Below are 57671 nucleotides of genomic sequence, written 5' to 3' on the forward strand. Positions count from 1 at the left end.
GTAATTTCATTAATCATATAATCCTCCTTAAATCTTAAAAAACTTAACATATACCACATTTTACCACAGAACATTATGTAAAAAAGATTGAATATCTCGAAACTGAGTCTTCCACTATCCTGCCCTTATCTATAAGACTCAGTTTCGAGATAAATTACTCATTGGGAACAAGATTCAACAGTTATATAGTAAAAGTAGAACATCGCAGACAGTATTATTGATTTTAACTAAGGCTTTTCTTATTGAGCTAGAAGAAGAATTTGACAGACCCAAAAATACAAGTAGTGTGATTCTAATTTAATAAAAGGGGCAATGACGGAACGAAGTAGTATAAATATCAATGTTTCAGAAAGTCGATGGTGCTGTGAATATGTTAAGTTGAAATTAAATGACAAATAACTTACAAACAGAGTGTTTTTGCAAATGATCCTGGTATTTAGATTTCAAGTGATAAGGTCGATTTGCCAGCGTATTCGTGGTTCCAGTATAAGTGCGATAGGGTTTACGGACAAAGAAACTAACGCATGGGGGAGGGAATCCATGCAGGATTATTGCTCGTATAGGAGCCAAAAATAAACGAAGCATCGTGCGCCAAATGGCGCATCAATGCTTCGTTGTTTATTCTGTCTCCATGCGGATTTGCTTTGTTTATCTTACAGGCTCCATCAAATTAAGGGTGCGTGAGGTGGAATCATGAACCCGGTCCAGCAGTTCAGGATGATCCTCCAGGGGCTCGCCGTAGGAAGGAATGATTTCTTTAAGCTTCGGTTCCCACGAATCATGATACTCTGGGAAGCACTTGTGTAAGACCTCGAGCATAATCGAAACGGAAACCGACGCTCCTGGTGATTCGCCGAGTAGGGCAGCCATCGTACGGTCTTCTGCGTGAATCAGTTTGGTACCGAACTGGAGAGCGCCCCGGCCGCCTTCATCTGTATCCTCAATCAATTGTACCCGCTGTCCGGCTACGAGAAGGTCCCAGTCTTCATTGGATGCATTCGGAACAAAATTCCGTAACTCTTCCATCCGGTCGTTTTTGGACATCCTCAGCTGCAGAGCCAAATATTTAATCAGTGAGGTATTTTTTGCGCCGGCTGCAAGCATCGTCAGGATATTCGTCGGCTTGACCGAACCGAACAGGTCCATCATCGAGCCGGTTTTCAAAAATTTGGGTGTGAATCCGGCGAACGGGCCGTATAACAACGTGTCCTTTCCTTCAATATGGCGACGGTCCAAATGGGGAACAGTCATCGGCGGGGTGCCTGCCGGTTCTTTTCCATATACTTTGGAATGGTGCTGCTTCACGACATCCGGGTTGTGACAGACGAGAAATTCACCGCTGATCGGAAACCCTCCGATGTGCTTGCTTTCAGGAATTCCTGTTTTTTGCAACAATGGCAGGGCGCCGCCCCCGGCACCGATAAAGGCGAAAGACGAGGTATGCTCTTCAATGGTTCCTTTTTTAAGGTTTCGTACCTTGACTTCCCATGCGCCGTCTTCCCTTTGTTTCATATCATCAACCGAATGATTATAATGGATCTCAACATTGTTTTGCTTTTCTAAGTGCTTCAGCATTTGACGGGTTAATTCTCCAAAATTAACATCTGTGCCATGGTCGACTTTTGTTGCCGCTATTGGCTCTTCAGAGGAACGGCCCTCCATCATTAAAGGAATCCATTCCTTGATGCGTTCGGGGTCTTTGGAGAACTCCATCCCTTGAAACTGAGGGTGATCGGCCAGGGCTTTCACCCGCTTTGTCAAAAATTCCACATGATCTTCTCCGTAGACAAAGCTTATATGCGGCAAGGGGCGGATAAACTCTTCAGGACGCTGAAGATCGCCTTGCTCGACCAGGTGGGCCCAGAACTGTCTGGAAACATGGAATTGTTCATTTATTTTCACCGCCTTGCTGATGTCCAATGAACCGTCCGGCTGTTCAGGGGTATAGTTCAACTCGCAGAGAGCCGCGTGTCCGGTTCCGGCATTATTCCATTCATTGGAACTTTCTTGTCCGGCGGTATCGAGCCTCTCAAACAAAGTGATACGCCATTCCGGCTGTAATTTGTGCAGAAGCGTTGCCAGCGTCGCGCTCACGACACCGCCTCCTATAAGAATCACGTCAGTCGTTGTGTGGTTATCATTCATATTATTCCTCCTTTTATAGTTGCACAGGCACTAGGTGTTTCGGGAGTTAACTTCCTCCATTTTGCTAGTCCCGATGGTCATACGCTTTCATCTTCCCGTTGCTGTTCGTCACGCGAGGGTGAGGCCTTTTTAGCTTTTATACACATCCGGCAGAGGATCAGTTTATCTCTATGTATAGTGCTGTCAGCAGCGTATTTCTTGAGGCATTTGATCGTGCAGGAAGACAGCATGGCTTCCTGCGTCACCAACATAGATAAGGTCATCAGATGACTTTGTTTCTATCATTCTAGCACGAGCAGAAATCGCTTTCAATAAAATTTCCCACATTTTTACTTGTATGGGTCAGAGAGTGGGTAATGTCTAAATTTTGTAAAAATTGTGTGATCAAGGGTAAAACCTGTTGAAAATATTTATGTAAGCGGTTACTATGATAAATATGGTCATCTGATGACCGTATTTCCTACTGATAAACAAAAGTTTTCTAGGGATAAGAAAAACGATGAAATCAAAGAGGAGGAGATCAAATGTTGATGGTGGTGGCATTAAGTGCAGTGATTGTACCATTTCTTTTGCTGGTCTTATTACGAATGCCAGCGATAAAAGGGATGTCCATCAGTGCTGTAATTGTGATCGTTTTAGCGATGACCGTTTGGGGGATGGAGAGCCTGGAAGTTGCTTCTTCAATTCTGCAGGGGGTACATAAAACACTGACGATTTTATTGATTTTATTTGGAGCGCTCGTGTTATTGAATACCCTTCGTAACACCGGAGCAGTAACCCGTATCAATCAGGGATTTCAGAGTATTTCACAGGACATGAGGGTTCAGCTTATTTTTGTCGCGTTTTTATTTGGGTCTTTAATTGAAGGAGCGGCAGGGTTTGGAACTCCGGCGATGGTGACGGCTCCATTAATGCTTGCCCTGGGGTTTCAGCCGCTGGCAGCGGTGGCGACAGCCCTTATTGCTGATAGCACGGCGGTCGCATTCGGGGCCGTGGGCACACCGGTACTGGTAGGGTTAAGCGTCTTGCCGGAAGCGGGTGAAGCTTTTTATCAGGATGTCGGCGTTATGGTAACTTTCATTGATTTATTCAGTGGCACATTTATCCCATTTATCCTGATGCTTGTGCTGACTTTATTTTTCGGGAAAGGGAAAGGAATAAAAGATGCCATGGTGATGCTGCCCTGGACGCTGCTTATCGGGCTCACGTATAACGGTTCCGCTTTGGTGTATGCTTATCTGTTCGGACCGGAATTTGTAGCGATTTTAGGATCCTTGACCGGTCTGGTGGTCGCAGCCATAACGGCCAAAAAGGGGTGGCTTCTGCCAAAATCTGTATGGAAAGATGCTATGCAGGAAAGTTTCGAGGTGAACGAAGAAAAATCTGAGATGGGATTGATCAGGGCGTGGTTTCCTTACATCATTGTCGTTATCTTATTGCTGCTCACACGCATCGTTCCCTCGTTTCAGGAATTTACGCAGACGGCTATTGATTTAACGTGGTCGAACATCTTAGGCGTGGAAGGGGTTACGTCGGAATGGCAATTGTTATACTCTCCCGGTACTGTGCTCACCGTCGCCGCAATTTTTGCCGTGCTCGTCCAGCGAAAATCGTTTGGTCACTTTGGGCGGGCGTCCAAGCAATCGTTATCCACGATCAAAACAACGGCTATTACATTGGGGGCTACGCTTGCCATGGTGCATGTATTCAGTAATTCCGGGATGAATATAAAGGATATGATGAGCATGCCGGAATACATTGCCCAGGGAATGGCAGCAGCGTTTGGACCGATGTGGATTTTCGCCGCGCCGTTTCTCGGAGAGCTGGGGTCCTTTATCACTGGAAGTGCCACGGTCTCCACACTTACCTTCTCACCCATCCAGTACAATATAGCGGAGGCTACAGATGCAAACATCAAGGTAGTGCTCGCAGCACAGCTCGTAGGTGCTGGAGCGGGGAACATGATCTGTGTGCATAATGTGGTCGCTGCAAGCGCTGTCGTAGGAATGGAAGGGGAAGAAGGTAACGTGATCCGAAAAGCCCTGGGACCGGCTTTAGTTTACGGGGTACTTGTCGGCATTGGCGGATTTATTTTGATGGGGATCTTGTAAGAAGAAGTCTCATTACAAATTTAATTAGCTGGTAGTTTTTCAAGAAACTGGTCCAGGTGAGTTCATAAAAGAAAGCTTCCTTTTCAGGCTGTCGAGAAAGTCTCGACAGTCTTTATGTGTGCCCGGCATGGGTAAGCTTTCCACCATTAATTATGAAAGAATTTAATTCTAGTTGAAACTATGCTGGATTTTAACCGTAATTATAGATAAGGGGGAGGGAAGTTATGAAGAAATATTTAATTTTTATAGTGAGTTTTATTTTACTTTACTTAGTTTATCAAATGGCATCAGGTATACTTTTAACTATGAATTATACTCCGGATTTTTCTTCTGTAGGAGGTTTTGCACCTCAAGAAGTTAGTTTTGGAAATAGAAGCTTTCATTTGTTGGTCATATTATTAATCGCTAGCATCGCCTATGTCATTTCACAATTATTAAAAACAAAAAAGAGTTAAATTGAAATAAATGAGCCTTTCCATAAAGGCTGTATGTTCTGCTGTTTTATAGAATGGTGATTTCATCCAGGGAGGTGTGCCTATGCAAAAGGCAGCAAAATACATTAGTAATAGTTTGTTAGTAATCGCAGCTCTATTGTTTTTAGGGGGCTTATTAACTGATATTACCTATTGGTGGTTGTATCCATGGTTGTTTTTAGCTCCATCTATCGTAATCCAAGAGGTCTTACAGGTGCCTGCAAAGGGAAAAAGAAGGATATACTCATTTGTTTACATCAGTGTTGTTTCTACCATGTTTGGAATCGCAGTGTTGGAATTAATCACCGGCTGAGGGGGATTCAGGATGGAAGAAGAATAAAGATAAGACGGTAGAGATATCTGGAATTCGATTTTTACGTAAACGTTTATTTACTATTGATACGGTTATTCTGCTTATTAAATTGGGTGAGCGCCTTTATTACATAAAATAATGACTACTTGTAATTTTGTTTTTTAATTGGCAATAAAGTTAATTTGCCTAAGGCATTAGACCTTCATCGTGACATCAATATGCAAAGGAGGAGTTTGATGAGTAGGAAAAATACATTTGCAAGATGGCGGAAAATAAGAGAAAAAGGAAAGAAACACTATATTATTTCCTACGGCGTTTTAGGGTGGGGGATACCAGCAGGATTTATATTTTTTATTTTTGAAGGGATTATTGCCCACGGATTTGATATTTCAAAATATTTTACTGGGGATTGGATGTCCTCATTTTTAGTAGGATTGATTTCCTGTTTGCTTGGGGGGATTCTCTATGGTTATTTAATGTGGGGAGCGAATGAAAAAAAGTATCATAAAGAATATTTGAATAGATAAAATGGATGCGTGGAGATATCCTTGATTTCAAATCTTTTACAATCGGGTGCGTTCGTATACGATTTACTTAAGGTATCTTGAAAATTATTCTAATCCGTCAGCATAAGCGATAGCAAATATGCAGCTAAGAGATATTGTCTTAAAGTTTAAAATAGGGGGGATTATGTGGAGGTTTTTGAAATGATGGGGTTCATTTTTGGAATAACGGGATTCACTTTCAGTATTATTGCTTTTACGACAGTGTTGACTAGCAGCAATAGTATAAAAGAACTTGAAAAAAGAATTAATGATTTAGAAAAAAATGGTGAACATCGTCACGAGTAAACGGGTATACGTGTATTAAAAAAATGGGGCTTGAAGTCGTCCTTGGACGTCATGTGTTTGAAAATCATACGGCAGTCGATCAAAAGCGAGTGACTGACTTACATGATCCAGCTTAAAACTGTGTAAAAATAAGAGGTTTTTTAACTCTCAAAATCAAAGATTTATAATAAAGAGGCTTATCTGCAGCAAAGATAAGCTTTTTTATTATAGATTTAGCTTGAAATAATTGACGGTAATGTTGGGGTGGTGGTGCCTGGAACGTTCTAAAGCGTTAGTGTGGCCAGGCATCGGTATTAAATGGATGGATATCTCGAAACTAAGTCTTAAATAAATGGGTGGGATAGTTGAAGACTTGAATTCAATATAATAGGCATTTTGAAACTAAATTGGATTGATATCGTATGTGTAATATGAAGTTTTCTATAAGAACGAAGAAAAATTTTAATTTTTATAATGTAGGTGTTAACACAAGCAGTTTATGGAACATACAGAACTAAATCAGAATTGGAGGGTCTAAAATGGAAAAAGAAACAGAAGATCAAATTTTAAATGAACTGAAAAATATAAATAAATCGTTAGAGGATATGAATGAAAAAATTGATAGTGACGGTAAACCACCATTTATTATAGGGGACATAATAAAGTCTTTGTTAATAGGAATTCTCATTCTAGGTCCTGCTATAGCTGTTGCCATAGGAATATTTCAAATTCTGGGCAGTTGGATATAAAACTACTATTTAATAATTTCATTTTAACTAAAAATCAATAATATATTTAGCAGATCTTTAAAGTTATTCATGAAAGGGGATATTTATGGGGTTTTGGGTATCTATATTAGTTGGTGTGGTTTCAATGATTGGCTGGTTAAGTATCTCATATTATCAATCAAAAACTGAAGAATATGATGAAATATACACTAAAAACAAACAGTGAGGAATCTTAAAGTTAAATTTGTCTCTTGGTACGTTAGATTACTAAAGAATGGCGTAGTACCAAGGAGGATCGATTGGTAGTGAGCTTCTTTTCGTACCATCATATAGTGGAACTTGATTTTTTTGTTTTCCGTCTTATCAACCAAATGAATTTTCAGTAAAATCAAATTGTATATTCGAAATCGTTACTGATTTAAAAAAGTGTTTAGAAGAAGGGGTCAAGAATGAGTTATAAGTGGCTAGAGTGGGCAAAAAAAATACAAGCACTATCACAATCAGGGCTATCATTTTCGAAAGATGTATATGATATTGAAAGATATGAAGAACTGAGAAAAATTAGTGCTGAAATAATGGAGCAATATACAGATTTAGAAATGGAAAAAATAACAGAGTTGTTTACAAATGAAACAGGATATCAAACTCCTAAAGTAGATATTCGTGGAGCTGTTTTTAAAGACGATAAAATCTTGATGGTACGAGAAAAAATTGATGATAAGTGGTCATTACCGGGTGGCTTTTGTGACATTGGATTATCGCCTTCTGAAAATATAAAGAAAGAGGTAAAAGAGGAATCAGGCTATGATGTAACCGCACAAAAATTAGTTGCGTTGTTAGATATTAATAAGCACCCTCATCCACCACAACCATATCATTATTACAAAATATTTATTCAATGCGAATTAACAGGAGGAGAGGCGGAGAGTGGTGTGGAAACAAAAGATGTAAGGTTTTTTTCAGAAAATCATCTTCCTAAACTATCTACTGGTAGAAATACAGAAGAACAGATAACTATGCTTTTTGATTATTTAAGGAATCCAAATAAAGCATCAATATTCGATTAGTTTTATCTGTTATTACTTAAACTTACCTCGTGATTCTGGAAGTATGACTGTGGAAGATTTAGTTATGAAACACTTGGTGAAGATATTACTTCAGAGGATTTCTGGGAAAAAGGAATGGGATTATGAGTGCAAGTTGTAGAAGAGTTTATTAAGTTGACTGAATTTAAATTAAGTTGATTACTATTCTATTACCTCGAAATCATCAAGGGCGATTGTTCAATATGAGCAATCGCTTTTTTGCAATTAGCAGGATAGTTGAATCCCGCATCTATGCTTACCATGATTGATGATTAGGTCAGGGCATTTATATGATGAAGAAAGTCTGAGAAGAACGCTCTGAAAAAAGGGTACTAATGATTATTTTGTATAGCTTAATAAAATTGCCTTTCCAAGAGACTTGATCCGGAAAGCGAAATCCTACATGGGAATTTCCAAGCAGAGGAAAAGGTTAAGGGAAAAATTACACTTTGGTCTTGATATTTCCTTATTACTCATAGACACTTAATATGACTGTTGAAAGCGATTACATTATTAGGAGGTTGTTTAGGATGCTTCGTGGAATCACACTTTTTTTCGACCGGATGGTACAGCGCTTCTTACCGGATGCGTTTTTGTTCGCCATCATTCTCACACTCGTCGTTTTTGGATTAGGGATTTTCTTCACAGGCAGCTCACCAGGGCAGATGGTGCAATTTTGGGGTGATGGCTTTTGGGACCTCCTTGAATTTGCCATGCAGATGTCATTGATCGTTGTCACGGGATACATACTTGCCAATACTCCTTTAGTAAAAAACGCATTATCTAAAATAAGTACGCTGGCGAAAACGCCTGGCCAGGCTATTTTATTAGTTACTTTCGTAGCGGGGATCGCATGTTTAATCAACTATGGCTTCGGACTTGTAGCCGGGGCACTTCTGGCTGTCCATGTAGCGAGACGAGTGCCGAATGTGGATTATCGTTTATTGATGGCCAGTGCTTATAGTGGATTCATTCTTTGGCACGGAGGGTTTTCAGGGTCTATACCTTTGACTATTGCGACAGAAGACCATTTTCTAGCCGACACGATCGGTACCATCCCTATTACGGAAACATTGTTCAGTGGTATGAATATTTTTATCATCGTGACTCTACTTCTATCTCTTCCTCTGCTTAACTTGTGGTTGCTGAAATCCAGCGGTGACTTGAGTAAAAATAATCTCGATTTATTAAAAGAAGATAAGGCCGAGCAGCAAAAAACGCCAGCAACGGCTTATTTAACACCAGCAGAACGTTTGGAAAACAGTAAAATCATTTCCATGTTAATCGGTGTACTTGGTTTAGTCTTCATCGTCTATCACTTTGCGAGAAACGGATTTGACCTCAACATTAATATTGTGAACTTTATATTCTTATTCCTCGGAATCCTTTTCCACCAGACACCTAGGAGATTTTTGAACAGTGTAAACGATGGAGTGAAAAATGCCGGCGGAATCATCATCCAGTTCCCTTTCTATGCTGGAATTATGGGGATGATGGTCGCTTCGGGTTTATCAGAACAAATGTCGAACTGGTTTATCAGCATTTCCACAGAATTCACGTTCCCAGTGCTCGCCTTTATTAGCGCCGGCATCGTCAACTTTTTCGTCCCGTCCGGAGGCGGACAGTGGGCGGTACAGGCTCCGATTATGATCCCTGCCGCAATGGATCTTGGAGTAAGCACAGCCAAGACCTCGATGGCTGTAGCCTGGGGCGATGCGTGGACGAACATGATCCAACCATTCTGGGCCTTGCCGCTTCTGGCGATTGCGGGTTTGAAGGTCAGAGACATCATGGGCTTCTGTGTCATCATCCTGTTCTGGAGTTTCATTCCGATATCGATCGCTCTTCTATTTTTTAACTAAATTCGAGAACTCTCTCTTTTCGACTTTTTTGTTTTCCATCTATCGCGCAATGGTGCCTGACCCACACCTTGGAATGTTTTTTATCTCTTTACCCTTATAAATACTCATTTTTACATCAAGGAACCCACTCCTTCATGATAGTAACATTCTACTAGAAAATTTCTTTATTTCGACAGCCGCTTTCGACAATTTAACCCCCATTACCCGAAGTATAATGTTGGCAAGTGAACTAAGGGATTAATGGAGGGGTAGGACATGCAGATAAGAAAAATTTTAGTGGCCATGGGGATTTTGTTATTGGGTTTTTGTTTCATGGTAAAACCGGCAGAAGCAGCAGACAAAGAAGCAATTATTATTAATAAAAGTAATAATCAATTGGCGTTTTATGAAAATGGTAAACTTCAGAAGGTGTTTCCTGTAGCCACGGGGAGAAAGAGCAATTTGACGCCGGAAGGGAAATTTACTCTTGTTAATAAGGTTAAAAACAGGCCATGGTATAAAGAAAATATCCCAGGCGGTGACCCACGGAATCCTTTAGGCGCAAGATGGCTCGGGATAAAAGTACCGGGTGACTGGGGACATACCTCAGGGAATGTTTACGGAGTACACGGCACAAATAATCCGTCTTCCATTGGGACTTACGCATCAAGCGGCTGTATTCGTATGAATAATAAAGATGTCATCTGGCTGTATGAACGAGCTAATAAAAATATTCCAGTCTATATAACAAGTTCTTCATCATCTTTTACAGCGTTAGCACAAAAATATGAAGTTGGATCCAAAAATGTAGTGGCAGGATATGAAACCTTTAACGAAACGTTAAGGTACGGCAGTAAAGGAGATTCAGTCAAAGTACTACAGAAAAAACTCAGCATAACTGCTGATGGATCTTTTGGTCCGAAAACTTTAAAAGCTGTAAAGAAGTTTCAAACATCGAAAGGGTTAGTGGCTGACGGTATTGTCGGTCCTAAAACAAGAAACGCTTTATTTAGTAATTAGCAGGGTTCGGGGTCAGTCCCCCGGGTGCGCTGTATTGGGCGATTATTCTATAAGAATAGTCGTCTTTTTCATTTAGCAACCGGCCAGGATAGTTGAAGATTTGAATTCTATTTATTAGAAATGGTTGAAACTATATTAAATTAACATCGTATTTATACTAAGAGATATTAAGCTCTTTAAATTAATGGAGTGAGAGAGTTAAAATGAATTTTCCAATTTAAAAAGAAATAGGTTTATGTATTCTTGAAAGCGAGTCTTCCGGGCAATCGTGCTATAGAGGTAAGGAGAGTTCACAGTGATTTTAGTAAGGAAAGAAAGCTTTAAGGAATTTGTCTTACAATATCCAATGACAACTATTATAGTGCTGTTAAATACAACGATTTTTATTTTTACATCATTCATTGGAGGATTAACTAACCCTAATATATTATATGAATTAGGTGGAATTTCCTTAGATTATATAGTGGAAAAGGAGTACTACCGTTTAATCAGTTCTGCTTTTATACATAACGGTTTTATGCATTTCCTATTAAATATTGGATACATAATCATAACAGCCCCGCCTATCGAGAAAGTGCTGAGAAAACAATGGTTTTTGTTATTATTTTTATTTACGGTCTTAGGAAGTTCTCTTTTTACCGTTATGTTTAATGGTGATGTGACTGTTGGCTCCTCTGGGTTTGGTTATGGCATTTTAGGTTTTTATTTTTCGATTTTAATCTGGAGGCAAGGTCTCATAGATAAAGAATCAAGACTCGCAATCATTGTGCTTATCAGCATAGTTTGGATTTTAACTTTTTTTATTGAACATATTAGTGTTTTAGGACATTTAGGTGGCTTTGTTGTTGGAGTTATTTTTGGCTGGATATTTACATTAAACTTGGAAAACACCAAAATATTTTAGTCTATCTACATTGATCTAACAGAGCATTATTGAATAAGTAGACGCCATATCAGGAGGTACATCTATGGATTATGTTAGGGATTTAAGAGAATTGGTTGGTCATAGACCTCTAATATTAACTGGTTCCGTTGTTTTAATATTAAATGAAAATGAGGAATTGTTATTACAACATAGAACGGACGGCGGCTGGGGGTTGCCTGGAGGTCTTATGGAACTTGGGGAAAGTATGGAAGATACTGCACGAAGAGAAGTGAAAGAAGAAACCGGACTAGTTATAGGAGGGTTGAAGTTAATAGATGTATTTTCAGGTCCGGAATTTTATTTTAAAGTATCGAATGGTGATGAACTTTATTCAGTAACTGCTGTTTATGTAACAAACGAGGTAAAAGGAAATTTAGAGGTTGATGAAAATGAATCTTTAGATATACAGTACTTTAATCTTAATGATTTGCCTGAGGGTTTAACAGATGAATACTATGTCTATATCAATTCGTACATAAAACACTTGATCTAATAGTTCTTATTCACCAAGAGGGTAGCAAAGTTTTTAAATAGTGTATTATCTTGATCAATTCTTCCTTTATTTGATAGGGTCTGACCCCAACTGTACTAAAGCATTAGCATAGCGGGGTTAAGACACCGTCATCTTTTAGCTTCATATTACTGACCTATCAACGGATACGTACTGCTTTCCATCAAAGTATCATTCATTATTACAACTTCCCACGCGTGAAAGTCAAGCGCCGCCAATTGAATCGCATTTTCAAGTACAACCTGATCTGCTTCCGTTACGATATCTTCATCCATTGTGTATTGTACCGTAGCTACACCGTTTGTAATGGATGAGTCAACAATTTGTATCCCTTCCACAATGGCTGAGGAGTAAAACGCATCCCTATTCTCTATTGATCCCATCGCTTCAATCGTCTCCGGGAAAGAGAGCGGCTCATCGTTTTCATTTACCACGGGCTCCTCCAGCTCGCCACCAGGCAGAAACAACGTTTCCTCTAATTCTTCGTCATACATCGTATAGTAGCCGCGTGTAAAATCTCTTTCATCTTTAACGGAAGTAGTTTCATCGACTGCTCTCTCAGCTACTGTCATCCCCTTTTCACCGTCGGGATTTAAGAATGTGATTTCTTCTACTCCATAAAGATCACTGATCCCTTATAACACGTCAAAGAATAAATTGCTTTGAGCTGAGGTTGCGGATAATTCATTCCCATCTTCATTGAAGCGGATGATTAGATCAGGCCGCTCAAATGATAGATCAGCATACGAACTCAGTATTTCCTGCTCAGACGGATCATTATTTAAAAGTGACGTTTCTAAGCGTTCTTCAGGTGAAAGTGCTTGTTCTTCTTCTTCTTCCTCATCACGGTGTATAGCGTAGGCTGTATAAAACGCACTCACTTGATCGACTATTTGAGTATCAATAAAATAATTAGGATTCTTTTGAGCCCCGGCATATACGTCTGTGTCGCTCTCCTCGTCATTAGAATTTTCAGCTTCATCTGAAGCATCCATGTTTTCATCGTCCCCATTTTCAGCGTCTAAGCTGTCATCGTTTTCACCGTTGTCTTCAGTGCTGCCATCATTTTCAGGCGATTCTGCACTTTCATTTTCAGCAGACTCAGAGGTCTGCTTATTTGCGTCGTCCCCTGAGCTTTGACATCCAGCAATCAAAAAAGCAACAGTAAGCAACCCGGCTATTTGAGTTATTTTTCCCATTTTTAACGACCCCCTAATTCAGATATACTCTCTGAGTAATTTCTTGAAATTTTTTAAAAAATTATAATTGTTTTCCAAATATCTTAATAAAACCAGCAATTATCGATAATATATTAAGAGATTGGTTGTTCGATTGGTAGGGTAGCAAAACTGTCCCAGGGGAAACCTGATAGGAAACCATTGCTTGGTCTATGAATTATTTACTCTCTAAGCTGATTTTTGAAGAATAATACCGTTTCTAACTCGTCTTCTCGATCTTTAAAGAGATTTAAATGCTTACCTACCGCCACAGCAAATTCAACATAGGCATTTCCCTCAGCAGTAATGAGATTTTCACATATTGTTGTATCTGCTTCGCTTTTATATTGTGGATTGAAACAGGTGGGAAATTCAGAAATATCAATAGAAGTTGAATAGATTCTATTTCGCAAGACTGAACTCCTGCCTAGAAGCGTAGGTGCCCAACATATAGCGGCAATCCACTTATTCTTATCATCAAATTCCTGGACAAGTCTTATTAATCCATTTTCCTCAAGTAACGGTTCAGGGTCTCCCCCGGGTATAACCAGAATATCGTAATCATGAACGAGGCATTGGTCCAAAGTTTTGTCCACTTTAACTTTGAACTTTCCGCTGTGAATTATTTCTTCATTAAGGGCTGTGGTCTCAATTTCCACACTCGTTTCACTAAAAATGTAAGCTAATGGGCTGATCTCCCAATCCATGTAGCCATCATATAAAAAGAATAGAGCTTTCATTAACCCAATCCCTTCATCAACTGTTTGTAATTGTTTTGTATGTTTATACTTTTATTCTTAAAAGAAAGTTTATGTAACATAAGGCATCGCCTCCGATTATCAGTTATATTCTGAATTTTAACACACTTTTTTTGTTCAATTGATTTAGCACCGAGTAACAAGCAGGAAGCGAAATTAAAAAATTAAATTGAGATTATTTAGACAGCAGTAATGAGTATGTTCGCATCTATCCTATTAGAGATTCAAAGTGGAGGAGAAAAGGTGGAATGATAAGTGAGTGGCTATATTGTATTAATACCACTATTTCTTGTTTTAATTGCAATGCTGAATCGTATAGAGGTGTTTTCTAGAAAGGTAAAATACATTGGTTATGGATACTTTCTGATAGTTTCGTTGATTTTTATCGTACGAAGAGAGAGAATTCACGCCCTATATCATAAGGGTTCCCCTATCCCGGATATTTATTGGGAGAAGAATTCGAACTTGGCTGATATAGGGTTACTTTTATATTTGGCTCTGTTAAAGTTAAGTGTTGATATTACCTAAAAAAGAGGACTTCCAATTTTATGGAAGTCCTCATTATATATATTTCCTTATTAAGCTAAAGCCCCAGTTAGTGTATTAAGATATTCGAATAAATTTTGAAGGAAAAGTTTCCAGTGAGTAAACCTTTGGTGAACGACTTTACTCTTTTTGAATTGCTAATAATTTAATTTAAAGAGCATTACCTATAAAAACAATGAACCCTACCACTAATAAGCCTATACCATTTAAAGTCACACAGAGATATTTGAAATTTAGTTGAGCATTCTGTGAAAAGCTGAATATGCTTAATACAAAGAATAGAATATATGCAACTAATAAGTATGTGAATGGGTTTGGATAAAGTTGTTATTCTCCTTTTTTTGGTTTACAAGTAATTTTTCAGCGGTTTCTCGATAAAACAGGGTGTTTATTTAAAGAATTATGTATATTGCTAGAAGCAAACCTAGACCAATTAATATTCCTCCAAAGACTTTTTCTTCCCTCAATAAAGATGCGCCACCTAGAGATAACAATATTATTGTTATTAATACACTTATCAAATCTTGTGACGTAAAACCCATAAAATAACCTGCGATAATTACAATTATGCTGATTAATGCAATTCCTTTTAAAATATTGATTTTCATAAAAAACCTCCATACTTTTATAATTAACAGTTAATTCTAAAGGAATTTATATTTAAAACCACTGACCATAAAATTGTTTCGTAGTAATTTTACATTTGCTCTTGAAAGAAAATTAAACATCCGGCCTCTAAAAGGATCCAGCATTAAAGCTATAAAAACAAAAATGATAAAAAGGTTCCTAAGTAAGTTGATTTAGTTATATAATCATTCATTTTATTCCTCCTATAAAAAGGGGTATTAAACACCTTCCCATTCTTTTGTTTCGGAATTGCCCCAGATACACTAAGAATTGAATTCAAGATAATTAGTTTTTTTCAAAATTATATTAAACCCAAAATTTCAGTCTTTAATAATGTGAAGTACATTATAAGAGTAAACACTATATCACAAATTGTTACTTTATAAGCGTTAGGGTTGTGTGCATAACTTACATTCCATAAACCGCTCTCCCCATTTAAGAAACAGCAACAAAGAAAATAAGTATATACTACGGACTTTACTAGATAAGCCTAATTCCTTATTGTATTTAGTTTTACTTTTACCCCCATTGCAAATGACGCAAGAGCAAAAATGATTAAAAAGAAACAAAGAATGCCATAAGCTGCACCTTCAAAACCCCTAATGTTCACAAAGCCGTGATAAAAGAGAATGGCAGCAATTATTGTTAAAAAGCATCCAGGTAACATCCTGACAAATAAGGAAAAACCCTTTTTACTGAACCACCAAGTAAGCGTCAATACAATTATCCCTGGTATTAAAGACACTAATAAAGGTCCATAAAGCATCATAAGAACACCCCCTTTTAATTAGATTTTGCCAGATAATATTGGTTTTCCTAAAGAAAATTAAGTACCCCTACATTACAAAAGTTCAATAATCTTTCTCATTCTCCACCGAAAGAATCCTCTCATATTACAAATACGATACCAATCCAATTTAGTTTCAAAACGCCTAATATCTCGATACTGAGTCTTCCACTATCCTGCCCTATACTGGAAGACTCAGTTTCGAGATAAATCCCCCTTAGGGAACAAGATTCAGCAGTTATATCGTGAAAGTAGATAATCTAAGGGTATCATAAGTTTCGACACTTGGAAATAAATTCCCTTTTACCATCATATCCTTCATCGTCACTTCATTTCGCTGATGATGAATGCTTTCTAATACTTGAAACCAGGTTAAATAATTGTTGAGATACTTCGTTGCCACACCATTAAAGCGCTGTATCCACCCTTTCAGCCTTCGGTGGTAGTTGTTGACGTTCTGGATGTGATAAAGCCCTTTGGTACGAATTTTTCCGTCTGATTTGAATTGATAGATAGCCATTCCATTATCAAACGCATACGTTTTAAAGGCACGCCAAGCATCGGTGCATAACACATTCTCGTTGGAAAGTTTATGTCCGATGGCTTTGTCCAATTGCTCTTTTGTGAGTCGTCCCACACCCAAAGTCTGCGAAAAGGTCACCTTGTCACGGTCTCTTGCGACCAGTACGCATACCTGTTCATTGCTAATGCCGCGTTTCTTTGCGGAACCACCCCGTTTGCGAGGCTTTCTATCGTCAATCTTCCTTTTCCCTTTTTCTGAGTACAGGAAATAGGTCTCATCCATTTCGACGATACCTTGAAAATGTGAACTATCCATTTGTTTTAATGCCGATAGGAGCTTATGCCTCCAATAGAACAAAGTGACGTGAGTGACGCCCCCAATCAACTGTGCTGATTTACGAAGGGAATACCCCTCTATCATACATTCGATAAATTTCATCCAGCGATGGAGATGGCGCGTGCGGTATAAGGCGGTATTGGTGAGGTCCGTGAACGTCATACGGCAAGCCTTGCAGCGATAACGCTGTTTCTTCACTTCCTCACCGTCCACGATAGTCGAGTATTTTCCGAATCGAACAATATGTTCTGACTCGCAATCAGGACAACGATAACCTTCCTTATGCTTTCGTTCTGAAATCTCTTGTAGTGCGGTTCCCGTAGAGGATGATGCAGTAAGAGCATCGATTAAATATTCCCGTAACCGATGCTTTTCCGCTGGATTCAGTTTTTGAATGGCTTTAAGGATATCGGTTGCTCTCACAGTCATCACCTGCTCCTATTTGATGACTCTATTATAGAACATTTGTTCGATTTGAGCAAATATCAACATTAAACTTTAACAGAGCCTTATATTTAGTACCGACTGCCATTATATTTCTAATCCTAAGTTTATCTTGGTATAAAAGAGAAAAAGACCTTCAAGGTAAAATTCTTATGATTCTTTTCCTGGTAGTTGGTATGGCAATTCTTTTCGGATATGCTTTTTTCTTTAGTATGAGCTTGGGTTATAGTCCGTAAAGTAATTTTTTTCAATTAATCTTTGATAAAAGATGCAGCCCTATTTAACAAACCAGGTTTATGGAATAAGAAAGATTTAAGGGGGGCTAACATGCGAAAGAAAATACGAAGCATCATACCTTTATTTTTTCTATTTTTAATAATAGTTGGATGTGGAAGTGAAGTTGATAAAGATGACAATAAGGACGATGCTGACTACCAAGGTGCGATACTTGAGGTGAAGGAAAAGAGCATCATAATAGGGGAAGACGATATTGACCCTGAAGCACAATATCCGTCATATGAGATTGTGATTGATGATAAAACAAAACTTAGTGGAGAAGTTGAAGGGTTTAATGAATTAAAAAAATTTGTAAAAGAAGCAGAACATCCGATTGTACATTTATGGGTGATTGATAAAGGGGAAAATAACGATATTGACAATAGAGTTGCGAGTGAAGTTATTGTTGAAAAGGAGTAAACTTTAGCGTTTTCTTCTTCAACAAACGGACTGATTGTTCAATTTGAGCAATTGCTTTTTTGTAAACGGAAGCAACCTGTATGGCTCAGGTTGGAAGCGAGCCGTATTATTTTTTGAATTCATTACTTGATAAACCTATAGGTAGTTAAGATAAAGTCAGGTTGAATATCAACGAAGAGAAAGTTGAAAAAATTTTACATTCTCAGTAAAATGCCCCCAAAATTAGTTGAAGACAATAAGTTGATGCAAGTAACTGCATCCTTGGGGTGTTTAAATTGATCCTGTTAAAGATTTTCACATACAAGACTTATAAGAAGAACACCTAATATTTTAGAGAAGCTTGTACAATGCTTCGTTACTTTGAATTCGAGTCTTAAACCATTAAAAAAGGAAAGAGCAGCCGCCCTCTCCTTATAATAGGATTTCCTGTAAAATTGGATCAGTCTCTAAAAAATGCAATGCTTTCTCTCGATAATCGTCGTCATGCAAATAAGTATAGCGGTGCGGTTTCATGTGAGGACTTCTTTCAATCGCTTGTTTAAAATCAGCTGTGGTCATGTGTAAAGAGGGTACATAATCGAAAAAGCCCGTACGGCTGAATACTTTGTGCATCCGCTCCGCTCGATGACCTTGAACATTTGCCATAATATAAGTGGCGACGCCTACCTGGATCCCATGCATGTGATGATTTTCTGCATATTTATCAAGTGCATGAGAAATCAGGTGTTCTGATCCACTAATGGGTGCGCTGTTCCCGCTAATGACTGTGGCAACCCCTCCCATCGTTAATGAGCTGACGAGTTCTTTTAGAAACATTGGATTTTTAATATCTTCCATTGGTGTTCGAATGAAACTATTGACCGCTTTCTTGCTCAGCATCGAAGCAAATGCGTTTACACGGTCTACATCATGTTGTTCTTCAAACTCCCAGTCATAAAGAGCGGTCACGTTAGACATCAAATCGCCGACCCCCGCTAATATAAACTTATGTGGAGCATTTTTTATAATATCGAGATCCGCAATAATGCCGTATGGAATTTTTGCAGGAACGGTCGTTTTCTTGCCTTCAATCGATAAGGAGCAATTGCTGCTGGCAAACCCATCGTTTGAAGCGGAGGTAGGGACACTAATAAAAGGTGTGTTTCTTGAAAATCCGATGTATTTGCCGTAATCTATGACAGCCCCTCCGCCGATAGCGATGATCACATCGAATGTTTCAAGCGTAAAGGCTTTGGAGATTAAATCTTTGATATCCAGATTATCTTTGATTAGCAGCGTATCCGCTTTTATACTGGAGAATGAATGTTTCACTTTCTTTTCATATTGTTCAAACGTAAAGTCATCAAAGATGATGAGTACTTTTTTAAATCCATGTTTTTTAAGAACATCCTCAAGCTGAAAAATGATGCCATTGTCAATTTCCAATATTGCCGGGATCGGGATATTCGTAATGGGATTAGACATGAGGGAGAAATCCTTTTCTTTTTAATTCGGCTTCGATCTCTTTAAACGTTGTGACAGGGATAAAAGGAATATGCTTTTCTTTCAGAATGTCCTGTAATACATCTTTTGCAAAAGTGAGGTCAGCATAAACCGCAGGATGGGAATCCGGCTCACTGTCGCCTGCAAAATGGACCGTTTCATACTCTTTCTTAAGGTCCTGGATCACTTTTGACTTGTCGATCCCATACCGCTCAGAAAAATGACGATGCTCGGGATCTAAATTCATATGTACATTTTTATCGTGATAGTATCCCTCGTTGGACAACACAGTCACCTGTTTAATATCATATTTTTCTAAAATGTGATGAATGTAATAATCAGTACCTGCACTTAATATATAAAAGTCGCCGCCATGATTTTGGATCGTTTTAATAAACTCAGGGATGTAAGAATCAATAGGAATCTGCCGGATTTCTTCAATAATCTGCTGTTCCTCCTGATTGATCGAAGAAAAGACAGTCGTTAAAAACTCGATATCTTTCATCTCGCCTGCTTTCCACTTCTTAAACAGCTCTTCCCCTTCAGGAAAGTATTTCTCAATTACGATCCAATAAAAGTCTTTCGTTGAAATTGTCCCATCAAAGTCGGAAACAAACGCCCATTTCTTCACGATCTCAGCTCCTATTATTCTTATTTTAATATGTATAGTGTAACAGATTTTTCATATGAAGTGACGAGACCTTGCGTGGAAAAGTCGAATCTAGTAACTGGATTTTGGGTGTTATGGATAATAGTGCAGGAAGTTTATTTATTTTGTGATAACATGAATTCAAAAGTAAGCCGAAATGCATGGGGAGGTGGCGTGATGAACTGGATGAAGCGATCAAGCGTAGTGCTGTTGCTCAGTTTCTTTGTTTGCTTCGGCCTTTTAGGCGTATATACGATGTCTATTGATGTCGCAGAAGGCGAGAGTGTAGGAGAAGGATGGCATTTGCTGAAGAAAAACGAAGTAACTTATGAAGAAATGAACGGACAAAAAGAAATGGTCAGCAGCAGTATGGAAGTAGGGAGCGGTCCGATCAATATTTCTTTGATTGCGAGTGTGGTTGTGGCTTTTGGGTATGTGCTTGTTGGTTTAGTGAGACAAAAAGAAGTGGTGTCGAATTGAATTTGTTTAAACTTACGCACTATCGTCCATACATAATCGCTCGTAAAAAAACACTCCAGATTGGAGTGTTTTTTTATTTGATATAGCCATGGCTTCTTCGGATGCTGATGCCATCATGCAAGTCCTCGTCCCACGTAAGGATACGCTCGACATGTTCGCAGTCATTCTGTCCGAAGAATTGCTTCACTTTTTCACGGAATTCATTGTATCGAACCGATTCCTGACGCATCTTATAGTACGACTTCTTATAAATTTCCACCGCATCTTCTATTGCACATTCATAATCATGTTTCAGCTTTTGCTGAGCTTTAGAAGAAGGTGCGTCATTATAAGCTTCAGCCGTTAAGTAAAGTAAACGATCGACGATCTCATACGGATGATTCTGGACAGGTGCGTCCGGACAAGCTTTATTACTAGCTCGCAGCTTCTCATCCAGCGCGAGGATTTCCTCGACGGTCTCGCAGCAATTATGTTGGAAAATCATTTTAATTTTTAAAATAAGTTCATTGTAGCGCTTTACTTCTGGGCGGATATCTTCATTTGCTTCTTTATACATTTGGATCGCTTTCCCGAGGGCACACTCGTAATCGTGACGCAGCTTCTGAATCTTTACGGAATAATAGCTGTCGTTATAGGCCTCAACGGTAAAGTGAATTAGACGATCGACGATTTTTTGTGGTGTAGTCATAGGTCCTCTTTCCTTTCCTGGGGCCTTCGTGTGTCGTGAAGGCTTCTTGGTTTGTGTGATGGTATAGTTATAACCTATCTTGTTGGGGGATAAACCATTTAGAGCATATTTCTGTGGTTTGGTGGTGGATTGTGCCACTTTATGTAAATTGCAGGGCAGTAATAGTGCTATGAATTACGTTTAAAAGCAAGAAAATAATGCATTTTGTCGAAGTGGTTCTACTAGCTTACTTTATCTAGAGAAAGTTTTTCTTACAGTTTATATAAATGGGGGAATGGTGTGTTTGGAGTTTAGTAATCGCTTGAGCACAATGGAAGATATTTTCGGAGGAAGGTATACTTATGTATTTTAATAGTGCAATTAATTTAACATTAAGTATAATAATTTAGTTTTTATTATCCTAAAACACCGACTAAAGCCTACCTTTAAATAATGTGAGTGAATATTTCAGTCACTGATGAGCAGGTTTCTTCCGTTGTGGAGAGAAATTCGAACACTAACAGCATATTCCCTGAATAGGACATTTATTCTTTGTAGGTTTTGGCAGCATGTTTACTAGAATAGTGGTATAAATAAACTCATTATTAAGTGCATGAACGAGTATGTTTATTCAATGTTTGGGAGGATATCTCGGAACTGAGTCTTCAAGTATAGGGCAGGATAGTGGAAGACTCAGTATCGAGATATTAGGCGTTTTGAAACTAAATTGGATTGGTATCGTATTTGTAATATGAGAGGATTCTTTCGGTGGAGAATGAGAAAGATTATTGAACTTTTGTAATGTAGGGGTACTTAATTTTCTTTAGGAAAACCAATATTATCTGGCAAAATCTAATTAAAAGGGGGTGTTCTTATGATGCTTTATGGACCTTTATTAGTGTCTTTAATACCAGGGATAATTGTATTGACGCTTACTTGGTGGTTCAGTAAAAAGGGTTTTTCCTTATTTGTCAGGATGTTACCTGGATGCTTTTTAACAATAATTGCTGCCATTCTCTTTTATCACGGCTTTGTGAACATTAGGGGTTTTGAAGGTGCAGCTTATGGCATTCTTTGTTTCTTTTTAATCATTTTTGCTCTTGCGTCATTTGCAATGGGGGTAAAAGTAAAACTAAATACAATAAGGAATTAGGCTTATCTAGTAAAGTCCGTAGTATATACTTATTTTCTTTGTTGCTGTTTCTTAAATGGGGAGAGCGGTTTATGGAATGTAAGTTATGCACACAACCCTAACGCTTATAAAGTAACAATTTGTGATATAGTGTTTACTCTTATAATGTACTTCACATTATTAAAGACTGAAATTTTGGGTTTAATATAATTTTGAAAAAAACTAATTATCTTGAATTCAATTCTTAGTGTATCTGGGGCGTTAGTTGAACAATAGGTTTTGCGTGGCTACCGTTGTTGAATACATACAATAAAGGGGGAGTACTGATGAAAATAATTAGAATTGTATCAGCCATTATTGCATTTTCCTTAATAATTTTTAGTTTGATAACAGATAACATTCAAATCCTTTATTTTACGCAGTTGTTCATTGGGACAATTCTTTTAATTTACAGCTTTTCAGAGTTCCAAAGTAACCGGAAAACCCAGGCAGCTGTATTATTATTTCTATCTGGATTAATTCTATTGACAGGGATATTATCTCTTTCAAGTTGATAAAAAATGAGCATCTTCCTAATTCAAGTAGCTGGTGTGTAAATTATTAAATTACATAAAATATCTTGAAAGCAAGTCTTTCGTTAAAGGGGGCTTTTCTTCAAAAAGGAGATTAGCATTTTCTTATAAAAGTAACAGAGCAAATAAAAAAAAAGTAGATTGGAGGAACATAATGAAACGTTTTTTTAAGTTGAATGATGATGACTTAAAAGGCACTACATACATAGCAATTGACGATGATATAGTTTCTAAACAGATTACAGTAACGTCCAATAAGTACATAGCTTCAAACCGTAAAGATGAAGAGCATCATTTTTATTAAGGTTGTCTAATCATTCTCCAACTTCCTGCAGATTCATTCGGCGTGGTATAGATCATCGTGGTTTTCGGGTCGTCATGTCCGGCCTGCTGCGTGAGCCCATCAATGAAACAAAAGAAAAATGTATATAATCAATATATGAATTATCTAAATTGACACCGTTGGCAATAAAAGGGTACGTTTTAGATACAGGCCTTAATGGGTTACAAAAGGAGGATTCAATATGTTTGCCGGATTTAACTTAAATGGGTTGGATACCGCTTTTCTTTCGAGCTATAAAAATGCGGGGGAAGTTGCGTTCAACAAACAGAAGAATTACATCCAAAAAGAGTTGGATCGTTTCGTATTGGATGAAGGGAGCCTCGATGGGTCGGCGTTGCAGGATGATTGGTTTCCAGATGTAGATGCGGACATCTTTCTTTCTCACTCCCACGGGGACCAAAAACTCACCATGGCATTTGCGGCCATGTTGAAAGAGGAATTCGGATTGAAAGCGTTTATCGACTCCTGTGTGTGGGGGTATGCAGATGATCTCCTGAAAAAGATCGATGACGAATTTTGCAAAAATAAAACAGACACAGGGGCTACGTACAACTACAATCTTAGGAATTACTCCACCAGCCATGTGCATATGATGCTGTCATCCGCTTTGACTAAGATGATGGATAAAACCGAGTGCCTCATTTTCGTCAACACCCCAAATTCCATCACGACCCGTGATGCTATCGAGAAAAAAACAAAATCTCCGTGGATTTATAGTGAAATTGCCACATCCCATGTGTTGCGAAAGAAGAATCCGGAGCGACATGAGGAGTTGGAGAAGTCTTGGAAGTATGAAGCCGCTCAAAAGAAACTGGACATCGTTTATAACGTAGACCTCGATCATCTGACATTGCTCTCTACTGATGACATTAAAGACTGGCACCAACAGTACAAGATGGGTCAAGCAATCCACGTACTTGATGTCCTATACAGGAGTAAGAGATTAATAAAATTCAAGAACGAGGCGTTATACGGATAACAATCACAGGAGATGAAAATAAGTGGAAGAAAAAATGAGACATCTTGAAATGATTCAGAATGTAATATCCCGCATGGCATCTAATTCTTTCTTATTGAAAGGGTGGACTGTGACGCTGGTGGTAGGTTTATTAGCTTTTGCGAACATTGAACAAATGGATTCGAAGTTTATGTTCCTAGCATTAATCCCATCCCTATTCTTTTGGGTATTAGACGGCTATTTTATCCACCAGGGACGGTTATATGTCAAATTGTACGAGCGTGTGACCACCCTCGATAACGAGGAGATTGATTTTTCTTTGAATACTGACCAGTATAAAACAAAGGCTGGTACTCTGGTGGAGGCTATTTGTTCGAACACATTATTGATTTTTTACCTGCCGACCCTGTCCGTTGTGGCCGCTGCCATTTGGTACCTCAAGTAAGCTGGTTCAGGCTCAATCGTTCCTATAAGAGAACTCGTCGACGAATTGTCGATGGGGTGTTTTCTTCACTTCACCTACGATCAGCATGCTTTAATGAATTATAATAAACTTCTTCTCCTGCTTCTTATTTGAACTAACGGGTGCGTTAGTTGAACATCTGCTTCAATATCTCGAAATCAAGTATTCCGTTAACTGGGGCGATTGCCCAATAAGAACAATCGCTTTTTTTACTATCAAGGCAGGATAGTTGAAGACTTAGTTTCAAAAGATAATATAAAATAACGTTGTCCAAGAACCTGTATAAAAAAAGGGGGATGAATGATGGAGTTTGAGCTTAGTTTTAGAAATAAAATAGTTAGAATGTTTTTTATTTGGGTTATTCCGGTATGGTTATTAACGATAATTTTATTTTTCACCTTGCCTAACCACTATCAATGGATACCATCTTTTCTTCCAATAGTAACCGTGATTATCTTTTATCTATGGGCTAAATTTTATAGTAAAACGGAGAAAAGTTAATTATTTTATCTCGAATTCAAGTCTTCCTTTAACGGGGGCAATTCAGCAATAACAAACCATCTTTAGAGGGTATTTATTGTCTTTAGTCACAAGGCGTGCTTCCAGAGGGGGATTATGCCTTTTTAGTAAATACTGTTGAGTAAAGGGTGAGAATTTGAAATAATTGGAACTAATCATAGGCACGAGATTAATGATTAAGGGATGTGAAGTATGAAGATTAGAAAGGCAACTGTAACAGATGCAGAGGGTGTGGCAAAAGTTCAGGTTGATAGCTGGCATTCAACATACAAGGACATAGTACCTGACGAGTACTTAAGAAAGATGACCTACGAAAGCCGGGGAAAAAAGTGGAAAGATTTAATCTCTATGCAGCCAGTTTATATAGCTGAAGACAATAAGGGAAAGATAATAGGCTTCTCTAACGGCGGGCCTGAAAGGACAGGAAAGTATCCTGAATTTGAAGGAGAACTTTATGCCATTTACATATTAAAAGATCATCAAAGAAAAGGTTTAGGAAAACAGCTATTAGAGCCAATAATACAAGAACTAGAGGATCTAGGAATTTATTCAATGCTTGTTCTAGTCTTAGAAGACAATCATTCCCGTTTTTTCTATGAAAAAGTTGGAGCTGAAAAAGTGGATATTATTGAGATTGAAGTCTCTGGGAAAAGACTAAATGAAGTTGTTTATGGATGGAAAGACATTCGGAAGATCCAATAGCTGATTTAACTTTATCTTGAAATCGAGTCTTCCACAATAGGGAGCGTTAGTTGAACAATAGGTTTTGCGTGGCTACCGTTGTTGAATACATACAATAAAGGGGGAGTACTGATAAAAATAATTAGAATTGTATCAGCCATTATTGCATTTTCCTTAATAATTTTTAGTTTGATAACAGATAACATTCAAATCCTTTATTTTACGCAGTTGTTCATTGGGACAATTCTTTTAATTTACAGCTTTTCAGAGTTCCAAAGTAACCGGAAAACCCAGGCAGCTGTATTATTATTTCTATCTGGATTAATTCTATTGACAGGGATATTATCTCTTTCAAGTTGATAAAAAATGAGCATCTTCCTAATTCAAGTAGCTGGTGTGTAAATTTTTAAATTACATAAAATATCTTGAAAGCAAGTCTTTCGTTAAATGGGGCGCGCGACAAGTTCTGCTATAAGCGCTTTTCAGCGCGAAAAAGCAGGGAATTTATTGGCTTAAATTTCAACTATACAATGAAGGATGGGAATGAAGGAACCAGGTTTCTGGAAACCATCCCGTTAATACTCCTGCATGCGTTGAGACGGACAGGTCTCTTGGTATGAAGCACAGGTGAAGGCGGCAGAACAAAGGCTAAAGCCATTTGCAAAGAAAAGGTATGCCTGAGGATATGCCGGACGGCTAAAACTTAGTTAAGGTGAGAATCGTTCTTTGAGATAGGAACTGACGAACTTCCGAAGGTAAGGGTCTAAAGATACGAACGTAAGGAAACTTATGTGGTCATCTAACGATGACGTGAGTGGTGTGGAGTAAAACTGCCCCATCTGAAAGACGCTATACCGAACCAAGGCGGTATCCAGCTCACAGGCTTACAGGAAGCACCTAATTCTAGTATTGATAGCTACGTTGTATGGTACTTGGAAAGCAAGGAACGTTGGATCAAGGGCTGTCACCCGAAACGGTTGCTATAAAGATATACTGAAAAGCATTTATCCTTGTGAGGGTAGGGGAATGACTGATGAAACTTCTGTAATAGAAGTGGAGGAATAGCCCCAAGTCTAGAGTATGAAACGATTATTTTCCTAACGTGAATGGCGCCGATCGGGTAGGAACGTGGGAACATCGCTCCAAAGGAGGGATGCCACAGTGTCAACGCTGCGAAACTGGGACTATTATAATATGACGGAGACCTTTTCGCATCTTCATGAAAAAGCGAGTCAGGGAAATACGTTCTCTCATCTATATGAAACCATCATATCTAGAGAAAACATCCTGCTCGCCTTTCGCATGATCAAAACTAATAAAGGATCTAAAACACCAGGCACCGATGGGAAAACTATCGATGACATGAAAAAGCTCTCCGAAAATGATCTTGTAAACGAAGTCCGAACGAAACTTAGAAACTATTGCCCGAAGAAAGTTCGCAGAGAATGGATTGAAAAAGACAACGGAAAATGGAGACCCCTTGGGATTCCATGCATATTGGATCGAGTGATCCAACAATGCTTTAAACAAGTTCTCGAACCGATTGTAGAATCTCAATTCTTCAAACATAGCTACGGTTTCAGACCCCTACGGTCTGCTCATCATGCTATGGCAAGAATACAATCTTTGATTAATCGCGGTCAACTTCATTACGTCGTTGATGTAGATATTAAGAGTTTCTTTGATAACGTAAATCACCGTCTATTAAAGAGGCAACTCTGGAACATCGGTATTCAAGACCGTAAGGTACTCGCTTGTATTTCTAAAATGATCAAGTCAGAAATTGATGGAGAAGGAGTGCCCGATAAGGGTTCGCCACAAGGTGGAATTTTATCCCCTCTTCTTTCTAATGTCGTCTTAAATGATCTAGACCAATGGGTTGCCGACCAGTGGGAAGTATTTCCCCTGACGAAAGCCTACAGTTCAGATGATGCCAGAAGGCGAGCGAGAAAACAAACGAATTTGAAACAAGGATATCTGGTCAGGTATGCTGATGATTTTAAAATTCTTTGTCGGGATGGAAAGACAGCGCAAAGGTGGTACCATGCGATACGTCTGTACCTTAAAGAGCGTTTGAAACTGGACATCTCACCGGAGAAATCTCAAATTGTAAACTTAAGAAAACGAGAATCTGAGTTCTTAGGGTTCACCATTCGTGCGAATAAAAAGGGTAAGAAACGAGTGGCTCATACTGGGGTCATTTCTTCTAAAAGAAAGAAAATGAAGCAGGAAGCGAAAAAGCTCATTCGGAGAATGAAAAGTTCACCTTCTGCTGAGAATATTCATCGTTACAATAGTTTTGTTCTGGGACTTCACCAATACTTTAAGCGAGCGACTCATGTAAATCTGGTGTTCTCACGTCTTGCTTACGATCTTAAACCATTTTTAGTGAACCGCCTTCGACCGGTTGGAACGCTAAAACATCCTTTTCAGCCACCGCCTTTTTATAAGAGAACCTTTAGTTTAGGAACGAAAACGATCTATATCAATGGTACGTATCTATTTCCCATCGGAAATGTGAAAACATTTCATGCGATGAGTTTCAGTTCAAAACTTTCGCTTTACACAAAGACAGGCAGAGAACAGATACACAAAAGTCTTCGCCCGGATATCCAGAAAGAAATCGGTCACTTAATGAAGTCTTCGTTACCGAATCGAAGTGTCGAATACCTGGATAATCGAATTAGTCGGTATAGTATGAAAATGGGGAAATGCGAAATTACAGGCGAATATCTTCACGCTTCAGATGTTCACTGTCACCACTATGTACCAAAGAATCTCGGAGGAAGCGATCAATTTAAAAACCTGCGTATTCTTCATAAGGATATTCATCGACTGATTCATGTAAAAGATATAGAGAAGATAAAGGTTTATCTTAAACAATTACCACAGAATCGATTGATCTTAGATAAGATCAATCAATACCGAAAGGTATGTGGGGTGGAAGGGATCGAAGCATCTAGTCTCGAAGAGTAACATAGGAACTTATAATTTAGTACATACCTTTAGATGGAACGCCGGATGCTGGGAAACTAGCACGTTCGGTGTGGAGCAGGGGAAAAGCCGGAGATAACCTCAAACGCTTACCTATTGCTAACGATTGCTCGGTAGAGAATTCATCACCTCTTACTCTAAATATAGCAAATATTAAAAGATAAAAAGTATAAGATTATAATGGATACCTAAGTCAAAGAGACCAGCGAACAAAAACATCACGGTTGCCCCAATACACGTCCATATCATAAAAGTGGCGTGTTCGTGATCGTTTCTTTTAAACTCAAAAGCAAGAGAAAAATGCGTCGCGGCTAATGCTAGGAAAAAATACCCTGGCGGTATAGTATCTATACCAAAAAATGATAAAATTCCAGGAATAAGTAGTAAGATGCTTATTCCAATTAAAACTTTCGTAGTTTTAGTTAATTGTGTGATATAAGCAACCCCTTTCTTATTATCTTTTATGTTATCAAGAATAAGGATGAATTGGAAAATTAAACATAATAAAAGGTGAAATTATCTTGAATTCAAGTCTTACATAATCTGGGGCGATTCACGAAGATTGGATTGCCTTCTTCCTGTTTTAATTTTTGGAATTGTGTGATAAAATTTTCGCTTACAAGTTCTAGGAGGGGTTTTAGATGATAAATTATAATAACCGCCATTTTGTTTCCATAGAGAACACAGAAAGTGGTGAAGTTTCTTCCAAAACATATTTTGACTATTATCAAGAAGGGAATATTCTTTATGCTGATTATTCTGGTGGAGAGATAGTCAAAGGGAAATTAGTAGGTATTGTACATAAAGATGACACTTTAGAATTTCGATATAATCATGTGAACACTTCAAATGAAATCAGAGGAGGAAAGTGCAAATCCATTCCTCATATAAACTCTCAAGGGAAAATCGAACTGCATGAAGAGTGGCAATGGCTTGATAAGGATCAAACTGAAGGGAAATCCATCGTTAAGGAAGTATAAAGCGATCCTTATTAATTAGTGTAATAAAATCATGTGATTTATATATAAATTATCTCGAATTCAAGTCTTACGGAATTGGGGACAAATCCAAAACAAATGACTTTAAGATGAATACTAAATTATTTGACGTTAATCTAAGAAATGGTGGGTCTACATGAGAAATTTGCACAAGCAGTGGGTAAGAAGTTTACTTTTAATAATCGTTCTATCTTTTCTGTTGATTTGGGATAAGACGCTCCTATTTATACTAGGGTTATTGATATTGCTCCTAATAGAGGTATTTGTATATAAAGATAAAAAGAACTCTAATTAGTTAAATAAATATTGGATCGGCTACAGTTAGTTCGGAGAGATAAGGCCATATTGACTTAATTAAATATTAAAGTCGAGAAGCTATATTCATGACCAAACGAAATGGCAGCTCCAACATATCTTGAAATCAAGTCTTATAGAAACGGGGGCAAATCTTGAACAATGTTTGGGAACAAAGTTCATACTAAATAATCATTATATAAGCAAGCACTGTTCATTGAGCGGTACCTGCTTATATATTATTATTTGTGAAGCTAATGTCGAGAGGAGTCGTTAATGATTTTAAACAAGAGCAATTTGTTACTTGCTATTAGTTATCTATTTATAATTAATGAAATACTTAAACAAGTAGTTGGAGAAAACGACTACTTACAATGGTCTGTCCATACCTTGTTAGGCTTTTTAATAATAATGGGAATTTTAGTCTTCAGTAAACAAAAAGAAAAGAAGAATCAAGTAATTGCTATAATAGGTCTTGCTATATTAGCCATAGCCAATGTATTTCTTTTTGCTTAAAGCTTTAGCCCAGATCATTCCATAAAGGAAGAGCAGTTTTTTGTTTAGTCTCATAAATTTGTAAATTAAAGTAACTGGGACTTTACTTTAACAAACTTCATGAACAAAAAGACCATCAATATACATCAATTATATACATTTGTGATATATTGATGGTTTTTTTCAATACGAAAAACATACTGCCATTTCATACATGAATTAAATGTAAAATACATATTCCCTCTTACGATCCGTAATTCCTCCAACCGACCAGTTCCTGCCGTAAAATTTTTTCTGATAATTGGTTGCAACTTTTCTCCTATTTGTATATAATGAGAACCGTTATCAGTTATGCTATAAAATAAAGATATCCTCGAGCCGGGGTTATTTTTTTTATTATTTTTGATTGAAAATGATTATCATTACTAAATAGGGGTGAGTACATGCTGAAAGTGGAAGAAAGTCAATTAGTTGAAACGGTGAAGGGTCGACGTTCTATCAAGAAGTTTCAAAGCACTTCGGTGGATAAACAGCTTGTCGTTGATTTATTAAACGATGCGGTTTGGGCTCCGAATCATGGGGTCAGGGAGCCTTGGCGTTTCATGTTATTCACGGGTGAAGGGAAAGAGACAATCGTTGATGCACTGCAGAATGAGTGTGAGCGCGGCAAGTTGTCGACGAAGAATCCTGACAAGCTGATTGAGAGGTACCGCCATATCCCTGCTCACTTAGTGGTTGTGATGGAAGAGAGTGAGAAAAAGAAAATATGGGAGGAAGATTTTGCAGCAACAAGCGCATTGATCCAAAACCTGCAGCTGCTTGGCTGGGAGCAAGGGCTCGGAATGATCTGGAAGACCAACCAGTACATAAATTCCGGCTCGTTTTGTGAGGATATCGGGGTTCAAGAAGATGAAAAAATCGTAGGGATCATCCACATGGGCTATCCTGAAGAGATTCCAGAAGCTAAAGAAAGAAAGAAAGCAGAAGATAAACTAACATTCGTTAACAAAAAGGAGAGTTTAACATGATGAAAAATAAATGGGGAGTCGGAAGTCTGCTCTTCGTATCACTCGTATTATCGGCGTGCGGGAGTTCTTCCGATGAAACTTCAGGCGAAACAGACGATCAATCAGGTGAATCAGAAACTCGTGAAGTCGAGCATGCGATGGGTACGGCAGAAATTGAAGGGGAGCCGGAGCGTGTGGTTTCGCTGTTTCAGGGAGCTAATGATGCTGCCGTAGCTTTAGATGTTGAGCCTGTTGCTATTGTAGAGTCGTGGGTGGAGCAGCCTGTTTATAAATATTTGCGGGATGATCTTGAGGATGTGGATCAAGTTGGGGAGGAAACACAGCCTAACTTAGAAGAAGTCGCTAAGCAGGAGCCTGATGTTATTTTTGCCAACAAAGACCGGCACGAGGATATTTATGATGAACTTTCTCAAATTGCTCCAACGGTCATGATCGATGAAATCTATGGATGGAAGGACACGGTTGATCTCATGGGACAGTCGCTTGATAAAGAAGAAGAGTCGGATGAGCTGCTAACGGAATGGGATGAGAGAGTAGAAGACTTCAAATCTCAAATGGAAGCTGAAGGGCATTTTCCTGTCGAAGCGGCCATTACGAATTTCCGTGCGGACCATGCGAGAATTTTCTACACAGGCTTTGGCGGTGGAATTCTAAATGAACTTGGATTTGATCGTCCGGATAATCACAAAGAAGATACGTGGGGCGTAAAGCTGACGTCTAAAGAAAGTATTCCTGAAATGAATGCGGATGTTATCTTCAACTTTAATTCTGGAACGGAAAAAGACGAAATTCAGCAGACGTATGAAGATTGGACAGGACATCCTCTATGGCAGGAACTTGATGCGGTTCAGAATGACAATGTGCACAACGTCGATGAAGTGACGTGGAACAGTGCGGGCGGCTATTTAGCTGCGAACCATATGCTGGACGACTTGTACGAGATTTACGATTTAGAAGAAAATAACGACTAGAAGGAGGGGGGAATCTCCCTTTTTCTGTCTGTCAAAGGATAACGGCTGATTATGTCTTATTTACTAAAAACAAACCTATCCAAAATCATAGGGGCTGCCATCGCCGTACTTCTCTTCCTTTCTGCCTTTCTATCAAGCTTATATTTTGGCCAGACAGCGATTGTAGTGGACGATATCGTGCAGGCATTTACTAGTTTTAACTCTTCTTCTACTAACCATATTGTTATTTTAGAAGAACGGCTGCCACGGGCGGTGTTAGGCAGTGTGATTGGGGCATGTCTTGCTATCGCGGGAGCGTTGATGCAGGCGTTAACCGGCAATCCTCTTGCTTCTCCGAGCATCTTCGGAATCAATGCGGGAGCCCTGTTTTTCGTCGTGTTATCGATTACCTTGTTTTCTTTTACTTCGCTCGTTCACATTATGTGGATGGCGCTGTTAGGTGCAACTGCGGCAGGGGTCATCGTATTTATGCTGGGTTCGCTTGGCAGGGAAGGCATGACCCCTATAAAAGTGGTGTTAGCTGGAGCGGCGATCAGTGCTTTGTTTTCATCGATGACGCAGGCGATGCTTGTGTTAGATGAGAACGGTCTGCAGCAGGTCCTGTTCTGGCTGACGGGTTCCATCAGCGGCCGCTCGCTCGACATGCTTTATCCGATCCTCCCTTTTATCGTCGTAGCTGTCGGTGTGTCGATGTTTATGGGGAATGCGTTAAATGTGTTTGCGACGGGAGAAGATGTGGCGAAAAACCTTGGACAGAAAACGACTCTTTTAAAAATTGCGATTGGAGTCATCGTCATTATTCTTGCCGGGAGCTCTGTATCCATCGCGGGTGCCATCGGCTTTATCGGGTTAGTCGTTCCGCACATCACAAGGGGGATTTTCGGTCCGGATCACCGCTGGTTGATTCCTTTATGTGCCGTGCTCGGTGCCTCCTTGCTCGTCAGTGCGGACGTAGTAGCGAGATTGCTGATTATGCCCGAGGAAATACCTGTTGGGATTATGACAGCATTGATTGGAACACCGTTTTTTATTTATATTGCACGCTATGGTTTAACGAAAAGGTGAGGGCTGTTGAGGAGGGAGTTTCAGTATGGGAAGACAAATTAACATTCGCACTAAGAAAAATACGATATCCTTTCAAATTGATTTGAAGTCTCTAATCATAACCTTTCTTTTAATGGCACTCACCATTTCGGCTCTTTTTGCAGGACCCGGATTCGGGGATCCTTTTTTTAGTCCCGTGGAAATCGGACAGTCGGTATTCGGGATCGGAAATGTGGGGAATGAATTTATCATTAATACGCTGCGATTTCCAAGGGCTGCTGTATCTCTGCTGGCTGGTTTCTGTTTAGGGATAGCCGGGGCGATTCTTCAAGGAATCGTGCGTAATCCATTAGCTTCTCCGGATATTATCGGAATTACTGGAGGAGCGGCCGTAGCGGCGGTAAGCTACATCAGCTTTTTCCAGGATACGTTTGGCATTCAGTGGCTTCCTTTTGCAGCTATCGCAGGTGCCTTACTGGCTTCACTGCTCATCTACGTCATTTCATGGAACGAAGGAGTCACACCTATCCGGCTGGTACTGATCGGCATCGGCATATCGGCAGCGATGCAAGCCGGTACGATGCTCATTCTAACGATGGTCCCAGATTATTCGGCAAGCCAGGCTTACATCTGGATGACAGGAAGCATCTATGGAGCATCATGGGAAGGTCTGCGTTTACTACTGCCGTGGGCGCTTCTCATTGTACCGTTAATCATTATGTATTCAGCTATTCTCAATGTGCAGGAACTGGGCGATGATACTTCCGCCGGGCTCGGCCTGAGTGTGCAAAAGCACCGACTCGTATTGTTATTAAGCAGTGTAGTGCTTGCCGGAGCAGCTGTCTCTATCGTAGGCACCATCGGCTTCGTAGGATTAGTCGCTCCACATATCGCGCGACTGCTGGTAGGACGTTCATTTTCCTATCTGCTTCCTTCAGCTGGCTTTATTGGCGGACTGATCGTATTTTTAGCCGATATCGTTGCGCGGACGGCTTTTTATCCGAGTGATATACCTGCGGGGATTTTCACGGCTGGGGTAGGGGCGCCTTTCTTTATCTTTTTATTAGTAAAGCATAGGAATAAATTTTGATACAGCAGACCAAATCAATGCGATTTGGTCTGCTGTTTTTCTTTGGAGTTTGTGAAGGATTGCGCTGAAGCTGTATATATTCATCTCTTGTTTATTGTGAGCGGACAATCCTTTACAATGAAGGCAACTTGAAAATATTCATTTTAGGCTGCAGAAAGGAGAAGGCAATGAAAAAATTGATTTACTGTCTGTACAGCTTAATATTCGCTGGGACGATAGTGACATTGTTTATCATGAGTCAGGATATAGATAATACATATTCTTACTACTTTATTGTTTTTTACATCATTTTGCTTCTATTCACAGTGTTTTTGTCTATTCTTCTTGCAGTGGGAAATATGAAGAATCTAAAGTGGTTTGAGATAAGAAAAAGGTTTTTCCTATTTCTTGTTCTCTTTAGTGTTTTTATGGGCAGCCATTATTTGTTGGATTATTTCTTTCGAACACTGGAATTTAGTATATACGACGTTGGAGCTCCTTTAGGTTTAGCTTTTGGTTTTAGTTTTTTTGATTTAGTGTTCTTAAAAAGGGAGAGGGAGGGAGTAGAATATGAGTAATGAAAATAAAACACGTGAAGAAAATGGGAAGTTGGTAAAGCAGAACGAAGTAAACGACCCCTCTACTAGTGTGCACGGGAGCAATTTGTCCGGGGCAGCTGCAATGGGGGAGGGCTTACTTCATCATGTAGAACTGTATGTTTCCAATTTAGAGAAATCAGAATTATTTTGGGGCTGGTTCCTCGAAGAGTTAGGTTATGAGTCTTACCAAAAATGGGGAGAAGGACAAAGTTGGAAGCTGGGGGCAACGTATTTAGTTTTTGTCCAAGCAGAACATAAGTATTTGGACGTCCCTTATCACAGGTGCAGGGCTGGGTTGAATCATTTAGCTTTTCACGCGTCTTCACGTGAAAGAGTCGATGAGATGACAAAGATGCTTAAGGAGCGAGGTATAAATATTTTATATGAAAACCAGCACCCTTTTGCGGGCGGTGAGGATTATTATGCCGTTTACTTTGAAGATCCGGATCGAATAAAAGTAGAATTTGTTGCGCCATCACCATAAGATAGTAATCCTAAATCTATACACTTTATAGAAGAGCTAGGAATCCATGCATAATGGGTTCTTTTTTTATTAGAAGAGATACAAAGCATCTTTACAGTGTAACAGTGTTATGTTACATTAATGGTAAGAGGTGAAGACCATGGATGAAGGATTAATATCGAAAAAAGACTTATTAGAGCAAACCGGCATTACATACGGCCAGCTCTATCGTTGGAAGAGAAAAAAGTTAATACCAGACGATTGGTTCGTTAGAAAATCAACATTCACTGGACAGGAAACATTTTTTCCAAGAGATAAGATGCTGGAAAGAATAAATAGAATTAAAGAATTAAAGGATACTTTATCATTAGATGAGTTAGCGAATGCTTTATCTCCGAAGAAAAAGGACATAAACCTATCCAGAGAGGACTTCATCGAACGAAACATTGTTTCGTCTAATGCTGTCGCTATTTACGAAGAGCACTTTGGTGAACTTGATACGATCTCCTTCAAATCTTCGCTCTATATCTATCTTTTAGATCAATCGCTGGAAACTGGAGAAGTCGGATGGGAAGAAGGAAGGCAGATCATTCAAACCTTACACGACCACTTTCCTAAGCTGGAGGAAAAGAGCACTTCACTAATCGTGTTAAGAAAAATGGGTGTTGTAACTGTGTTGCTCGTTACCAATTCCGATGACTTTTATGTGGATGAGAAAACAAAAGTGGCTGTGTTATTAGACATAGATACAGAATTGGATAAATTATTGAATTCCTTAGTAACGGGAGGTTTTTAAATGGAAAAGGTGCAAAATAAAAATTTAAAAATTATTGGAGAAGGAAGCTATCCTGGTGGAGATTACGAAAAAGTAAAACTTACAGGACAAGGTGAAATTTCTGAAGATGTTTGTTCCCGGGAAACAAAGATTATTGGGGAGTGTCATATAAAAGGGAAAGCTACGATGGACGAATTGCATGTAACGGGCAGTTTAAATATAGATAAAAAATTGAACAGTCAAAGAATAAAAGTTATTGGTGAGTTGAATGTTGCGAAGTCGATGAAAGCCAATACGCTTGATATGAGAGGGTTTCTCAAAGGGTCTGAAAATGTGGAGCTGGAAAAGATGATGGTTAAAGGTGGATTTCAAATTACGGGATTGTTAAATGTGGGTGATCTCCAGGTTAATTTACAAGGCGCTACTAGCAAGGCCGGTGAAATTGGCGGTGAGAAGATCAGCATTAAAAGTAGAAATTTCTTGAAGCGATCTTACACACTAGAAGCAGAGGTTATAGAAGGAGATCATATTTACCTGGAGCATACCACGGCGAAAATAGTTAGAGGAAATGACATTGAAATAGGGCCGGGCTGCCATATTGAGAAAGTAGAATATAGATCTACGTTTACAAATAAAGAAAAGAATTCAAAAGATATTTCACAAGTTAATCAAATTTAAGAGCGGGGGACTTTTATTATGGTTCAAACATCAAAAAGGGACTTAATTTTATCTGGACATAGTGAATCAGGTGGCGGCTCATTCATAAAGGTTGAAATTAACGGCCATGGAGCTATACATGGAGATGTAGAATGTGAAAACTTCAAGTGTAATGGATCGGCAAAAATACATGGGGATATCTCGTCCCGGCAGGCTGTGATCAATGGAAGTACAAAGGTTCAGGGAGATTTTTCTTCTGATGAGATTAAGATATACGGGGACGCAGCGATAGAAGGGCATGCGTTTTTTCAAAAGATGGAAATCAATGGCCACGCACGAACGAAACAATCGATAAAAGGCGACCACATTCTCCTTGCAGGAATGATGAAGGTAGCTGGGGATTGTGAGGTGGAGAAAGCAGAGCTGAACGGAGCCTTTACTATTGATGGATTGCTAAACGCAGATCAAGTTGAAATATCATTACATGGTAAATCATCTGTGAAAGATATTGGAGGAGAGGTGATTACTGTAAAAAGAAATCGCCACCCTATTCTTCATTTAGATAAGCTGATTAAAACGTTGAGTAAAGAATTACAAGCAAATGTTATTGAAGGTGATGTCGTTAAACTGCAGTATACGAAGGCGAAAGTTGTTCGTGGAAATACAGTAGAGATTGGTCCTGGATGTGAAATTGAGTATGTCGAGTATAGCACTGACCTTCAAGTATCGGAAAAGGCTGTCGTAGAAAAATCTGAGAAACTTTAAATACGTATGCGGCGAGCATCTTGCCTGTTTTATGGATGTAGTAGTTTGCTGAAGATGTGAAGTCTTCAGCTTTTTTGTTTTAGCTTTTATTCTCAGTGTGGATATAACTGTTTCCGTTGAGATTGACAGCGAATAGAGCTCCGGGAATTGACTCGCTTTCCGTGGGAGTGCAGTGAGCTTCCTCAGGCTGCCGCCTTCCGGGATCTCACCAATCACTCTCATCCCACAGGAGTCTCGCAATTTCCCGGAGCTCTTTGCAATGGTGAAGTGGAACGGAAACTTCTATTGCAGGAAGTCAGATACTGAGAGATATTCATGATAAAAGCCGGGATATACCCTTTATCAGTAATTATGGAAGAGGCTTTTTCAGGTTAATGGGGTGGTTGGTAAGCTGCGAGACTCCCTTTGTAAAAGCGGAAGCGCTTCGTTCAGCGGCGTATGGACTGGACTGAGCTGTAGGAGATAAAGGAAACACGAAGAACGGAGTGATTCGATGTTGACTTATCGTACAGAAGTGAAGGAAGTCTCAGTAGCCGCTAAGCGCTGGAGCTGGATAGTCCCCCATAAGGTTTATGAACGAATTGATGCCCTAGGCTAATATAAGTGTAAGACTGGGAGAAGGATGTAGGCGAGATCCCACAGGGCTTCAGCCCGAGGAAGCTCGCCACTTCCCCCACAGGAAAGCGAGTAGCTTACCAACCGCCCCTGACTCTCAACTCTGCAACGAACCGCGGTTATCTCGGAATCAAGTCTTCCACTATCCTGCCTGCATTACTCTTTAAATTAATTCCTCCACTAGACGAGATAATTCGAACGCGTTGTTAAAATAGAAAAGAGGAAAAATTGTTTAGTGAACTTAAGACCAATTAGTTATACAATGAATGTTGAATCTTTACAATAATAGTCGTTTATTCTCTAAATATAAAGAAAATCAATAGAAAGGGAGAGAGACGAGATGCCCCCACAAGAAGATTACCGTTTTAAAATTGCCAATCGCGAAGCTTTAATCGGCGTTGGGCTGGCTGTCATCAATTTTGTTTGGTGGTTTGCTTTTGCCTACGGTCTTGGCAGCAGGCCGCCTGAGGAGTACAGCTATGTATTCGGGATTCCTTCGTGGTTTTTCTATAGCTGCATCGTCGGTTTTATATTGATTGCTGCTCTAGTCACGTTTGTCGTGAAAGTCTTTTTTGTAGAGGTCCCTTTAGACGATGAAGAGGAGGGGGACCGCTCATGAATGTGGCTGTTATTATTCCTTTAGTTTTATTCTTAGTCATTATTTTCGCTGTAGGTTTTATAGCGAGTCGGTCACTAACTAAATCGGGCAGCGATTTTATGCAGGATTATTATCTTGGCGGACGTCAGCTCGGTGGATTTATTTTAGCGATGACGATGATTGCTACATATGGAAGTGCAAGTAGTTTCATAGGAGGACCTGGTGTTGCTTATACGGAAGGGTTAGGTTGGGTGCTGCTGGCGATGGCACAGGTGGTGTCCGGCTATTTTGTGCTCATGATCCTCGGGAAAAAATTTGCGATTATGGCTAGAAGATATAATGCCGTAACGCTGACGGATTTTTTGAAGGGGCGCTATCAAAGCAAGTGGGTCGTCATCACGGCAGCTTTCAGCATTATTATTTTCCTTTTTTCAGCGATGGCCGCTCAGTGGGTCGGCGGGGCTCGTTTAATCGAGTCGCTTACCGGGCTTAGTTACACATCGGCTTTGTTCATCTTTGCTGTGTCCGTCCTAATTTATGTTATCATTGGCGGGTTTAAGGCTGTCGCATTAACCGATATGATCCAGGGCGTTGTCATGGTCGGCGGAACGTTGATTTTACTTATAGCCACCATTATCGCAGGAGGCGGGATTTCTAATATTATGGCAGACTTGACGGCTGAAAATCCCAATTTGATTACACCGTTTGGAGCGGAAGGAAGCTTGACGCCGTCATACGTATCTTCTTTTTGGATTCTTGTCGGTGTGGCCGTGGTCGGTCTGCCGCAAGTAACGGTTCGCGCCATGTCGTATAAAAGCTCAAGAGCGATGCACCGTGCACTGATTATAGGGACATTTGTCGTTGGTTTTATTATGTTGAACATGCACTTAATCGGTGTGTTCGCTCGTCCCATCCTTCCAGGCATTGAAGTCGGCGACACGGTGATGCCGCTAATTGCTCTGGAAGTTCTCCCGCCGTGGGTAGCCGGTATTGTTTTAGCCGCCCCCATGGCAGCGATCATGTCGACGGTCGATTCCCTGCTGCTTCTCGTCAGCTCTTCCGTCGTCAAAGACATTTACGTCAACTACGTTAAACCAGATGCCACGTATCAAAGGGTAAAACGTATGAGCTTTGGCGTTACAGCTGTATTAGGAATTTTAGTTTTTCTTATGGCGCTTAATCCTCCCGATCTATTAATCTGGCTGAATCTCTTTGCTTTTGGCGGATTGGAAGCTACGTTCATTTGGCCTGTCGTGATGGGGCTGTACTGGAAGACAGGCAACAAATATGGAGCTCTTTCTTCGATGGTCGTCGGCATTGGTTCCTACATTGTGATCGATGTCTTTTACACGTCATTGTTTGGATTGCACAGTGTTGTCTTCCCTGTCGTTCTTTCCTTTATCGCCTATGTAGTGGTCAGTCTGGCTACGAAACATCTAGTGGTAAAAGAGGCTGGTGAAATAGCAGCGGAGAGTTAATGTACATGTCATCATCCGGACTCGTGAATGATTGAAAAAAACCCCCGCTTCGACTTATTGAAGCGGGGGTTTTAATGTATTGGCAACCTAAAATAGCTTTTGAGATAAGTAAGAATACAAGCCGTTTTGTTCGTAAGTTAACGGTGTTACTTCATCAACCGAACGCTTCACGACGTCTTCCGCATTCTGCATCGCGACAGAGCAGCCAGCCAACTCAAGCATAGGCAAGTCATTTTCCCCGTCTCCTATCGCCATTAAATCTCCAGGAGCCATATGATATTCCTCCAGCAATTTCGAAATTCCGACGGCTTTTGAAACGCTTTCCATAATTTCTGCATTATGCAGCGTAGAAGAAAAGGCGGAAAAGTTGTAGCTTTCCTTGAACGTTTCTAAAGTCTGTTTCCATTCCTTTATTTTCACCGTGTCCATACTAAAGAAATAAACTTTCACATTGTCTTCGTAAGACAGGTTGTCCACCCAGCGAATATCCTCAGTAATTGCCTGTTTTCTTGAAAGGTATTCATTATCCATTAACGTATCCGGCCGGGAACCACCTATTATATTTTCGAAGACCTCTTTATCCTCTTTGCGTGCAATTCGATCCCCTTTATGTGGATGAACTTCGTAATATAATTCATTTTCACGTGCTTTATCAACCGCAAGACGTACGAGATCCGGGTTTAATTTATGCTCGAACAAAACCTCCTCGCCCCTGTAGCATCCCATCCCGTTGGCAGAAACGATCCCATCAGGTTTTAATTCTGACGGTAGAACATCCTCGATTTCAAGTCTGGTCCGGCCGGATGCAATAAATATTCGAATACCTTTTTCCTGTTGGACAGTCTGAAGCAGCGAGAGTAGTTCTTTCGTCACTTTATTTTCAGAATTTAATAACGTGCCGTCCATATCAAGCGCTATGGCTTTAGGGTTCATTAAAAAGCCTCCTTGTTTTGAAACTGTATATAGAATAGTTAAAGTATAATGTCGTTATACTAATAAAACAACGTAGCAGAGAGCCCAATCTGTGTTTTAAACGCTTACACAGATTGGGCTTGAATGTTGTTGTGAACGATTTGTAAGCGTTTTATAATTAGAAGTAAGAAATGGAGGTTGTTCCTTTGCTAGATCAAAAATCCTATCAATTTCTCGAGAGGATCATAAAGTACAACCAAATTACTAAACCGGGGGTCATGATGGAATTGGACCTGTCGGAAAGACAATTTCATTACCTTTTAGAAAAGGTGAACAGCATTTTAAGCAGTATGAACCTGCCTTCCATTGAATTGAAAAACCAAATGTTTGTAGTAGATGATCAAACGAAAGAACTCTTAGAAACAGAGTCGGCTCTGGACATGAGGGGAAACGATCTCGTTATTTCTGAGGACGACCGTCCATTCATGATTTATTTATATACCTTCATTAAAAAGGAAGCCATTTCTAGCTACCATTACCAATCACTGCTTAAAGTAAGTAAAAACACAGCTTTAAATGATGTGAAAAAAGCGAAGGAAGTCTGTCAGACGTGGCAGGTGCAGATCGTTTACAAAAGAATGGAAGGATATTGTTTAGAAGGTCATGAAATGGATAAGCGCAGGTTCGCCATTTACTGCATAGATTATCTTCTGTCCCAGCCCCTTGGAAAAGAAATGATTGAGATGATCTTAAGATCTTGGGACAAAGAGGAAGAGATGCTGGAAACACAACGTATCATTGAAGAGTTCTTGAGTCGCACAACTCTTCAACTTGTGAAAAGCAGAAAGGTGGAAATGATCTACCACCTTATATTTGTGAGAGCCCGTCGTCAAAGCGAAGACCTTCATTTTACAGCTGCTCAGAAAGAAATGCTTGAGAGTCAGGAATTATTTCAGCTCGCCTCAGATTTGGCGGAGGAATTATTTTCAGAAGAAGACAAGGTGGAAAAGTATTTCACAGCGATTCAGTTGTTAACTTCTCAGGAGGAAGTGTACAGTCACGATAACACATCTCTACGAAACCTGGCTGAAGAGATCATTAATGAATTCGAAAAAAATACGCTGCTGCCTATCAAAAATAGAAGTTATCTAATTAAGAGCTTATTTAATCATCTCGTTCCCACTTATTTTCGAATCACATTTGAGATCCCGTTAATTAATCCGATGACTGAGAGAATTAAGGAAGACTATAAGGAACTGTTCCAATTTGTAGAAAAATCATTGCGTCCTCTCTCTATTTTAACAGGCAAACAAATAAGTGAAGCGGAAATAGGGTATTTTACTCTCCATTTTGGGGGATATTTAGAAAGGTACAGCGAGGTCAAATCGGAACATGTAAGGGCTTTGATCGTCTGTTCCAATGGGGTAAGTTCATCGATCATGCTGAGAGCTCAATTGAGTGACATGTTTCCGGGGATTCATTTTTCGCGCATCCACACAGCGGAAAATATTCAGACCATCCCGCCTTCAAGCTATGACTTAATATTTTCGACGGTTCAATTATCGTCTATCAAACCTTTGTTTATAGTGAAACCTTTATTATCTCTCGTAGAAAAAACTCACTTGATTCAAGCTGTATCCGCACAATTTCCTCATTTGAATGAGCGCAACATTTCTGTCGATCAGGTGATGAATATTATTAGAAGAAACACAGATATTAAGAATGAAAAGAAATTAATATCCGAATTAGTAGAACTTATGTACTTTAATAACACAGAACAAAGGTGGGAGAAGCCAATGCTTTCAGAATTATTAACGAAAGAAACAATCCAATTTACAAATAGAGAACTCGATTGGAAGTCAGCTATTAATCAGGCGGCCGAGCCGCTGGTAGAAACAAATAAAGTGGAACGAAGATATGTCGATTCTATGATCAAGAATGTCGAGGAAATCGGCACCTATATTCATATCGGAAAAGGAATAGCGATCCCACATGCCAGACCAGACGCCGGTGTGAATGAGGTAGGGATGTCACTTCTTCGAACACAAAAACCTGTTTTGCTGCTTGATCAGGAGGAACATCCGATTGATTTATTCATTTGCTTAGCAGCGGTCGATAACGAAGCTCACTTGAAGGCTTTATCTCATTTAACAAAATTGCTCGGAAATGATTCAACTTTACAAGCTATTAAGAATGCTGACTCTGCTCAGCAAATCATCGATATTATCCAAGAAGGAGAGGAATTATAATGAAATTTTTAGCAGTTTGCGGATCAGGATTAGGTACTAGCTTTATGGTGGAGATGAATATTATACAGGTATTGAATGAGCTTGGGGTGACGGGAGTCGAAGTATCTCACTCTGACTTAAGTTCAGCTTCACCTGGAGATGCCGACGTTTTCTTCTTAGCGAAAGATATCGCTGAAGGCAACGATCACCTTGGCGAAGTTGTCGTCCTTGATAATATTATCGACATGGATGAATTGAAAGAAAAGGTGAAAAAGGTGGTTGAAGAGAAAAACCTTTTATAATCGTTTGAATTTTAAGAAGGGGGAGAAAAGAGATGAATAATGTTCTAACAACTTTAATCGATATTTTAAGTCAGCCCGCCATATTAGTCGCTCTTATTGCTTTGATCGGTTTATTGGCGCAAAAGAAAAATTTGTCGGACACGATGAAAGGGACGACCAAAACCTTTGTCGGATTCCTCGTCATTGCCGCGGGAGCGGGTATTTTAGAGACATCCCTTGTACCCTTTGGTTCGATGTTCCAGGAAGCATTTAATGTGTCCGGCGTCGTGCCGAATAATGAAGCCATTGTAGCTTTGGCATTAAATGAATATGGTTCCAATACGGCATTGATCATGTTTTTCGGAATGATCGTCAATATCCTGATTGCACGATTCACAAGGTTCAAATATATCTTTCTGACAGGTCACCATACGTTGTATATGGCCTGTATGCTTGCCGTTATTATGGCTGTAGCTGGATTTGATACAGTTCCTCTAATCGCAGCAGGAGCAGTCGCACTCGGGATCATCATGACATTATCTCCTGCAATCCTGCAGCCATTTATGAGAAAGCTTACAGGAAATGATAATGTAGCCTTAGGACATTTCAGTGCTGTTGGTTATGCATTAAGTGGATTAGTAGGACAAGCAGTAAAAGGAAAAGGAAAAGAGTCAACCTCTACAGAAGAAATCGACTTTCCAAAAGGGCTCGGCTTTCTACGTGACAGCACGGTAAGTATAGCGCTGACTATGATCGTAATGTACTTCGTAGTAGCGATAGCAGCAGGACCTGCTTATATCGAAGCAGAGCTTAGTGACGACACAAACTTCCTTGTATTCTCATTAGTACAGGCAGGTAATTTTGCAGCAGGTGTATTCATTATCCTTGCTGGGGTGCGTTTGGTGCTGGCAGAAATTGTTCCAGCCTTTAAAGGAATTTCAACAAAACTCGTTCCGAATGCAAAGCCTGCATTAGATGTTCCCATTGTTTTCACGTATGCTCCAAATGCCGTCTTAATCGGATTCTTCTCCAGTTTCATCGGTGGATTGTTCAGTATGATTGTGATGGCTGTTGTAGGAAGCACAATTATTCTTCCAGGCGTCGTCCCTCACTTCTTTACGGGAGCGGCAGCCGGTGTGTTCGGGAATGCTACAGGTGGATTAAAAGGAGCTGTTGCGGGCTCGTTCATAAATGGTATCATTGTTTCATTTCTGCCCGTCTTCCTGCTGCCGGTATTAGGCGAACTAGGATTTGCCAATACGACATTCTCTGATGCAGACTTCGGTGTCGGTGGAATATTCTTTGGTTCACTTGCCAACTACGGAGGACCGATGGCTATCGTGATCAGTCTTATAGTTATTCTCGTACTGATGGCCATTCCATTTGGAAAGAAAAAAAGTGCATAAATAGTGGCCGTAAAAGGGGGGGATTCTCCCCTTTTACTTATTTTGATAAAATGAACGGTGTCTATAGCTGAGGCAGGATATTTTTTTACGTTTTAACTTAGGCAGGAGGTTACTAGGAATGTATGTAACTGAATACCATCACCATACGAATCACTCATTCGATTCTAAAGCAGATATGGAAGCTGTTTGTAAGGAAGCCATAAGCAAAGGGATCGACGAAATCTGTTTTACTGAACATTACTCGGTTAATCCCAACCTTCCTACTTACGGCCATATTGATTTTGATAGGTACTTCAACCAAATTAAATCGTGCCAGGAAAAATTCAAAGGTGAACTGACGATTAAAGCAGGAATTGAACTTTGTGAACCCCACCTTATGAAAGAAGATTATCATGACGTGCTGCATAACAAGGAACTGGATTTTATCCTTGGCTCCGTCCATAACATTGAGGAAGTAAAACTGCGGACATTTATGAGTGATAAAGAGAATGAAGCAGCTTACCGCAGATATTTTGAAGAAGTTTACTCTTTAGTTTCTTCAGCGGACATCGATGTTTTAGCACATTTGGATTTAATGAAACGGTACGCCATGGAAGCGAAAGGAAACTATTCCTTTACGGATTTGCAGGACATTTTACAAGCCATCTTACAAAAAGCGATTGAACGAGGAATCGGAATAGAGATCAATACGTCCGGATTATCCAATGTAAAAGTCGGGGAAGCTTTTCCTACGATGGAGGTTCTCAAACTCTATAAAAACCTTGGCGGCGAAATATTAACCATTGGATCAGATTCTCATCGAGCGGATACAGTGGGCAGCCATTTAGATGATGCGCTTGAAATGGCGAAGCAGGCGGGTTTTGATGATGTGTACACGTTTGTGAATCGAAAGCCGCTGGCGGTTAAAATAGAGGAGTAGACAAAGCAAGATTTAGAAGCTGCGTTTAATAATAAAAGCCATCATCTCTCCCTGCGAAGCGGAAATAATGATGGCTTTTTATGATGTGTAAATTTTAATCGTCCTCAAGTTCCTTCATTAAATCCACATTATATTTCTCAATTGGACTCAACGTGCCATCATAATTCACATCAGTAACATACCAAGTTTTCTGAGAGAAATACTGTTGCAAGTCTTTGGATTCAAAAATATACCCGTGTCGCGCGAATATTTCATTACGAGCAAGACGTAGTTCATTCTTCGTTAAGTGGGTAAGCTCTTGTTTCGACAGCCGGTATTGATGACTCTCTGGTAAGAAATAAGTATCTGCATTGACCACTTCGGTTGGTTCAAATTGGGGATCTGAGCCAAATACTCTCTCATGAATGATTAATGTGTAGTCTTCTTCACTCGTACCCGTTAAGACAGGGATAGAATACCCGCATGATCCGGAATAGTATAGCAGATCTTCAGATGGTAATTGTTCAGGATATTCTTCGGTGCAGCTATTTCCTACATATACATGCCACTCTTCCTCAAGTGCAATGGATAACTGATCAATGGTGTCAAACACGTCTTCGGCCCAGTTTTCTAATGGAGTAAGGTTATCCTTATCAAATAGATTGAAGATGTTATCTAATTCATGTGCCGGGATTTGGTGAGCCTCCACGTATAACATTTGATCCTCTCGAGTGATACTCCATTCCCCTAATGAGATATTACGGCCGGGCAGATCAATTTGTAATTGGTTTAATTGTTCTTCTGTTTGAATGAGTAGGTCATCCTCTGACTGCAGATTCTGTTGTTCAGGTTGAGAATCTGGTGCTTCTTCCATGTTTTCCTTAGGTTGGGTGGAGTTGGCGTTTAATTCATTTTCTGGAGAGAAGTAATAGGTCCAGCCGAAAAACAATCCGATTCCTATCACGACAAATAAGCCTAGCAGTAAAGGTAATGTGGAACGCTTCGACCGAGTGGTTCTTTTTACTTCCGTTCGGCTTTGGGAGGGAGGGCTCACTTTTTCCCCGCAGCCCGTGCAGAAGGTTTGATTTTTATTTAACTTGTGTCCGCAGCTTTTACATTTCTCCATAAATTCCTCCATTTCTCAGACGATGTTCTCCTCTTAAAAAAAATAATAGAATTATTCTTGAGAGACTATTGCCGGGTCTGCATAATGGTCCGTTGAAATCATTCTCAATACAATTCCTCCCTTTGCTTTTTTATAAGTAATAAGTCCTTCATGTTGTTAAATTATAACCATATTATGGGTAATTAAGTTGTCGAAACATGATATAACAAAAAATAAGTACCCTCTATAGGTTAGAGGTGGAGGAGTTTCAGATGACTTCCCGCTGAAAGATTATCAATAGACTTTGTCTGCTATTTTTTAGGTGAATTGACCTTCTTAAGATTACAAGATTCATCACCCCACTATGCAACCATATAGTTGCATATAATAAAAATATGAACTGGAACAAAGATGCTATATTCAAAGCTCTCGGCGACCCGACACGACGGCTGATATTAGATGAACTGTCCGAACGCAACGAGTTGACGTTGTATGAACTTACCGCACGACTCATCATGAACCACGACCTTTCCATTTCCAGACAAGGAATTGCTAAGCATCTTTCTGTATTGGAAGAGGCTGAACTCGTGACATCAAAAAGAAAGGGGAAATACCGAGTTATTATTTTCAATAACGAACCGCTGAAAAATCTGCTGGAAGGATGGGTTGAGTAATTTTTATACATTGTTTTGAGATATTCGGGTTGTTTCCGTTATGTTTAATAGCGTTTAGAGGTCCGGGAAATCACTCGCTTTCCGTGGGAGTGCGGTGAGCCTCCTCGAGCTATACGCTCTGCGGGGTCTCACCAAGCACTCTTTTCCCACAGGAGTCTCGCAATTTCCCGAACCTCTGTGTGATAATTAGTGGAACGAAAACTACCATGACAGAGAGACCACCATGATAAAAGCTTGACATTGAGCTGTAAATTCTTATAAACAGGAATTATGGAAGGGACTCATTCTCGCATAGGGAGTCGTTTTTCCCCTCTATCAAATGGGGTGGTTGGGAAGCTGCGAGACTCCCGTGGGAGAAGGATGTAGGCGAGATCCCACAGGGCTGCAAGCCCGAGGAAGCTCGCCACTTCCCCCACAGGAAAGCGAGTAGCTTCCCAACCACTCCTGACTCTAAACATGGCAACGAATCCCGGTATTTACGAAATCCAACCTTCAACATCCAGTCATCATGCTGAAAAATCCTCAACGGCTTAAATACTTTAGAACAGGACTCACTACTTATGCTTGCAGGCAGATGGTCATCAGCTACCAGGCATGATAAATATCAAAGGAGGCAGTACAGGATGAAAATCGTTGTTACCAGCGTATTCGTAGAAGATCAGGAAAAGGCATTGAAGTTTTATACAGACATCCTAGGCTTTGAGAAAAAGCATGACGTTCCCGCAGGAGAAGCCAGGTGGATCACAGTCGTTTCCCCTGAAGATCAGGGAGGAACGGAGCTTTTGCTTGAACCGAACGGGCATCCAGCCGCGAAAGAGTATCAAACACGCCTGTTTGAAGAAGGAATTCCAGTAACCATGTTCGGTGTGGAAGATATACAAAAAGAGCACGAGCGATTATTGGAAAGCGGTGTGGAGTTTACGATGGAGCCCACAAAAATGGGGGACAACACTCTGGCTGTTTTTGACGATACGTGTGGCAACCTTATTCAGATCATGGAGTTATAATGTGAATTTGAAATAGATGGCCGAAAAGTTTAATCAACCATTATACAAAAATTTTTGTTACCCCAGTCCTCACTGTAGGACTGGGTATTTTTCTAAAAAAGCCCGTATTTCATTGCATAATCATCCAAATTCCATTAATATAATGTATGAAACTGATTTCATATACCAGCGTAGTGGAGTGATGAAAAATGCCGACGATTTCAGACGTGGCGAAATTATCAGGATTGTCGAAAGCTACCGTTTCACGAGTAATCAACAAACATCCATATATAGCAAAAGAGAAACGAGAACGCGTGGAGCAAGCGATGAAGGAGCTTGGCTACGTTCCGAATCCATCAGCGAGAAGGCTGCGGGGATCGACGACGAGCACGATAGGTGTGATTGTTCCAAGAATCGTTAACCCGTTCTTTTCGTATCTAGTCAACTCGATTGAACAAGAGGCGTACAAAAACAATTACCAGGTATTGATGTTCCAAAGCAATGAAAATAAAGATAAAGAACTGTATTTCTTAAACTTGCTTAAAAATCGCCAGGTGGATGGACTGATCATGACATCGATCGAAAACGACTGGGATGTGATTCAGCCTTATACGGAGTTTGGGCCGATTGTGTTGTGTAACGAATACTTGATGCATTCTAAAGCACCGATCGTACGTCTGGATCAGGCGAAGGGTGCCTATATTGGAACGAAACATTTGATTGATAAAGGGCACAAGAAGATCGCGTATTGTACAGGTGGTTTATTTGCTGAGGATGGCAAAGATAAGGACCGTAACCACGGCTATCAGCAGGCATTGACTGAAGCGGGGCTCAGCATTCAGACAAACTGGATTTTCATAAACAAGCATACAATTGATGATGGAAAAAAAGTGATGAGACAGATGCTGGCGATGGACGAACGTCCTTCTGCTATTTTTACGGGCAGTGATGAAATCGCGGCTGGTGTCATTATGGAAGCGAAGGAAAATGGCGTGCGTATACCTGAAGATCTTGCGGTCATCGGCTTTGATGATCAGCCAATCGCCGAAATTATTGAGCCGAAGCTGACGACGATCCGCCAGCCGATCAATGAGCTTGGGGAGAAGTCGGTCGAGCAGCTCATTATGCTGATGAGCAGCAAAGACGCTGATTATAAACAGATCGAACTGCCTGTAGAGCTCCTTGTCAGAAAATCTACGTAATTTTAAAAAAACTCTTGAAACCGATTTCATTTTGGCGTATACTTCAAATTAGAAAACCAATACGTGATGTCGGTTTTTATTTTTACAGAGATGTGAAACCGATATCATATACGTATTCATACTTCTTGTTCAGCTTAATGGGTACGTGGAATTTAAGAAGTCTGTGGCTTATATTTTTTTGTGAATTTGTGAAACCGATATCACATATTGAAAAGGAGTGGAGAGTAAATGAAGAAAGTGATAATTATGATTGCTGCGTCTCTAACGTTGGCTGGGTGCTCGTTTTCCTCTGGGGGTTCTGGGGAAGGTTCAGGCGATCAGGTGACAGTGGAGATTTATCAAGGGAAAGTTGAGTTTAAAGAACAGTTCGAGGAGCTTGCTGCAGAATATGAAGAGGAAAACCCGGACGTCAATATTGAAATCACGAGTGTCGGCGGGGGGAACGATTATGCTGGTTCATTGAAAACGAGGTTTGCTTCTGGAGATGAACCGGAAATTTTCAGCATCGCCGGACCGACCGAAGCGGAGAACTTTGAGGAGTATTTAGCTGATGTTTCGGATACGGCTTCAGCGGATGCTGCGCTTGAAGGCAGCCTTGAGCCTGTAACAAAGGATGAAGAAGTGCTTGGTCTTCCTTTTAACCAGGAAGGGTATGGGTTGATCTACAATAAGCGTGTATTTGAAGAAGCGGGCGTGAACGCGGAAGAGATTCAATCGTATGAAGACTTAGAGAGTGCTGTGGAAGAGTTGGACAGTCAAAAAGAAGATTTAGGATTAGAATCCGTATTCGCTTTCCCAGCCAAAGAACAATGGGTGCCGGGCAATCACCTTTCGAATGTGTTTATTGCGCCGGAATTTGATCAACAAGTTTTGAATGCTTATGAGGCGGACAGTGTAGAATTTGAAAAAGGCAGTGAGTTTCAAAGAATGATTGATTTACAGAATGATTATTCGATTCAGCCAACCTTGACTCTGGATTACTCTCAGCAGGTTGAGCAGCATTTTTCTTTAGAAGAAGTCGCGATCATTCAGCAGGGGAACTGGATTTACCCGTCTGTTGAGCAGATGGACCCTGAATTTGCTGAAGAGAACATGGGCATTATTCCAATACCAGTAGAAGGATTCGATGGCAAGATGCCTGTGGGCATTCCAAACTACTGGGGTGTGAACAAAAACAGCGGAGAAGAAGAAGTGCAGGCGTCGAAGGATTTCATTGACTATCTGTACACATCTGAAGCAGGTAAAGAAGCCGTGCTTCAAGACTTTAAATTTATTCCGGCTTATGAAGGATTCGACACAGAAAATATCGCAGATCCGTTGTCCAAAGAAATTTACCAATACGCGTCTGAAGGGAATACAATCGGCTGGGTTTTCCTTGGCTACCCTGGAACGTGGGGCGATGACATCGGCGGTTATATTCAAGAGTATCTAAGTGGAGATATGACATGGGATGAAGTGGAAGAAGAGTCCATCAGCCGCTGGGAAAACTATCGTCAATAATCACAAATAAATGAATGAGAGCTAACAGCTTAGGTTGTTAGCTCTCCTCATTTAAAAACACAGGGAGGATGGATATTATGAGTAATCGGACGCTTTCATTTTGGTTGTTTCTTACTCCTGTTTTATTAGGATTAGGGATTGTCGTCGTCGTTCCCTTTGTCTATGGTCTGGTGTATTCGTTTACGGATTGGAATGGGCTGCGTGCGGAAACGTTTATCGGCTGGCAGAATTACATACGGTTGTTTCAGGAAGAAGAGTTTATGCAGGCGGTTTGGTTTACGACGAAATTTGCCTTTGTCGTCGTTATATTATTGAATTTGTTTGGTCTTGGGCTTGCTTTGATCGTAACCCGCAACCTTAAGTCGAGCAATTTGCTGCGTACCGTTTTCTTTATGCCGAATTTAATCGGCGGGCTGATTCTTGGGTTCATCTGGCAGTTTATTTTTATCAGCGTATTTGGAGATATCGGAAATATCACTGGAATTGAAGGGTTCAACGGCTGGCTCTCTACGGCTAACACGGGATTCTGGGGCATTGTTATTCTAACGTGCTGGCAGATGGCCGGCTACATTATGATCATTTACATCGCCTACCTTGAAAATATTCCTAAAGACTTGATTGAAGCGGCAAAAATAGATGGAGCGAGTCCCATTCAGCGTTTTAAAAATATCACCTTTCCGCTGGTAGCTCCCGCTTTTACGATCAGTATGTTTCTGACGCTGTCGATGTCTTTTAAAATTTATGATCAGAACTTGTCGTTAACGAATGGCGGTCCTGCCGATCAAACGCAGATGGTGGCCATGGACATCGTTAATACGGCATTCTCCGATAACGACATGGCTTACGCTCAGGCGAAGGCCGTCATCTTCTTCCTTATCGTTTCAGTTGTTGCGTTGACTCAGGTGTATTACAACAAAAAACGAGAGGTGGAAATGTAATGAAGAAAAACAATGAGAAGCGAAATTTAGTCTCGATTGAAGTGTTCGGTTTGTTGCTCGGGCTCATATGGATTGCTCCTTTTTACTTAATGATTGTAAATGCTTTTAAAACGAAGCGTGATATTTTCACAGGAGTGCTTGGTTTCCCGGAAGAGTGGATTACTGGGAACTTTGTTGAAGCCTTTATCGATCTTGAGTTTCTTAAGTCGTTGTTTAATTCTGTATTGATTACGGGATTAAGTGTGGCCGTGATTATTGTTTTTTCATCTATGGCCGGCTATGCGCTTGCACGAAATAAGAGTAAGTTGAGCGGTGTCATGTTCTTTGTATTCGTAGCGGCGATGCTGATTCCGTTTCAGTCCGTCATGATTCCGCTCGTCGCATTATTTGGACAGGCGGATATGCTGAATGCTGGCGGGTTGATCTTCATGTATTTAGGATTCGGGTGCAGTTTATCGATCTTCTTATACCACGGGGCGATGACGGGTGTTTCGAAGTCGATGGATGAAGCAGCGATTATCGATGGAGCGAGTCGGTTTCAATTGTTCTGGAAGATCATTTTTCCTTTATTAAAACCAATATCCGTCACGGTCGGAATATTAAATGTCATTTGGATTTGGAATGACTACTTGCTTCCATCTCTTGTGCTAAGTGAAGCGAATGCGACGATTCCGTTGAAGATGTTTTTCTTTTTCGGACAATATACGAAGCAGTGGCACCTGGCGTTAGCTGGGTTGACGATTGCAATCATACCGGTAATCATAGGATACTTTTTTGCCCAGAAACAAATCATTGCGGGAGTTTCTGAAGGAGCTGTGAAGTGATGAATAGAGTAAAGCAGGAGGTAAGGAAATGGAAAGACAATGGTGGAAAGAAGCGGTAGCGTATCAAATTTATCCGCGCAGCTTTATGGATTCAAATGGTGACGGAATCGGTGATCTTCAAGGCATCGCATCGAAGCTTGATTATTTGGAGGAGCTGGGCATTGATGTCATATGGATTTGTCCGGTGTACCCGTCGCCGAATGATGATAATGGTTATGACATTAGTGACTACCAGGGAATTATGGCTGAGTTCGGAACGATGGAAGATTTTGATCAACTGCTGGAAGACGTTCATAAACGGGGCATGCGGCTGATTATGGATTTAGTCATCAACCACACGTCCGATGAACATCCATGGTTTATTGAATCGAAGTCGTCAAAAGAGAATCCGTACCGTGATTTTTACATTTGGCATCCGGGAAAAGACGGACAAGAACCGAACAACTGGGCATCCATCTTTGAAGGAACCGCCTGGGAGTATGACAATGAGTCGGAAGAATATTATATGCACATTTTTTCCCGGAAGCAGCCTGATTTAAATTGGGAAAACGAAGCCGTGCGCGAGTCGTTATACGAGATGGTCAACTGGTGGCTTGATAAAGGAATCGACGGCTTTCGTATTGATGCCATCTCACACATTAAAAAAGCACCCGGATTTCCTGACCTTCCGAATCCGCAGCAGAAAGACTATGTTTGTTCCTTTGCCGGTCATCGGAATCAAGAAGGAATACAGACTTATTTAGAGGAACTGAATCAGCAAACCTTTTCCCACTACGACATTATGACCGTAGGCGAAGCGAACGGCGTCAGTGTGGATGAAGCCAGCGAATGGGTCGGGGAGAAAGACGGGAAATTCAATATGATTTTTCAATTTGAACATACTGATTTGTGGGGAAAAGAAGTTGGAAAAAGTCTGGATATCCACGCCTTAAAACGCATTTTCACAAAATGGCAGACGGCGCTTGATGGCTCGGGGTGGAATGCACTTTTTTTAGAAAACCACGACCTTCCCCGTTCAGTATCCGTCTGGGGAAATGATGATAAATACCACGAAGCATCCAGCAAATGTTTAGCTGCATTTTATTTTCTTATGCAGGGGACGCCGTTTATTTATCAAGGCCAGGAAATAGGGATGACCAATGTGCATTTCCCGTCAATAGAGGACTACGATGACGTCGCGGCTAAAAACCTCTATGCCCATGAAAAAGCCAATGGGAAAACGTATGAAGAAGTGATGGAAGCGATCTGGCATACCGGACGCGATAATTCACGGACACCGATGCAGTGGACGTCAGAACAGAATGCCGGATTTACATCAGGACTCCCATGGATGAAAGTCAATCCGAATTACGTAAGAATTAACGTCGAAAAGTCAATGGCGAGTCCGGACTCCATATTCAACTTTTATAAGAGGTTGATACAGCTGCGAAAAGACCATTCTGTGCTCGTATATGGAAGCTATCAGCTTGTACTTCCGGATCACGATCAAATCTTTGCGTATTCGAGAAGTCTTGAGGGAGAGGCGTTTCGTATTATGGCCAATTTGACGGGGGATCCTGCTGTAATCGATGATGAGTCTGTAGCGGGTAGAACAGAGGATGTCTGCTTGAGTAACTATGGACTTGATATGATGGAAGAAGGGCTAATGCAGCCGTTTGAAGTGCGGGTTTATCGATTCATAGAGACACTTACCTAAATGGTAGGTGTCTTTTTTGTAAGGGGTCTGATAAATTTCGGTGTTGATCTTCGTATGAGTTATCTTATGTTGGAGAATCAGTTCGAGATGTGAGGGCCGTTTCCGTTATGTGTGACAGTGTTTAGAGCTCCGGGAAATCACTCGCTTTCCGTGGGAGCGCGGTGAGCCTCCTCGAGCTAACGCTCTGCGGGGTCTCACCAAGCACTCTTTTCCCACAGGAGTCTCGCAATTTCCCGGAGCTCTTTGCATTTATTAAGTAGAACGGAAACTCCCATTGCAGGATGTCAGAACTTAACAAATCGCCAGCTATAATCCCTCTACTATAACCAGTAATTCAAACAATCAAAAAATTACGAAACTTTTCCACACACCGAGCGTAGATAAAGTAATGGAGTCTGTACGAGGAGAAGGAGCGGAAGCTATGGAACGTGTGATTTCAGTGGAACATCTGACAAAGTCATTCGGCAGCATTCAAGCGGTAAAAGGAATATCATTCCACGTTCATAAGGGAGAGATCTTTGGCATTATTGGTCCGAACGGGGCGGGAAAGACGACGACCCTTGAGATTCTGGAAGGGATTCAAAAGGCGGATGGTGGTGTAGTGGATGTGCTTGGACTAAATCCGAGCCGCCAGTTGAAACAGCTCAACCATCGCATCGGGGTTCAGTTTCAGGCCACGTCGATTCAGAAAAAAATGAAGGTGAAAGAAGCGCTTGATTTGTTTTCCTCTTTTTATGAAGGGGCATCGCAAAAAGATGAGTTGATTAAGATACTCGGATTAGAAGAAAAGCTCAATTCTCATTTTAATGATTTATCAGGAGGGTGGAAGCAGCGCGTCACGCTTGCGTTGGCGACGCTTCATAAGCCGGAGCTTTTGTTTCTGGATGAGCCGAGTATGGGGCTTGATCCGCATGCGCGCCGCGAGATGTGGTCGATGATCCGGATGTTGAGGGACCAGGGAAGTACGATTGTCATCACCACTCATTATATGGAAGAAGCGGAGAAGCTTTGTGACCGTGTAGCGATGATTTACGGCGGGGAATTGAAGGCGGTCGATACGCCGAAGGAACTGCTGAACAATAATGCCGCTCATTACTTAGGGTTCGAAAGCGAACAACTGACTGTAGACGATTTGCTGATAGTAAACGGAGTGACCCGTGTGGAACAGGAGCATCATTCTTTTAAAGTGTTCAGTGATGATTTACAAAACACAGCCTATCATATATTTTCCCACTGCCATGAAAGAGACATCCCCATTCATAATTTCAAGTTTGAAAAAGGATCCCTGGATGATTTATTTGTCCAATACTTGAAAAAGGAGCATGCGGAATGAACGCTGTCATCAAACTGGCTCAATTAGAAACAAAAATGTTTTTCAGGGACCGCCTCAGCGTATTTTGGACATTCCTGTTTCCGGTTGTCATGATCTGGCTTTTTGGTTCGATGTTCGGGGACAATCCAATGGGAAACTTCACGTTTGCTGAACTGTTCGTGCCTTCCTGGATTGGCGTCAATATCGTCACTACTTCCTTTTTTACGCTCGGAACCGTGCTGGCAGGCTACCGGGAAACAGGCGTGCTGCGCAGATATCAGTCGACCCCGCTTGCTTCATGGAAAATTCTTGCCGCTCATACCGTGCAGGGGACGGTGATCTTTGCGATATCGGCCGTTCTTCTCATGGTTTTCGGAATGTTGATGTACGACTTACACATTCCAGAATACATCGCAAGCACGTTATTAGCGCTGCTTATCAGCATTTTAGCATTTTTCCCTTTTGCATTATTTATTACGTCGCTGGCAAAAAATACACAGTCAGCCGCAGCAATCAGCTCACTTTTCCTGAATTTGATGCTGTTTTTATCCGGAGCGACCTTTCCGCTTGAGATGATGCCGACGGTTCTGCAATACGTATCGAAAGCCCTGCCGCTCTATTATGTGATTGAACTGCTTCGGGGAACGTGGAATGCAGGGCCGATCACGGATTACGGTATGGAAGTCGGGATTTTGTTAACGATCGGTTTGGTTTCTGTTATTTTGGCTTCGCGTTTCTTCCGCTGGAGTGATAAATAGGATAATGGATCCTCTTAAAATCAAGGCAATAAAACAAGGAGGATTAAATTCCCCCTTGTTTCACCTACATTAGGCAGAGCATTGACCTTTGCTTTAACATTTCAAAAAGACTGAGTACAGGTCATCTGTCTGATCGAAGTCTTGAGTAGATATTGAGATCTATAAATCTGTCCCTGGACTTCTGTGATTGGCGTAACGTTCCTTCAAAAATAAAATTCAATCTTTGCAATACTTTAATGGAGTTCA

Annotated in this window: 58 protein-coding genes (1 of these 58 running past the window's edge); 44 read left to right on the forward strand and 14 right to left on the reverse strand. The window is 40.3% G+C overall.

From position 1 onward, the window contains the following. Positions 1–648: 648 nt before the first annotated feature. Together mqo and LF817_RS20285 are read right to left on the reverse strand one after the other, a co-directional pair. Positions 649–2172 (reverse strand): malate dehydrogenase (quinone), encoded by a 1524-nt coding sequence (gene mqo / locus LF817_RS14150; protein WP_305882247.1) that lies wholly within the window; start codon positions 2170–2172, stop codon positions 649–651. Between the two features lie 156 nt (positions 2173–2328). Beyond that, entirely contained in the window at positions 2329–2457 is a 129-nt protein-coding gene (locus tag LF817_RS20285) for a hypothetical protein (protein WP_256558324.1), read from the reverse strand. Between the two features lie 212 nt (positions 2458–2669). Here LF817_RS20285 and LF817_RS14155 point away from each other — a divergent pair, with 212 nt between their 5' ends. From LF817_RS14155 to LF817_RS14205, 11 genes are all read left to right on the forward strand, one after another. Beyond that, positions 2670–4256, forward strand: coding sequence for an L-lactate permease (locus tag LF817_RS14155; protein ID WP_253936459.1), 1587 nt, complete (start codon positions 2670–2672; stop codon positions 4254–4256). Between the two features lie 224 nt (positions 4257–4480). Next, positions 4481–4711 carry a hypothetical protein gene (locus LF817_RS14160; protein ID WP_253936460.1) on the forward strand — a complete coding sequence of 77 codons (231 nt, stop codon included), beginning with the start codon at positions 4481–4483 and terminating at the stop codon, positions 4709–4711. Between the two features lie 82 nt (positions 4712–4793). Beyond that, a complete protein-coding gene (locus LF817_RS14165) occupies positions 4794–5042 on the forward strand; it encodes a hypothetical protein (protein ID WP_253936461.1) in 249 nt (82 codons plus the stop codon). 236 nt (positions 5043–5278) lie between these two features. Continuing rightward, positions 5279–5569: a hypothetical protein gene (locus LF817_RS14170; protein WP_253936462.1), complete on the forward strand. Its 291-nt coding sequence runs from the start codon at positions 5279–5281 to the stop codon at positions 5567–5569. Between the two features lie 165 nt (positions 5570–5734). Then, positions 5735–5893 (forward strand): hypothetical protein, encoded by a 159-nt coding sequence (locus LF817_RS14175; RefSeq protein ID WP_253936463.1) that lies wholly within the window; start codon positions 5735–5737, stop codon positions 5891–5893. Between the two features lie 518 nt (positions 5894–6411). After that, positions 6412–6621 carry a hypothetical protein gene (locus LF817_RS14180; protein ID WP_253936464.1) on the forward strand — a complete coding sequence of 70 codons (210 nt, stop codon included), beginning with the start codon at positions 6412–6414 and terminating at the stop codon, positions 6619–6621. Between the two features lie 428 nt (positions 6622–7049). Beyond that, positions 7050–7667 carry an NUDIX hydrolase gene (locus tag LF817_RS14185; RefSeq protein WP_253936465.1) on the forward strand — a complete coding sequence of 206 codons (618 nt, stop codon included), beginning with the start codon at positions 7050–7052 and terminating at the stop codon, positions 7665–7667. Positions 7668–8215: 548 nt separating this feature from the next. After that, positions 8216–9547 carry a short-chain fatty acid transporter gene (locus LF817_RS14190; protein WP_253936466.1) on the forward strand — a complete coding sequence of 444 codons (1332 nt, stop codon included), beginning with the start codon at positions 8216–8218 and terminating at the stop codon, positions 9545–9547. 255 nt (positions 9548–9802) lie between these two features. Next, on the forward strand, positions 9803–10546 hold the full coding sequence (locus tag LF817_RS14195) for a L,D-transpeptidase family protein (RefSeq protein WP_253936467.1): 744 nt from the start codon (positions 9803–9805) through the stop codon (positions 10544–10546). 295 nt (positions 10547–10841) lie between these two features. Beyond that, the gene (locus LF817_RS14200; RefSeq protein ID WP_253936468.1) at positions 10842–11450 is read left to right on the forward strand and encodes a rhomboid family intramembrane serine protease; all 609 of its coding nucleotides are present in this window, start codon (positions 10842–10844) and stop codon (positions 11448–11450) included. A 64-nt stretch (positions 11451–11514) separates the two neighbouring features. Beyond that, positions 11515–11964 carry an NUDIX hydrolase gene (locus tag LF817_RS14205; RefSeq protein ID WP_253936469.1) on the forward strand — a complete coding sequence of 150 codons (450 nt, stop codon included), beginning with the start codon at positions 11515–11517 and terminating at the stop codon, positions 11962–11964. A gap of 146 nt (positions 11965–12110) precedes the next feature. On the opposite strand, the gene LF817_RS14210 is transcribed toward LF817_RS14205, so the two are convergent. The 6 genes from LF817_RS14210 to LF817_RS14235 form a co-directional block, all read right to left on the reverse strand. After that, positions 12111–12554, reverse strand: coding sequence for a hypothetical protein (locus LF817_RS14210; protein ID WP_253936470.1), 444 nt, complete (start codon positions 12552–12554; stop codon positions 12111–12113). 63 nt (positions 12555–12617) lie between these two features. Then, positions 12618–13181 (reverse strand): hypothetical protein, encoded by a 564-nt coding sequence (locus LF817_RS14215; RefSeq protein ID WP_253936471.1) that lies wholly within the window; start codon positions 13179–13181, stop codon positions 12618–12620. A gap of 200 nt (positions 13182–13381) precedes the next feature. Then, complete coding sequence (locus LF817_RS14220; RefSeq protein ID WP_253936472.1) at positions 13382–13939, reverse strand: DJ-1/PfpI family protein; 558 nt, start codon at positions 13937–13939, stop codon at positions 13382–13384. A 956-nt stretch (positions 13940–14895) separates the two neighbouring features. Further along, positions 14896–15111 carry a hypothetical protein gene (locus tag LF817_RS14225; protein WP_253936473.1) on the reverse strand — a complete coding sequence of 72 codons (216 nt, stop codon included), beginning with the start codon at positions 15109–15111 and terminating at the stop codon, positions 14896–14898. 509 nt (positions 15112–15620) lie between these two features. Continuing rightward, positions 15621–15899 carry a YesK family protein gene (locus LF817_RS14230; RefSeq protein WP_253935467.1) on the reverse strand — a complete coding sequence of 93 codons (279 nt, stop codon included), beginning with the start codon at positions 15897–15899 and terminating at the stop codon, positions 15621–15623. A gap of 256 nt (positions 15900–16155) precedes the next feature. Further along, complete coding sequence (locus LF817_RS14235) at positions 16156–17205, reverse strand: IS1595 family transposase (RefSeq protein WP_253936474.1); 1050 nt, start codon at positions 17203–17205, stop codon at positions 16156–16158. Positions 17206–17547: 342 nt separating this feature from the next. Here LF817_RS14235 and LF817_RS14240 point away from each other — a divergent pair, with 342 nt between their 5' ends. Then, positions 17548–17916, forward strand: coding sequence for a hypothetical protein (locus LF817_RS14240; protein ID WP_253936475.1), 369 nt, complete (start codon positions 17548–17550; stop codon positions 17914–17916). A gap of 411 nt (positions 17917–18327) precedes the next feature. On the opposite strand, the gene LF817_RS14245 is transcribed toward LF817_RS14240, so the two are convergent. Both LF817_RS14245 and LF817_RS14250 read right to left on the reverse strand, forming a co-directional pair. Beyond that, positions 18328–19380 carry an iron-containing alcohol dehydrogenase family protein gene (locus LF817_RS14245; RefSeq protein ID WP_253936476.1) on the reverse strand — a complete coding sequence of 351 codons (1053 nt, stop codon included), beginning with the start codon at positions 19378–19380 and terminating at the stop codon, positions 18328–18330. Further along, positions 19373–20029, reverse strand: coding sequence for an MtnX-like HAD-IB family phosphatase (locus LF817_RS14250; protein ID WP_253936477.1), 657 nt, complete (start codon positions 20027–20029; stop codon positions 19373–19375). Before LF817_RS14250 ends, LF817_RS14245 begins: the two co-directional genes overlap by 8 nt. 195 nt (positions 20030–20224) lie before the next feature. Between LF817_RS14250 and LF817_RS14255 the strand changes: the two genes are divergently transcribed. Continuing rightward, positions 20225–20527: a hypothetical protein gene (locus tag LF817_RS14255; RefSeq protein WP_253936478.1), complete on the forward strand. Its 303-nt coding sequence runs from the start codon at positions 20225–20227 to the stop codon at positions 20525–20527. A 73-nt stretch (positions 20528–20600) separates the two neighbouring features. Here the strand turns inward: LF817_RS14255 and LF817_RS14260 are convergent, their stop codons facing one another. Further along, entirely contained in the window at positions 20601–21215 is a 615-nt protein-coding gene (locus LF817_RS14260) for a hypothetical protein (RefSeq protein WP_253936479.1), read from the reverse strand. 853 nt (positions 21216–22068) lie between these two features. Between LF817_RS14260 and LF817_RS14265 the strand changes: the two genes are divergently transcribed. The 18 genes from LF817_RS14265 (at position 22069) to panF (ending at position 40705) form a co-directional block, all read left to right on the forward strand. Continuing rightward, the gene (locus tag LF817_RS14265) at positions 22069–22347 is read left to right on the forward strand and encodes a YesK family protein (RefSeq protein ID WP_253935467.1); all 279 of its coding nucleotides are present in this window, start codon (positions 22069–22071) and stop codon (positions 22345–22347) included. A 705-nt stretch (positions 22348–23052) separates the two neighbouring features. Next, positions 23053–23202 carry a hypothetical protein gene (locus LF817_RS14270; protein WP_253936480.1) on the forward strand — a complete coding sequence of 50 codons (150 nt, stop codon included), beginning with the start codon at positions 23053–23055 and terminating at the stop codon, positions 23200–23202. A gap of 220 nt (positions 23203–23422) precedes the next feature. Next, a complete protein-coding gene (locus tag LF817_RS14275; RefSeq protein WP_253936481.1) occupies positions 23423–24220 on the forward strand; it encodes a hypothetical protein in 798 nt (265 codons plus the stop codon). 22 nt (positions 24221–24242) lie between these two features. Beyond that, positions 24243–24644, forward strand: coding sequence for a hypothetical protein (locus tag LF817_RS14280; RefSeq protein ID WP_253936482.1), 402 nt, complete (start codon positions 24243–24245; stop codon positions 24642–24644). A gap of 729 nt (positions 24645–25373) precedes the next feature. Next, positions 25374–25883, forward strand: a complete 510-nt coding sequence (locus LF817_RS14285; protein ID WP_253936483.1) for a GNAT family N-acetyltransferase — start codon at positions 25374–25376, stop codon at positions 25881–25883. Positions 25884–27023: 1140 nt separating this feature from the next. Beyond that, positions 27024–28838, forward strand: coding sequence for a group II intron reverse transcriptase/maturase (gene ltrA / locus LF817_RS14290; RefSeq protein ID WP_253936484.1), 1815 nt, complete (start codon positions 27024–27026; stop codon positions 28836–28838). Between the two features lie 659 nt (positions 28839–29497). Beyond that, positions 29498–29836 carry an avidin-fold protein gene (locus LF817_RS14295; protein WP_253936485.1) on the forward strand — a complete coding sequence of 113 codons (339 nt, stop codon included), beginning with the start codon at positions 29498–29500 and terminating at the stop codon, positions 29834–29836. 588 nt (positions 29837–30424) lie between these two features. Then, a complete protein-coding gene (locus tag LF817_RS14300) occupies positions 30425–30664 on the forward strand; it encodes a hypothetical protein (RefSeq protein WP_253936486.1) in 240 nt (79 codons plus the stop codon). Positions 30665–31086: 422 nt separating this feature from the next. After that, a complete protein-coding gene (locus tag LF817_RS14305; protein ID WP_253936487.1) occupies positions 31087–31671 on the forward strand; it encodes a nitroreductase family protein in 585 nt (194 codons plus the stop codon). After that, on the forward strand, positions 31668–32642 hold the full coding sequence (locus LF817_RS14310) for an ABC transporter substrate-binding protein (RefSeq protein ID WP_253936488.1): 975 nt from the start codon (positions 31668–31670) through the stop codon (positions 32640–32642). The genes LF817_RS14305 and LF817_RS14310 overlap by 4 nt, the downstream gene beginning before the upstream one ends. A gap of 51 nt (positions 32643–32693) precedes the next feature. Next, positions 32694–33707, forward strand: coding sequence for a FecCD family ABC transporter permease (locus tag LF817_RS14315; RefSeq protein WP_253936489.1), 1014 nt, complete (start codon positions 32694–32696; stop codon positions 33705–33707). A gap of 25 nt (positions 33708–33732) precedes the next feature. Beyond that, on the forward strand, positions 33733–34776 hold the full coding sequence (locus tag LF817_RS14320) for a FecCD family ABC transporter permease (protein ID WP_253936490.1): 1044 nt from the start codon (positions 33733–33735) through the stop codon (positions 34774–34776). Positions 34777–35436: 660 nt separating this feature from the next. After that, positions 35437–35838: a VOC family protein gene (locus LF817_RS14325; RefSeq protein ID WP_253936547.1), complete on the forward strand. Its 402-nt coding sequence runs from the start codon at positions 35437–35439 to the stop codon at positions 35836–35838. A 139-nt stretch (positions 35839–35977) separates the two neighbouring features. Next, positions 35978–36613 (forward strand): YhbD family protein, encoded by a 636-nt coding sequence (locus LF817_RS14330; protein WP_253936491.1) that lies wholly within the window; start codon positions 35978–35980, stop codon positions 36611–36613. Then, positions 36614–37270, forward strand: a complete 657-nt coding sequence (locus tag LF817_RS14335) for a hypothetical protein (protein ID WP_253936492.1) — start codon at positions 36614–36616, stop codon at positions 37268–37270. It abuts the gene before it with no gap. A gap of 18 nt (positions 37271–37288) precedes the next feature. Then, entirely contained in the window at positions 37289–38014 is a 726-nt protein-coding gene (locus LF817_RS14340) for a polymer-forming cytoskeletal protein (RefSeq protein ID WP_253936493.1), read from the forward strand. Between the two features lie 955 nt (positions 38015–38969). Next, on the forward strand, positions 38970–39248 hold the full coding sequence (locus tag LF817_RS14345) for a YhdT family protein (RefSeq protein WP_253936494.1): 279 nt from the start codon (positions 38970–38972) through the stop codon (positions 39246–39248). Then, positions 39245–40705: a sodium/pantothenate symporter gene (panF, locus tag LF817_RS14350; protein ID WP_253936495.1), complete on the forward strand. Its 1461-nt coding sequence runs from the start codon at positions 39245–39247 to the stop codon at positions 40703–40705. The genes LF817_RS14345 and panF overlap by 4 nt, the downstream gene beginning before the upstream one ends. Before the next feature lie 87 nt (positions 40706–40792). Here panF and LF817_RS14355 read toward each other — a convergent pair whose 3' ends face one another. Then, positions 40793–41638 (reverse strand): Cof-type HAD-IIB family hydrolase, encoded by an 846-nt coding sequence (locus tag LF817_RS14355; protein ID WP_253936496.1) that lies wholly within the window; start codon positions 41636–41638, stop codon positions 40793–40795. 185 nt (positions 41639–41823) lie between these two features. On the opposite strand from LF817_RS14355, the gene LF817_RS14360 reads away from it, so the two are divergent. The 4 genes from LF817_RS14360 to LF817_RS14375 all read left to right on the forward strand — a co-directional run bounded on the left by LF817_RS14360 (position 41824) and on the right by LF817_RS14375 (position 46451). Continuing rightward, a complete protein-coding gene (locus LF817_RS14360) occupies positions 41824–43866 on the forward strand; it encodes a BglG family transcription antiterminator (protein WP_253936497.1) in 2043 nt (680 codons plus the stop codon). Continuing rightward, the gene (locus LF817_RS14365) at positions 43866–44147 is read left to right on the forward strand and encodes a PTS sugar transporter subunit IIB (RefSeq protein WP_253936498.1); all 282 of its coding nucleotides are present in this window, start codon (positions 43866–43868) and stop codon (positions 44145–44147) included. Before LF817_RS14360 ends, LF817_RS14365 begins: the two co-directional genes overlap by 1 nt. A 32-nt stretch (positions 44148–44179) precedes the next feature. Then, complete coding sequence (locus LF817_RS14370; RefSeq protein WP_253936499.1) at positions 44180–45532, forward strand: PTS ascorbate transporter subunit IIC; 1353 nt, start codon at positions 44180–44182, stop codon at positions 45530–45532. Positions 45533–45650: 118 nt separating this feature from the next. Further along, positions 45651–46451 (forward strand): histidinol-phosphatase HisJ family protein, encoded by an 801-nt coding sequence (locus tag LF817_RS14375; protein ID WP_253936500.1) that lies wholly within the window; start codon positions 45651–45653, stop codon positions 46449–46451. 94 nt (positions 46452–46545) lie between these two features. Here LF817_RS14375 and LF817_RS14380 read toward each other — a convergent pair whose 3' ends face one another. After that, a complete protein-coding gene (locus LF817_RS14380) occupies positions 46546–47556 on the reverse strand; it encodes a YARHG domain-containing protein (RefSeq protein ID WP_253936501.1) in 1011 nt (336 codons plus the stop codon). 374 nt (positions 47557–47930) lie between these two features. Between LF817_RS14380 and LF817_RS14385 the strand changes: the two genes are divergently transcribed. From LF817_RS14385 to LF817_RS14425, 9 genes are all read left to right on the forward strand, one after another. Continuing rightward, positions 47931–48209, forward strand: a complete 279-nt coding sequence (locus tag LF817_RS14385; protein ID WP_253936502.1) for an ArsR/SmtB family transcription factor — start codon at positions 47931–47933, stop codon at positions 48207–48209. 623 nt (positions 48210–48832) lie between these two features. Next, on the forward strand, positions 48833–49216 hold the full coding sequence (locus tag LF817_RS14390) for a VOC family protein (protein WP_253936503.1): 384 nt from the start codon (positions 48833–48835) through the stop codon (positions 49214–49216). A 188-nt stretch (positions 49217–49404) separates the two neighbouring features. Then, on the forward strand, positions 49405–50397 hold the full coding sequence (locus tag LF817_RS14395) for a LacI family DNA-binding transcriptional regulator (protein WP_253936504.1): 993 nt from the start codon (positions 49405–49407) through the stop codon (positions 50395–50397). A gap of 228 nt (positions 50398–50625) precedes the next feature. Continuing rightward, positions 50626–51897, forward strand: a complete 1272-nt coding sequence (locus LF817_RS14400; RefSeq protein ID WP_253936505.1) for an ABC transporter substrate-binding protein — start codon at positions 50626–50628, stop codon at positions 51895–51897. A 77-nt stretch (positions 51898–51974) separates the two neighbouring features. After that, positions 51975–52835, forward strand: coding sequence for a carbohydrate ABC transporter permease (locus LF817_RS14405; protein WP_253936506.1), 861 nt, complete (start codon positions 51975–51977; stop codon positions 52833–52835). After that, entirely contained in the window at positions 52835–53659 is an 825-nt protein-coding gene (locus LF817_RS14410) for a carbohydrate ABC transporter permease (protein ID WP_253936507.1), read from the forward strand. Before LF817_RS14405 ends, LF817_RS14410 begins: the two co-directional genes overlap by 1 nt. Positions 53660–53687: 28 nt before the next feature. Next, entirely contained in the window at positions 53688–55355 is a 1668-nt protein-coding gene (locus LF817_RS14415) for a glycoside hydrolase family 13 protein (protein ID WP_253936508.1), read from the forward strand. A 421-nt stretch (positions 55356–55776) separates the two neighbouring features. Beyond that, positions 55777–56688, forward strand: a complete 912-nt coding sequence (locus LF817_RS14420) for an ABC transporter ATP-binding protein (RefSeq protein WP_253936509.1) — start codon at positions 55777–55779, stop codon at positions 56686–56688. Continuing rightward, positions 56685–57425 carry an ABC transporter permease gene (locus LF817_RS14425; RefSeq protein WP_253936510.1) on the forward strand — a complete coding sequence of 247 codons (741 nt, stop codon included), beginning with the start codon at positions 56685–56687 and terminating at the stop codon, positions 57423–57425. The genes LF817_RS14420 and LF817_RS14425 overlap by 4 nt, the downstream gene beginning before the upstream one ends. 121 nt (positions 57426–57546) lie before the next feature. Here LF817_RS14425 and LF817_RS14430 read toward each other — a convergent pair whose 3' ends face one another. Then, positions 57547–57671 carry the 3' portion of a GNAT family N-acetyltransferase gene (locus LF817_RS14430; RefSeq protein WP_253936511.1) on the reverse strand. The gene runs 409 nt beyond the window's last position, so the window shows 125 of its 534 coding nt (coding positions 410–534); its start codon lies off the right edge, out of view; it ends in the stop codon at positions 57547–57549.

It is taken from the genome of Halobacillus sp. A1, from assembly GCF_024189295.1.
Lineage (GTDB): Bacteria > Bacillota > Bacilli > Bacillales > Halobacillaceae > Halobacillus_A.

Coding starts and splice junctions, on each gene's coding strand:
- panF (WP_253936495.1), top strand. CDS start 39,245: ATGAATGTGGCTGTTATTATTCCTTTAGTTTTATTCTTAGTCATTATT.
- LF817_RS14220 (WP_253936472.1), bottom strand. CDS start 13,939: ATGAAAGCTCTATTCTTTTTATATGATGGCTACATGGATTGGGAGATC.
- LF817_RS14270 (WP_253936480.1), top strand. CDS start 23,053: ATGAAACGTTTTTTTAAGTTGAATGATGATGACTTAAAAGGCACTACA.
- LF817_RS14415 (WP_253936508.1), top strand. CDS start 53,688: ATGGAAAGACAATGGTGGAAAGAAGCGGTAGCGTATCAAATTTATCCG.
- LF817_RS14265 (WP_253935467.1), top strand. CDS start 22,069: ATGATGCTTTATGGACCTTTATTAGTGTCTTTAATACCAGGGATAATT.
- LF817_RS14340 (WP_253936493.1), top strand. CDS start 37,289: ATGGTTCAAACATCAAAAAGGGACTTAATTTTATCTGGACATAGTGAA.
- LF817_RS14330 (WP_253936491.1), top strand. CDS start 35,978: ATGGATGAAGGATTAATATCGAAAAAAGACTTATTAGAGCAAACCGGC.
- LF817_RS14375 (WP_253936500.1), top strand. CDS start 45,651: ATGTATGTAACTGAATACCATCACCATACGAATCACTCATTCGATTCT.
- LF817_RS14245 (WP_253936476.1), bottom strand. CDS start 19,380: ATGTCTAATCCCATTACGAATATCCCGATCCCGGCAATATTGGAAATT.
- LF817_RS14325 (WP_253936547.1), top strand. CDS start 35,437: ATGGGGGAGGGCTTACTTCATCATGTAGAACTGTATGTTTCCAATTTA.
- LF817_RS14165 (WP_253936461.1), top strand. CDS start 4,794: ATGCAAAAGGCAGCAAAATACATTAGTAATAGTTTGTTAGTAATCGCA.
- LF817_RS14420 (WP_253936509.1), top strand. CDS start 55,777: ATGGAACGTGTGATTTCAGTGGAACATCTGACAAAGTCATTCGGCAGC.
- LF817_RS14345 (WP_253936494.1), top strand. CDS start 38,970: ATGCCCCCACAAGAAGATTACCGTTTTAAAATTGCCAATCGCGAAGCT.
- LF817_RS14180 (WP_253936464.1), top strand. CDS start 6,412: ATGGAAAAAGAAACAGAAGATCAAATTTTAAATGAACTGAAAAATATA.
- LF817_RS14170 (WP_253936462.1), top strand. CDS start 5,279: ATGAGTAGGAAAAATACATTTGCAAGATGGCGGAAAATAAGAGAAAAA.
- LF817_RS14185 (WP_253936465.1), top strand. CDS start 7,050: ATGAGTTATAAGTGGCTAGAGTGGGCAAAAAAAATACAAGCACTATCA.
- LF817_RS14205 (WP_253936469.1), top strand. CDS start 11,515: ATGGATTATGTTAGGGATTTAAGAGAATTGGTTGGTCATAGACCTCTA.
- LF817_RS14225 (WP_253936473.1), bottom strand. CDS start 15,111: ATGAAAATCAATATTTTAAAAGGAATTGCATTAATCAGCATAATTGTA.
- LF817_RS14390 (WP_253936503.1), top strand. CDS start 48,833: ATGAAAATCGTTGTTACCAGCGTATTCGTAGAAGATCAGGAAAAGGCA.
- LF817_RS14370 (WP_253936499.1), top strand. CDS start 44,180: ATGAATAATGTTCTAACAACTTTAATCGATATTTTAAGTCAGCCCGCC.
- LF817_RS14255 (WP_253936478.1), top strand. CDS start 20,225: ATGAACTGGATGAAGCGATCAAGCGTAGTGCTGTTGCTCAGTTTCTTT.
- LF817_RS14395 (WP_253936504.1), top strand. CDS start 49,405: ATGCCGACGATTTCAGACGTGGCGAAATTATCAGGATTGTCGAAAGCT.
- LF817_RS14400 (WP_253936505.1), top strand. CDS start 50,626: ATGAAGAAAGTGATAATTATGATTGCTGCGTCTCTAACGTTGGCTGGG.
- LF817_RS14365 (WP_253936498.1), top strand. CDS start 43,866: ATGAAATTTTTAGCAGTTTGCGGATCAGGATTAGGTACTAGCTTTATG.
- LF817_RS14315 (WP_253936489.1), top strand. CDS start 32,694: ATGTCTTATTTACTAAAAACAAACCTATCCAAAATCATAGGGGCTGCC.
- LF817_RS14335 (WP_253936492.1), top strand. CDS start 36,614: ATGGAAAAGGTGCAAAATAAAAATTTAAAAATTATTGGAGAAGGAAGC.
- LF817_RS14355 (WP_253936496.1), bottom strand. CDS start 41,638: ATGAACCCTAAAGCCATAGCGCTTGATATGGACGGCACGTTATTAAAT.
- LF817_RS14285 (WP_253936483.1), top strand. CDS start 25,374: ATGAAGATTAGAAAGGCAACTGTAACAGATGCAGAGGGTGTGGCAAAA.
- LF817_RS14380 (WP_253936501.1), bottom strand. CDS start 47,556: ATGGAGAAATGTAAAAGCTGCGGACACAAGTTAAATAAAAATCAAACC.
- LF817_RS14190 (WP_253936466.1), top strand. CDS start 8,216: ATGCTTCGTGGAATCACACTTTTTTTCGACCGGATGGTACAGCGCTTC.
- LF817_RS14210 (WP_253936470.1), bottom strand. CDS start 12,554: ATGACAGTAGCTGAGAGAGCAGTCGATGAAACTACTTCCGTTAAAGAT.
- LF817_RS14385 (WP_253936502.1), top strand. CDS start 47,931: ATGAACTGGAACAAAGATGCTATATTCAAAGCTCTCGGCGACCCGACA.
- LF817_RS14230 (WP_253935467.1), bottom strand. CDS start 15,899: ATGATGCTTTATGGACCTTTATTAGTGTCTTTAATACCAGGGATAATT.
- LF817_RS14405 (WP_253936506.1), top strand. CDS start 51,975: ATGAGTAATCGGACGCTTTCATTTTGGTTGTTTCTTACTCCTGTTTTA.
- LF817_RS14195 (WP_253936467.1), top strand. CDS start 9,803: ATGCAGATAAGAAAAATTTTAGTGGCCATGGGGATTTTGTTATTGGGT.
- LF817_RS14410 (WP_253936507.1), top strand. CDS start 52,835: ATGAAGAAAAACAATGAGAAGCGAAATTTAGTCTCGATTGAAGTGTTC.
- LF817_RS14310 (WP_253936488.1), top strand. CDS start 31,668: ATGATGAAAAATAAATGGGGAGTCGGAAGTCTGCTCTTCGTATCACTC.
- LF817_RS14215 (WP_253936471.1), bottom strand. CDS start 13,181: ATGGGAAAAATAACTCAAATAGCCGGGTTGCTTACTGTTGCTTTTTTG.
- LF817_RS14260 (WP_253936479.1), bottom strand. CDS start 21,215: ATGACTACACCACAAAAAATCGTCGATCGTCTAATTCACTTTACCGTT.
- LF817_RS14425 (WP_253936510.1), top strand. CDS start 56,685: ATGAACGCTGTCATCAAACTGGCTCAATTAGAAACAAAAATGTTTTTC.
- LF817_RS14235 (WP_253936474.1), bottom strand. CDS start 17,205: ATGACTGTGAGAGCAACCGATATCCTTAAAGCCATTCAAAAACTGAAT.
- LF817_RS14155 (WP_253936459.1), top strand. CDS start 2,670: ATGTTGATGGTGGTGGCATTAAGTGCAGTGATTGTACCATTTCTTTTG.
- LF817_RS14305 (WP_253936487.1), top strand. CDS start 31,087: ATGCTGAAAGTGGAAGAAAGTCAATTAGTTGAAACGGTGAAGGGTCGA.
- LF817_RS14295 (WP_253936485.1), top strand. CDS start 29,498: ATGATAAATTATAATAACCGCCATTTTGTTTCCATAGAGAACACAGAA.
- LF817_RS14320 (WP_253936490.1), top strand. CDS start 33,733: ATGGGAAGACAAATTAACATTCGCACTAAGAAAAATACGATATCCTTT.
- LF817_RS14300 (WP_253936486.1), top strand. CDS start 30,425: ATGATTTTAAACAAGAGCAATTTGTTACTTGCTATTAGTTATCTATTT.
- LF817_RS14240 (WP_253936475.1), top strand. CDS start 17,548: ATGCGAAAGAAAATACGAAGCATCATACCTTTATTTTTTCTATTTTTA.
- LF817_RS14160 (WP_253936460.1), top strand. CDS start 4,481: ATGAAGAAATATTTAATTTTTATAGTGAGTTTTATTTTACTTTACTTA.
- LF817_RS14275 (WP_253936481.1), top strand. CDS start 23,423: ATGTTTGCCGGATTTAACTTAAATGGGTTGGATACCGCTTTTCTTTCG.